Source organism: Sinorhizobium sp. CCBAU 05631, assembly GCF_002288505.1.
In the GTDB taxonomy this organism is placed as follows: Bacteria; Pseudomonadota; Alphaproteobacteria; order Rhizobiales; family Rhizobiaceae; genus Sinorhizobium; species Sinorhizobium fredii_C.
The window spans coordinates 1868355-1923347 of record NZ_CP023063.1 but is presented as its reverse complement, the minus strand read 5'-3'; the positions used below and the strand labels follow the sequence as shown (position 1 = coordinate 1923347).

Genomic DNA, 54993 nt, shown 5'->3' with positions numbered 1-54993 from the left:
TTCGATGCGAATTCGGCACGAACTTTACACGTTCGTGGAAAAGATGCGGTCCACAGTCGCGAAATCGCTCACGTCAATTTTCGTCGCCGTTCGAGTTCCGCTTCGGATGGCTGATCGAATTCGAATGAACCGGTGACGACCGGTCCTCCGCGGATATATTTGTTGACCGTGACGCCGGTTCCGGAAAGCTTCGAACTTACCAGTTTCAACGCCATCGGTGCTGCGCCTTCGCCGAACAGCCTCTTCCCCTTTCCGAGAATGACGGGAAAGTACGAGATATACATCTCGTCCACCAGGTCATGGCGGAAAAGGGTCTGGAGGAAATCGGTCGAGCCCTGCGTCAGCAGGTCCGGTCCTTGCTCAGTTTTCAGTTCTTGCAGTGTAGCAAGCACGTCGTTGCCCAATGTCTGACTGTTCTTCCAGTCGAGCTTCAGGTCCGGATTGCGCGTCGCGACGTATTTGGTGATGCGGTCGAACAATGAGCCGATCGGGTCGTCCGCGCCGGCATAGGGCCAATGCGCCGCGAAGATCTCATAGGTCTTCCGGCCAAGCAGGAGGTCAAACGGCTTGGCGAACATCTCGTCCACCGCTTGTCCCATGGCCTCGTCGAAATAGGGGAAGGCCCAGCCGCCATATTTGAAGCCGCCGACGGGATCTTCGTGCGGTCCCCCCGGCGCCTGCATGATTCCGTCCAGACTTACGAATGCGCCAACGATGATCTTTCTCATTATCGCTCTCCTTAGTCGCCTCCTGATATCGACTAAGACGGATGGCGGGGGCTGATTCCGACAGCCGCCAGCGACAATTTCGGCCTAACTTCCAAAATCGATCAGGTCAGTCCTCATGATAAAAATAGCGGCGCCATTCGCCTTCGCCCCCATAGCGCCCTTCGCGATAAGTCCGGCGCCAGACGCGGCGTTCGCAATAGCCGTCCTCGCAGTAGGTGTCGACGATCCGCTCGTTGACGACTCCGTTGTTGGATGAACTGTTCGAGCTCGTGTTCGACGATTGACTGCCGGCCTCGGCCTTTCCGGTTGTCATCGCTGCGGCGACAAATAGAAACGGCAGGATACGCATGGCTTCCTCCTTCACTCCCGCCAGAGTGGGCCTCCGAGCCTGAACATCCACTGAACGATGGACTCCAGGAGTGCGGCACCTTTCTCAGTCGCGGCCTCACGGAATGGCGAAGATGCTGATCTCGTTGGCAATGCCGCGCAGCGTGACATTGTGTGACATCGGGCTCAGACCCCGATCCGAAAGCAGGTTGGAGGCTCGCGGGTCTTCGAGCACAGAGCCGGTCGCGAAGATCTCGCGCGACGTGGCCAGATGCTGGACGCGCGAGGCGATGTTGACGGTCTGGCCGAAATAGTCCTGCCGCTCGTTCAAATTGACGGCGATGCACGGTCCTTCGTGGATACCGATTTTCAGGAGCAGATCCTCGCTGCCGCGTTCGTCATTGAGCTTGCGCATGGCGTCGCGCATCCGCATGGCCGCGGCGACCGCCCGGTCCGGTGTCGGAAAGGTCGCCATCACGGCGTCGCCGATCGTCTTGACGACGGCGCCGGCCTCGGCCGCAACGATCTCGTTCAGGACCCGGAAATGCGCCCGCACCAGATCGAATGCGGCCAGGTCGCCGACGCGCTCGTAGAGCTCGGTCGAACCGCGCAGGTCGGTAAAAAGGAAGGTCAGGCTAGTGATCTTCAGCCGTTGGTCGACGTCGAGCATGTCCGTGCGGTAAATGTCGCGGAAGGTCTGGTTGGAGAGCAGCCGCTTGGCGGTGAGGAACGGCCGCCGGCGGCCGAGCATGCCGTGCAGCGTCTCGTTGGCCATGCAGACCGAGGGGAGGGTGCGGACCTCCGCATGGTTTTCCACCTGAATGCGAAGCGGGCCGGGCTGCATCTTCAGCGTTTCGGCATGCCGGTGCGCGCGGTCGAAGACGAGGGAAAGATTGCGTCGTTCCCTGGTCGGCTCGCCGCTGACATCCAGGAACTGCGCCGCATGCGTCACCGGTTCGAAGACGATGACGAATTCCGCCGGCAGCTGCAGCGAGATGACCGCCTTTTCGCCCGGCGGCAGTTCCAGCGTCTCGATAATGAACTCGTCGAATTTCTCCTCGTAATCGTCCTCGGGCAGATCGATGCCGGAGCCCCAATACATCTGGCGGAAATATTCGATCGGCGGCAACTCGTGCGGATTGTGTGCCTCGATGTGGCGCACCCGCGGGCTCACCGTGAAGGTCACCTCGACCATCTCGTCGAGGGTCGGCTCGTAGCCTGCAGCACAGAGCGCACAGGTATATTCGGTGCTCTGCACCGTCTTCAACGACGTATTGGCATCGAGCACGCCGCCGCAGCCGGGGCAGAGGACATTCCAGGAAAGCTCGAAAATGCCGAGCCGGGAGGCGTGCAGGAAGCCCGCGATCGTTTCTTCCTCGTCGAGCCTCTCGGCGCTAGCAAAGCCGAGCGCATTGATGCGGCAGAGCTTGCGGTCGGGCGCATCGCGAACCAGCCGCTCGAAGGCATTAGCGACCTTCGGCTTCACAGACTGGCGCAGCACTTCGAATAGCGTCTGAGCTTCACCCATGCCGGCATTCTATACGGAAACTGACGCGTGGTCAGGCGATTTGTCTTGTCTAACGAAGGCGAGCGGCCGCTTAGAGAAAGAGGGGCGCTCCTGCTTTCGCCGGCCAGGATGAGGGTAATCCATTCGCAAGCTTTACTGCGGCGCTTCACCCCGCGATTCCTCCCATTAACACCCGATAAAGTCTCTTCCCCTACGATGCTTTCGGGGACACTCTTTCACATAGGCGATCAATGTCATTCTTCGGCGTTTCCGGAATGTATTATTCCGGCGAATCCCTTGGCGAGCACCGCATTGTGCTTGCCGAGGACTCCAACCTGTTCTCATCGATGGTTTCGAAACGACTGAAGGAGTTGTTCGATATCGACGTGATCGTCTGCCGCGACTACGAGGATTTGCAGTTTGCCGTGGAGAATGCGTCCTTTCCGGCCTCGCTTGCCATTTCGAACATCAACCTGCCGGGTGCGGAGAACGGCGAGGCGCTCAACTATCTGATCGACATGAGCGTCCCAACGGTCGTCTTCACCGGTTCCTTTCAGGAGAAGACGCGTGAGGCGATTCTCGCCAAGGACATCGTCGACTATGTGATCAAGGACAGCGTCGTTGCTGTCGACATGCTGGCGGAATCGGTCTGCCGGTTCCTCACCAACCAGAAGCATCACGTGCTGATCGTCGACGACAGCCCGACCGCGCGGGCGCTGCTGACAACGCAGCTGAAGCGCTACAATTTTCGCACCAGCTCGGCCGAAAGCGGTGCGGCGGCGCTTGAGATCCTGAAGAACAATCCGGATATTGCGCTGGTCATCACCGATTACAACATGCCGGATATCGACGGCTTCGAGCTGACGCGCCGGATCCGCTCGGCCCACGGACCGCATCAGTTGCGCATCATCGGCGTCTCATCGTCGACCAACCGCTTGCTTTCCGCGCGCTTCCTCAAGGCTGGCGGCAATGATTTCGTCGTGCGTCCCTTCGTCAACGAGGAGTTCTATTGCCGCGTCAACCAGAACCTCGACACTTTGACGAAAATCAAGACTTTGAGCGAAAGGGTGAAAATTCCCGCCTGACGCTCGCGAATTTTCAAGCAAGCAGTTGAAATTCCATGCTGGTGGTTGCTGCGTTAACGAAATTGCAACCGGCAGCCCGTTCAATCGCAGCAGATGAACTGGGGATTCCCACATAGGCGCATCTCACCGAGGGGCTTCGGTGACGGTGCGAATCGGCGCAATTGCATATTGGGTCACGGGGCTCCGCCGCACGGATCGGATCGCGCAGAGGCAAAAGCCTTGGCGTCGCTGCGACCGGGGACGAGCTGCCGCAGGGGATGGGGTTGCAGGGGTCGTGAGATTGCGCCGCGCGTCGGGACGGGCGAACCATATTCAGAAGCACCGCGACAAGCGTCTGCTGCTCGTCGAGGATTCACGGATGTTCGCGGCCGCTCTCAAACACGGGCTGGAGCTTACGCACGGAATAAATGTCGCCCATTGCGCCTCGCTCGCCGCGGTGAAGGCCGAGGTTGCTGCGGCGGAGGAGTGGGTGTTTTCGCTCGCGGTCCTCGATCTCAACCTGCCCGACGCCCCGAATTGCGAGGCCTTGGACTTCATTCTGGCGAACAATGTCCCGGCAATCGTCTTCACCGCCGCCTTCAACGACAGCACCCGCGATCAGATCCTCAACCGGGGCGTTGCCGATTGCATCGTCAAGAACGAGCCAGAGTCGATCGAGCGGCTGATCGCGGCGGTCGACCGGGTCCTCACCAAGGGGCGAACCAATGTGCTGCTGGTGGATTCCTGTGCGGCCTCACGGGAGCAGATGGCAGGCGTCCTGCGGCGGGGGCTATTTGCGGTGATCGAGACGTCGGAAGCGTGGGAAGCATTGCAGGTCCTGGACCAGGGCGGGGCAGTCGACGTGGTCGTCACCGATACAGGTCTTGCCGACCTTGCCGGTCTCGCCCTGCTCGAAGAAGTGCGCAAGCGCCAGGGCGAGGATGCCGTACCGATCATCGGTCTCTCGGAACAGGGCGATGCACGACTCGCCGCGCGCTTCATCGAGGCCGGCGGCGCGGATTTCATCCGCAAGCCTTTCCTCGAGGCTGAGTTCAGCGGCCGCGTTCGGCACGCCGCCATGCTTCAGAAGCGCATTCAGGCCCTGAAACTCGCAGCGGCCAGCGACTACCTGACGGGAATCTTCAACCGCCGCCATTTCTTCATGACCGGCCCGCGCCTGGTTGATCAATATTTACGACGCGGCGAAGGGACCTCGATCGCCGTCCTCGACATCGACCATTTCAAGCGCTTGAACGACACCTACGGCCACGAGATCGGCGATCTCGTATTGAAGCATGTCGCCCGGCAATTAAAGACTCTCGTTGGAGAGGAGCATCTCCTGGCGCGGCTCGGCGGCGAGGAGTTCGGCATCCTGTTCGATGGCCTCGGCGTGCGCGACGCATTCGCCTTTTGTGAAAAACTGCGGGCGGAACTGGCGAAGACGAAGATCGTCGCCGACGATGAGGAGCTGGCGATCACCGTCTCGATCGGTCTTGCGACGATCGAGGCGCCGGAAGCCTTCGAGAACTACCTGCACGCCGCCGACCAGTTTCTCTATATGGCGAAACACGCCGGGCGAAACCGCGTCATTTCCGAGCTGACGCTGCTCGATGCGCTGGCGTCGTGAGGGTTGACGGGCCGGCTCGCGGTCCGCCTGCGATGCCTTGCTTCAGCCGGCCTCAGCGCGCCATCTGCAGCGTCAGCTTGCGCTCGGCGCGCTCCTGTTGCGGCGAGCGGTTGTAAAGTTCGCGATAACACTTGGAGAAGTGCGAGGCGGACACGAAACCGCAGGCGACGGCCACCTCGACCACCGGCATCGACGACTGGATCAGCAGATGCCGGGCGCGGTCAAGGCGAATCTCCAGGTAATAGCGCGCCGGCGAGCGGCCCATCTCCTGTCGGAACAGCCGCTCGATCTGGCGGCGCGACAGGTCGGCGCTTTCGGCGATTTCGAGGAGCGAGAGCGGCTCTGAGAGGTTCGCTTCCATCAGTTCGATGATCGAGAGGACCTTGGCGTTCTGGACCCCCAGGCGGGCGCGCAGTGGAAGCCGCTGGCGGTCATGCGGACCGCGCACGCGATCGGTCAAGGCCTGCTCGCAGACCCGGTTGACGAGGCTTTCGCCAAAATCCTGGTCGATCAGGTTCAGCATCATGTCAAGCGAAGCGGTGCCGCCCGCGCAGGTGTAGATGTTGCTGTCGATCTCGTACAGGTCGGCATATACCTCCGCCTGCGGGAAGCTCTCGGAAAAGCCGGGCAAGTTTTCCCAGTGGATGGCGCAGCGCTTGCCCGTGAGCAGGCCCGCGGAGGCCAGCACATGGGCGCCCGTACAGAGGCTTCCAACGGCGATGCCGCGATTGTAGACCTCGCGCAGCCAGGCATTGACCGATTTGTTCTGGAACTCCTCGACATAGACGCCCGAACAGACAAGCACCATGGAGGGGCGGCTTTCGCCTGCCAGGAACTTGCGCTCGTCCGCAAGCGAGGTGTTGACCTCGAGGGCAATGCCGGCTGAGGAAAAGACCTTCTGACCGTCGGTTGAGGCTAGGCGCCAGGTGTAAGCCTCGTAGCCGAGCATGCGGTTGGCGATGCGAAGCGTTTCTATCGCCGCGGAGAAGGGCAGCATTGAAAAGTTCGGCACCAGAAAGAAGACGAGCGAGCGCTTTTTGGTCAGAGGCTTGTTCATGAGGCTTCCCATGCTGGACGAGGGTGTCTATTCGTCGCTTGTAATATGTCATCCGGCTTGTCTGTTTACGACATTGGCATGGAAAGCCGCGACCGGGAAGAAATTTCGCATTGCGACATCGAGCCGCGGGCTCTTCTCAGGCGGGAGGAGTTGCTGATTGCACGAAAGCGACAGACGTCTTGGCTGAAGTGACGCATTTCGACAAGAAACGCCGCCAAGCGTCCGATGTGTACCGCTCATGACGTTGGTTGCACATTTTGTAAATTACGACTTTCTCGGGGAGGGGGAGACGATGTCGGTATCTGACAAGAGCCGAGCCGGGGCTGCCTTAGCGAGGGTCATGTGCGGGACGACACCTCCGATCCAGCATGATCGGATTGCCTCGGAAGGTGGCGCAACGCAAGAAGGGCACTCCGGTCGGGAATGCCCTTCTTCATTTCATCAGCCCCTGCCAGGCGCGGGGCTTTCGACAGGTCGTGTCGCTGTTCATTGTTCCGTCTTGTGCACCGCGTCGTCGACGGAAGGGAAGCCGATATCCTTCAGCGTGTCGTAGGAGAGGTTCTCCAAGATGCGCTCGTTACGGTGCCGCTTCCAGGCGGCCCAGGCGCGGGCGCGCAGGCTGAAAAGACCGGGCAAAGCCGCAAGGCTCTGGCTCGACGATGAGGAATGTTGGTTCATAGACATTGCTGGTTCCTTCTGAGCTTCTCAAAAGGTCGCGACCATGTCTTGGTTATGGCGCAACCTGATTGATCAATCAAACGAATATGTTTGATGTTTTCCATCAAACATGGTGATCTCTTACTGCTGCACGTAACAGCTTGTATCAGGGCTCCTGATCACCTTCTGTTCCGCTTGTAACAGGTCATTTCTGACCCTTGCCGGCAGTTTCGCCAATTGGCGCCGGGTTTCCACTCGGTTTCTGGCGAGCTTGGTCGCGCGCCTTCTCTCCGCGATCCGCTCGATGAAGACCTGGGCCCGCGACAGCATTGCGAGGACGAGATCGCCGTCGTCGCCTGCATGCCGGACGACGCGATTGTGTTGCGGCGCAGATCCGCCGATCGGGTCCTTCCCGAATGAAGGAGTGCCACTGATCCGTCGTGCGGTTGCGGCGGCGTTGTCGATCGCCAAAGATAGGGCGGTCATGACCTTGCTCCTTTGTGTTTTGCGGGTGCTTCCCCGCTTCCTTGCGAGCTTGACTATCGCTCCGATGTAATATTCAATCAAACGAAATGGAGTTAAGCTATCTTTCAGTTTTTCTGAATGAGGAGGCCGCCATGAACATGATCCTGCGCCACGCGCTTCCGCTTCTCGAAATGGATGTGTTGAAGACCTTCGTCGCCATTGCCGAAACCGGCAATTTCACGACTGCGGCCGAAGCCGTGTACCGCACACCCTCCGCGGTCTCGATGCAGATCAAGAAGCTCGAAGAGACGCTGGGCTGCACGCTTTTCCTGCGCGACGCGCGGTCTGTCTCATTGACGCCGAAGGGCGAGTTGCTGCTCGGCTTCGCCCGCCGGCTCCTGTCGCTCAACAACGAGACCGTGTCTCGCTTCCTGCTGCCCGACATGAACGGCGTCGTCCGCGTCGGCGCGCCGGAAGATGTGGGCGAGCGCATCCTTCCGGATGTGCTGAAGCGTTTTGCCGAGACCTACCCGAATGTCACGGTCGACGTGTCGATCGGGATGAGCAACGCCATGCGCAAGCGGGTGGACGAGCACCGGCTCGACATTGCCATTTATAACAGCCTTTCCGACGAGGCGTCCAAGGACGGCGAAATCCTGATGCAGGAAAAGCTGGTTTGGGCCGGGGCCAAGTGCGGCAACGCGCATCTGCGCGATCCCCTGCCGGTGTCGATGTGGGAGGACGGCTGCGTATGGCGCGCCGATGCGGTCGAGAAGCTGTCGCGGGCCGGGCGCAAATTCCGCGTGGCGTTCCTGAGCGCCTATACGACGGGACAACGTGCTGCGGTGCGCGCCGGCCTCGCGATCGCGCCGCTGCCGCGCTATCTAGTCCAAGGGGAGATGGTGCAGCTCGGCGAGCGAGACGGGCTGCCCGATCTCGGCCATTACGATATCGGGCTGAAGGTGGTTGAGGATGCACCGGCACCGGTACTGGCGGTTGCCGAACACGTCCGTGAGGCTTTCGCCGAACTCCAACTGCATACGGGCAGGATGGCCGAGGCCGTTTAGCCGAGGCTCTTGCGGCCTGCGACGAGGCCTCGCCCTGGCTTGACGGACATAAGTAGCAGCTTATAATAAGCCATGACTTATGAAGCTAGAGTCTTTGCTGCGCTGGCCGATCCGACACGAAGGGCGATTTTCGAGCGCCTTGCAGCGCGTGGGCAGTCCGTTTCCGAACTGTCGCGCACCATGCCCGTATCGCAACCGGCGATCTCGCAGCACCTGAAGGTCTTGAAGGAAGCCCGGCTCATTCGCGAGGAACCCGCGGGGGCGCGGCGGATCTACTCCATCGATCCCGTTGGGTTGGGACCCTTGCGGCAGTGGCTGGACCGCTTCTGGACTGACCAACTCGCCGCCTTCAAATCCAATGTCGAAGCGGCGGCCGATCAGGATAAAGACTGAACGACTATCTAAAAGAGGCACACAACCGGGAGAAACCTCATGCACAGGATCGAACCGGTCCCGGTCCGCAAATCGGTTGCCGTCCGCACGTCTCCGCAGAAGGCCTTCGAGTTCTTCGTGAACGGCATGGGTGGCTGGTGGATCAAAGAGCACAGCCTGACGGAGTCCGGACAGAAGACGGTGATCGTCGAGGCCAGAGCGGGCGGCAGATGGTACGAAGTCGGGAATGCCGGCGAGGAGCGCGAATGGGGCCGCGTCATCACCTGCGATCCGCCGCACCGCATTCTTCTCGCTTGGCAGCTCAACGCCGATTTCGACTTCGAGCCGAAATTCCAGACGGAAGTCGAAGTCTCGTTCGAGGCGAAGGGCGAAGGCGAGACGATCGTCACGCTGGAGCACCGCGATCTTGGCAATTATGGCGTTAAGGCCGAGGATCTGCGCGGTGTGCTCGACTCTGAAAAAGGATGGGGTGGGTTGCTGGCGTCGTTTGCCGCGAAGGTGGCATAAGCGGCTCTGCAGCTACTCCCGGCTCCTGCGCCTTCTGCGCCCACCGCCTTCGCCGTCATCGGCCAGCGCCTTGCGCTCCGGTAGCGCCACGACCTCGGAGAGCTTCGGAAAGGCGTCGACCTTGTTCGGCATCGCCATGGCGTTGACGAAGTGCTCCTGAAATTTCGATTCAAGAGCCGTTTCTATCTTCTCGATCTTTCTCACGGTTTCCTCGATCTCGCGGCGGTGACCGCGGTTGAGGAGGGCCATAAGGGCGCCGGTGCCGGCGGCATTTCCGACTGCCTTCACCTCGGCGAGGTCGCAATCCGGGATCAGGCCGAGCACCATGGCGTATTTCGGATCGATGAAGGAGCCGAAGGCGCCGGCAAAGCGGATCGTGTCGACATGCTCGACGCCCTGCTTTTCCATCAAGAGCTTGATGCCGGCATAGAGCGCAGCCTTGGCGAGTTGGATCGCTCGGATGTCGTTCTGCGTCACGGTGATGCGCGGTTCGCCGTCATGCAGCAGGTAGGAGAAGGTGCGGCCGTTCGGAACGATACGCGAGCTTTTAGCAGCCATCGCACCGTCGACGACGCCGTCCTGCGAGATGATGCCGGTGAGATACATTTCAGCGACCACCTCGATGATCGCCGAGCCGCAGATCCCGGTAACGCCCACCGCTGCGGCGGCCTCGCCGAAGCCCTCCTCGTCCGACCACTTGTCAACACCGATGACGCGGAAGCGTGGCTCGAGTGTCTCCGGGTCGATGCGGACGCGCTCGATCGCGCCGGGTGCGGCGCGTTGGCCGGAGGAAATTTCAGCTCCCTCGAACGCCGGGCCCGTCGGCGAGGAGGCGGCGACGACGCGGGCGCGGTTGCCGAGGACGATTTCGGCATTGGTACCGACATCGACGAGCAGCATCATCTTGTCCTGGCGATGCGGACCCTCCGAAAGCGTCGCGCCGGCCGCATCCGCCCCGACATGTCCGGCGATGCAGGGGAGCATATAGAGCCTCGCGCCGCGATTGACCTCGATGTCGATCTCATGCGCCCAATATTGCAGCGCGCCAGAAACCGCGAGTGCGAAGGGCGCTTGGCCGAGTTCCGTCGGGTCAATGCCGAGGAAAAGGTGATGCATGATCGGGTTGCCGACGACCACCATGTCGAGGATGTCGTGCCGATCGACGCCGCCTTCGCTGCAGACCTTGCCGATCAGCCCGTTCACCGCTTCCCGCACGGCCTTGGTCATCGCCTCGCGGCCATCCGGGTTCATCATCACATAGGAGACGCGGCTCATCAGATCCTCGCCGAAGCGGATCTGCGGGTTCGATGCGCCCGAAGAGGCAACGATTCGGCCGGAGAGCAGCGACACCAGGTGCATGGCGATCGTCGTCGAGCCGATGTCGCAGGCTATTCCATAGGCCTCGTTCTTCAATCCCGGCCAAAGGCCGACGATGAAGGGGCGGGAGGAATCCATGTCCCGATGGATCGCGGCGGTCACCGCCCAGTTGCCCTTGCGCAGGATGCCCTGAACCTGCGGGATCAGGTGCGGCGCGATCAGCAGATCCTTCCAGCCCCAGTCTTTCTCCAGAACCGCCTTCATCCGGTCGAGATCGCCGAGCGGCTTGTGCATGTCCGGCTCGTCCACTTCGACATAGCAGAGCTGGACGGCGGCATTGCGCTCGATCAACCGGTCGGTTGCGGCCTTGCGCACCACCTGGGCATTGATGACGGTATCCTGCGGCACGTCGATGACGAGATCGCCGAGGATCTGCGCCGAGCAGGAGAGGCGACGACCATCGGGCAGTTCGCGCACCGTGGCGTAGCGCTGCTCCTTGGGGCCGATCGGGGAGAGGTGTTCGTTCGAGGAAACGATCTTGTGCTTGGCGAAATTGCCTTCCTGCACGGACACCTGACAGCGTCCGCAGGTGGCGCGGCCGCCGCAGACGCTTTCGACATAAACGCCAAGCTTGCGCGCAGCATCGAGCACTGGGGTGCCGACCGGGAAGCGGCCGCGCTTGCCCGAAGGCATGAAAAGCACCAGAGGATCCTTCTGCGCGGCTTCGGTCATATTGGTCTCGATTTCGGAAGTGCTTTCGATGCGCATGCTGGTCGGTCTCTCGTCAGGTCCGCTTCAACCGGGGAGCGAAGCGCGGGTAGACCGCTTCAGACTGCACCGGAATGACGCCTGATAGTTGTCAGATCCCGACATGAAAAGATCTGTCAGCACATTTCAGGAGGGTTGCCGTGCGCTGGCGAACGGGACGGTTACGGTTTCCTGCGCGATAGCCGCCGGGCATTGCTGCGCACCCGCTTGCCATAGGGCTTGAGGGCGGCCGCGGCAATAGCCGTCCCATGGTGGGAACCGCTGCCGGTCATCAGCCGCATCGTGCTGTCGAGAGCGGCCTTCCAGAGGGCCAGGTTCACGGCCATCCCGCTCTCGGCCGCCGCTGCGACCTTTTCGGAAACCATGCGTTGGAGCTCGGCTACGTCGTGCGTCTTTCCGGTCATTGCCGCAAGCTGCATCTGCTGCAGCCGAAGCGCGATGACGAATGGAGCATCGAACCAAAGCGTGGCAGTGTCCAGGCGGAGGCGGCGCGGTGTCATTGGTTATCTCCACTCTTCGGCCGGATGCGAGTTCCGGATTTCGCTATGGTGCCACAGTTAGCTTCACGACTGCGAATGCATAGGCGACTGCCGTGGCCAACAACATCGAACCACCTCAAAAGCACAGGTTTATGACCCGTTCTTAAGATCGTAGATTGATTCTATTCGTAAAAGCCAAGCCAAATACAACGGCAAGCACCGCGAAGTTTAGAAACACAAGCGGCAGACCATAGTTCCAGAGTGCACCGTAGAACCTTCGAAACTCGTCCGCATCCCCAAACAGCATGTATCTGGCGAAGAGGATCAAGGGGATGAAAACCGCAAGGAACCGAAGATGGTTCCTCAAGGCAATTCCCCTTGAATAGGCAGTGCAGCGTCGAAGCAGGATATTACTCTCGCACCGCTGCGGCGCCAGCCCGCGCCGCACGTCCGCCACGACGTCCACCGCCGGCAGCCGGTGCCGCGGCGGCCGCCACATGTCCGCCTTCGGCCGGCTTGTGGTCGCGATAGGTCATGATCCAGTTGGTGCAGTTCGCGTCGGTACCGTTCAAGACGTTCGCGGCGCGCACCGCTTCCATTTCCTGCGGGCGGCAGGGGTTCATGATTGCCGACGTCATGCCGGCACCGATTACCATCGGAATGAAGCCGGCATTGATGCCGTGGCGATGCGGCAGGCCGAAGGAGATGTTGGAAAGGCCGCAGGTGGTGTTGACCTTGAGCTCTTCACGCAGGCGGCGGAGCAGCGCGAAGACCTGCCGGCCAGCATCGCCCAGGGCGCCGATCGGCATGACGAGCGGATCGACGACGATGTCGTGCGGCTTGATGCCGTGATCCATGGCGCGCTCGACGATCTTCTTGGCGACAGCAAAGCGGACGTCGGGATCCATGGAAATGCCGGTCTCGTCATTTGAGATCGCGACAACCGGAACGTCGTACTTCTTAACGAGCGGAAGGATCGCTTCCAGCTTTTCCTCTTCGCCGGTGACCGAGTTGACGAGCGGGCGGCCCTTGGCAACGCGCAGGCCGGCTTCGATCGCCGCCGTTACCGAGCTGTCGATCGACAGCGGTACATCGACGAGGCCCTGGACGATTTCCAGCGTCTTGACGAGCAGCGGCGGTTCGGTCTCGTTCGGGTTGACAGCTGTCACGCCCGCATTGACGTCGAGCATGGTCGCACCCGCGGCAACCTGCTCCAGCGCGTCCTTGATGACCGTCTCGAAGTTGCCCTCGATCATTTCGGCGGCGAGCTTCTTGCGGCCGGTCGGATTGATGCGCTCGCCGATGACGCAGAAGGGCTGGTCGAAGCCGATGACGATCTCGCGGGTGGCGGAAGCGACGATGGTGCGGGTCATATAAGATCCTCTGATCCTGGAGCCTGGGGCTATGTAATAGACCCCATTCGTGTTTGTCAGGCGCGGGACGAGCCGAAGCGCCGGTTTTCCTCTGTTAAAGCCGCTGGCCGCGGCCCTGTCTCAATGCGGATGGTGTGCGGCGGCCTCCGCCATCTGCTGCTGGTTTTCCTCGATGCCCCCGCGAAGATGCTCGAGCCGCTCGGCCACAAGCGTTTCCGTCGGCGTCGCTTCGTGTTTCCATGGCTTGCGACCCTTCAGGACGCCGGACTCGTGGACGATCTCCGCCACATATTCCTCCTGGCGATAGGCCATCACGTGCACGCCCGAAACGCCCTCGATCTCCTTCACCTCGTTGATGATGTCGATGCAGAGCTGCTTGCCTTCCTTCTTCTGGTCCTGGGCGCCTTCAAGGCGCGTGATGATCGAATCGGGAATATGGATGCCCGGCACGTTGGAGCGGATCCAGCGCGCGGTCTTGGCCGAGGCCATCGGGCCGACGCCGACGAGGATGAAGCATTTCTCGTGCAGGCCGAGGTCGCGCACCTTCTTCATGTACTCGCGGAACATCGGCACGTCGAAGCAGTACTGGCTCTGGACGAATTGGGCGCCCGCTTCGATCTTCTTTGCCAGCCGGTAGGGCCGGAAGTCGTAAGGCGGCGCAAAGGGGTTGATCGCGGCGCCGAGGAAAACCTGCGGCGGCGTCGTCAGCTTGCGGCCGGAGAGGAATTTCGAATTGTCGCGCATGATCCTGACGGTCTCGAGCAGCGACATGCAGTCGAGGTCGAAGACGGGCTTGGCACCCGGCTGGTCGCCGGCCTGCACACCGTCGCCTGTCAGGCACATGATGTTCTGCACGCCCATGGCCGAGGCGCCGAGCACGTCGCCCTGGATGGCGATGCGGTTCTTGTCGCGGCAGGCGATCTGCATGATCGGCGCATAGCCCATGCGCGTCAGCAGCGCACAAATACCGACCGACGACATGTGGCAGTTGGCGCCCGAGGCGTCGACGGCGTTGATGCCGTCCACCCAGCCGTCGAAGATCGCTGCCCGTTCGTAGACGTCCTGGGGATTGGCGCTGTCTGGCGGATTAAGCTCGGCCGTGACGGCAAATTCGCCGCGGCGCAGCACCCGCTCCAGCCGACCGCGCGAAGAATGGCCGGGCAGGGGGTCGAGCGGCGCACCGGGGTCGAAGGGGTTGATATCCGGGCTCATCTCTGGCCTTCCTTCTTCGCCTCTTCGAGAGCCGCGGCCTCGGCCGTCACCCGCAACCACGACGAGGTTTCTCGCAGCGATTGGTTGACCGGTTTCTGGACATTCATGATTGCGTTGCCCTTCACCATGTTCTGCGAACCCTTCCACGCTTGCACCCAGACACAGGGCATATCCGGTTCGACCTCGCAGTTGCCGTTGGCACGGACGCCGCCGCAGGGGCCGTTGCGGAGCTGCTTCGGACAGTTCATCGGGCAGGACATGCCGGTCGAGGACAGCGCGCACTGGCCGCACATGCGACAGTCGAAGAGGAAACCCTTGACGTGGCGTTCGACGAAGGTCACCGGCCGCTCGACGCGGTTGTAGCCGATGGCGTTCCAGAGCGGATGGAGCATCAGGAACATGTCGGCAAAGCGGTTGTAGAACCATTCGAGAAAGCGCGAATGGCGGACCGCCCAGAGCCGGACGGTGTATTTGTGGCGCGAGCGGCGGCTCGGCGAGACATTTGTCGGCGTATAGGCGCCCGTGGCCGCCTTCTTGGCGGATTCGGCGTTGCCGGTGACGACCTTGGGGTCAGGCATTGTCCCGCCCTCCGGCCTTGACGAGTGCAACGAGCCGCTCCCTGTCGTAGGCGGCCTCCAGTTCGGCTGCTGCCTTGTCGGCCTCCGCCTCGAGATCGTCTGAAACCGGGACCGGATCGGCCTTGCGCCATTCGGCCAGGTAGTCGTCGGTCTCGGCAGCGCCGGTCCGCATGGCGCACATATCGATCGCCTCGGTGAAGCGCAGCGAAAGCTCTCGCTTGGCACTCTTGCGGCCCTGTTTGATGATGACCTGGGCGGGGATATCGCGCCAGTAGACGATGATGCGGTCTGCCATGGGATTCCTGTTCTCCTCCACAGCCCCGCGCCTCTTGTCAGACGCGCAGAGGTCGCTGTAGCCCTTTGAATTACTGCATGTTTTATCCTTACGTCGATCGCGATCCAAGGAACATGCAGAGCGCATGATGCCGAAGACCGAAATCGGTCTTCGGACAGGCTTCTACGCCGAGTCAAAGTGTTGCAGCGTTCTTTGCGCGTCTGTTCTGACGAGCGGTGCTGTTATGCCGACAATGCGCATGTCTATGCGCCGTGGCTTACCTTGGCACGACGTCGGATATGTCAAAAAACGACGCTCCCCCCGGTTCGCATGAAGAGCGGAATGCGCCGCGGGTATCTTGACGCGGCCCTTGGCATTCGGAACGCGGAAGCAGGGCCCTGGAAAACACCTTGGCCGCAACCGTGCGATCGCGCCAAACCGGGCTCCTCGGCTACGGCCTCAATAGCCGGAGCTTCCGCTGCCCTGGCTGCCGCCGCCCATGCCGCCACCGCCGGAGGCGCCGGTTGAACTTGGTGGAGGAGGGGCGGCGTTCTGCTGGCTCGTCTGGTTGCTGACGCACCCGGCGATCGCCAAAAGTGCGATCAAGGCGATGAGTATCGATGGTCCGTGCGGCATTTTCTTCTCCAATCACGGATTGGAACTGCGCAGCCATGTTCTTCCCGTCGACTGTTGGAGGCAAGTGCATGCGTGCGCTTGATTTCGTACAAAAGCGCGTCATTTCCATCGAATGTGCAGATACCCCGGAGAGTCCTGATGTCAAGAACAGTGATCGCAATGTTGTGCCTCGCGCTTCTCGCGCTTTCTTCCTGCGCGAACACGGCGCGCGGATTCAGGCAGGATAGCACCCAGACCGGCCACGCTGTGGATAGTGCTACCAAGCGCGTCCTGGGGGCTGCTCAGTAGGACAGCGCCTTCGCCATCCGGCGACTACGCCGCATCCTCGGCTGCGGTCGGGGCTTGCGCCCGACTGCGATGAGCACCCTGAGAGCTGCTTCCGCTTCAGCCTCGGTGAACCCGGCTAGTAGCTGGTCCGCAAATACCGCCGGGACACCGGTCAGGTTGTCCCACACGGTCCAATGGTCGGTTGGGTCGAGGATGAGTTCGTAGCGGTCCTGTTGCATCGGATTCCTCTCGTTTACCAGATCCCGCGTCGCAGGCCATTCCAAAGCCAAGCCCAGACCGGCGGATGATACCATTGCCGCGACGGAGCGGCGATATCGAAGGGTCGGAGGTATCCGGCGAGCGTGTCCTCGACCGCCCTGATCGCAATGTCGGTCGAGGCGGCTGTCTGGAGCAGCGGATAGGTATGGATCGTATCGGCGCGGCTTGGTATCTGCCGCGACTGGTAAAGAATGCCGCCGGTATCGACGCCCTCATCGACGAGATGAACGGTCGCGCCGAAATTCTCCAAATCATTGCCGACGAGCGCCCAGTAGCCGCCCATCAGTCCGCGATACTGCGGATTGATGCCCGCATGGAAGTTCAGGACGGGGCAGGGGATTGTTGCCAGCGTTGCGGGCTTCAGCATCCGGCAACTGACGAGAAAGACGACGGCGGGCTGAAGCGCCGTCAGCCGTGCGCGGCCTTCGGCATCGTTGATCGAAGCGATCTGGTGCACCGGGACGGAGGGGGGCTTGTCGGCAGACACGCCGTAGCTGCGCAGGATTTCGGCCGCCCGCCGGCGCGTGAGCCGTTTGCCGAAACGCGAGGCGATCATCGTGGCGAGCTGGCCCAAAGCCGTCGCCCATCCGAGCTTCCGAGCCCGCCGTCTGACGAAGAGCGCCTTGGATTCCGGCTGCTCCTGCAGGACGACGATGTCGGAAAAGCGGGCGGCAAGCGCATTGATCAGGATGTTCGGATTGTCGCCCCCTGCGGTAACGACGACGATGCGCCGGCCGGTCGAGGCGGCCGTTGACGTTTCACTTTCCGTGAGGGCGCTTTGCGATCGGTACATAGGTCGGCAAGGGTTGTCTGAGTATCATCTGCGGCGTCCAGACACAGTGGCGGGTAGATACAGATATGCCGACACAGGCGTTACCGTGGTCTTAAGCGGGTAGCCAATAATATATCACGGGGTCAATTGCCCGAGCATTACGCCTCAATCAACGACCGGCTGAGATCGCCGTAGCCGGTAAAGCGGTACTCATAGGCGAGGCCGAGATAGTCGGCGGCGCGGCGGGCCTTCTCCTTGAGCGCCTCGTCTTCCACCTGCGATAGATAGACGAGCTTGCGGTAGTGCCCGAAATACATGTCGCGCAGTTCCGGATGCCGGTCGAGGCCGAGCGGCTCGACGACGAATGCTTCGAACTGGCGGGCGAGGAAGTCGGTGAGAAAGAAGGCCGTGAGGTCGTCGTCCCAACGGGCGGCGAAATCCGCATTGCCGGCGAAGAAGGAATAGCAGTGCGGGCCGGGAATCCGCTCGACGCCTTCCTCCTCGCAGAGCCGATCGATGAGACCGCCCGTACCGCAATCGGCATAGGCGATGAAGATGCGCTCGAAGCCGTCGGAACGGGCGCGGGCGATCGCGTCGCGAAGGCCCGGCACGATCTTTTCCGGCGTGTTGTGCCAGATGGCGGGAAGACAGTTGAGCTCGATATGGTCGAGCTTGTTGGCCTCGCAGATCGCAAGAATTTCACGCGCGATGGCGCCGCAACCAATGACGTGAACTTTCTTTGGCTGTGCACGTTCTCTTGCCGACGGTGCGTTTTCCATCTTTATTCCGCCTTGTATCAACACAAAGGAATCACGGTCATGACAATAAGGTCCATCGCGATGATCGGCGCTCTTCTGGTAGCGCTCTCAACCCTGAGTTCCTGCGCCAATACGATCCGCGGCATGGGGCAGGATACTGCGAATACCGTGAACGCCACAGAGGGAGCCGGGCGCCGGGTCGCCCGAGCGGCCAATTGACCGCCACGCGGCTGTAGGGAGGCGAGCGGCCTCGCTTTATAATAAACAAAGACGCCGGCTGTCGGTTTCATCCGCACAGCCGGCGTTTTTCTGCATCAGTTGGACTCAGCCGGCGGCAAGCTGGTTGTGCTTGCGCCGCATATAATCCTTTGCGGTTTCGACGGCGACCGCCGCGTCGCGGCAATAGGCGTCGGCGCCGACGGCCTTGCCGAATTCCTCGTTGAGCGGCGCGCCGCCGACGAGAACGACGTAATCGTCGCGCAGGCCCTTCTCCTTCATGGTGTCGATGACAACCTTCATGTAGGGCATCGTCGTCGTCAACAGCGCCGACATGCCGAGGATGTCGGGCTGCTCGCGCTCGAGCGCTTCCAGATAGTTCTCGACCGGATTGTTGATGCCGAGGTCGACGACGTCGAAGCCGGCGCCTTCCATCATCATGCCGACGAGGTTCTTGCCGATGTCGTGAATGTCGCCTTTGACGGTGCCGATTACCATCTTGCCGAGCTTCGGTGCGCCGGTTTCGGCGAGCAGCGGCCGCAGGATGGTCATGCCGGCCTTCATCGCGTTTGCGGAAAGCAGAACTTCCGGCACGAAGAGAATGCCGTCGCGGAAGTCGATGCCGACGATGCGCATGCCTTCGACGAGCGCCTGGGTCAGGATGTCGTAGGGCGTCCAGCCGCGCTTGAGGAGGATGCGGGTGCCATCCTCGATTTCCTCCTTGAGACCGTCATAAAGGTCGTCATGCATCTGCTGCACGAGTTCCTCGTCGGAAAGGTCCTCGAGAATGATTTCATCATCTGCCATAGTAGGGTCCTCGGTTCCTGGCATAGTCGTTTCGCGGGAGTGGCACGATAACACTCCGGACGCGTTGTCCCATCCTTAACGGGCGGCGCCTAAAAATCTCTTTTCGAAAGCGACGTCGCATATGGTGAAAAACGACGACGCGGTGCTTCCCATCGTTTGTCATGCCAGTCGTATCGCATAATTCACCGATGCGGAATCCGCCGCCCGGTAAAATTATGCAACAGTTCAAGGTGTTAGTTTAGGCAGCTGAGCAAGCGTTTAGGTAATGGCCGGCACACAGCCACGGTTTCACGCGGCACCAACGGACCGTGTGGACGGGGCCGGTCGAGTGTCTAAGTTGCGCCACCTGTTGGCGCATTGAGACCCGTACCGATCCGGCGGCTTGGTAGCATTAGGCCAAATCCATGCCGGGCGCATGGTGCCGCTACTGGATTCGACCGGCGGAAAGGACTATGCGCCCACCTACCGAAATGTTGCAGCGTCCTTCGTGCGAAGACGTGGCGGGAGAGGAATGAGCGAATGAGCGACGTTACAGAACAAGGCGCGATCGAAGGCGGCGGACGCCGCGCGCGTGGCGAGGGACGTGGGGCGGCAGCCCGCCGGGCCTCCCGCACCGGCGGCGGTCCGGGACCGTCTCTGCCCTATATCCAGCGCAAGATTCGCGAGTACGAAGTTCTCGACGAGGAGGGGTTGCAGCTCATCGAGCGCAATGCCGACATCGTTCTGGAAGAGATCGGCATCGAATTCCGTGACGATCCGGAAGCGTTGGAGCTCTGGAAGGCGGCGGGAGCTGATGTGCGCGGCGAGCGCGTCCATTTCCCGAAGGGCCTCTGCCGCGAGCTTTTGAAGACCGCGCCGTCGAACTTCACCTGGCATGCGCGCAATCCGGAGCGCAACGCCCATATCGGCGGCAAGGCGACGGTTTTCGCACCGGTCTACGGCCCGCCCTTCGTCCGCGATCTCGACGGCAACCGCCGCTATGCGACGATCGAGGATTTCCGCAATTTCGTGAAGCTTGCCTACATGGCGCCGTCCGTCCATTCCTCGGGCGGCACGGTCTGCGAGCCGGTCGACATCCCGGTCAACAAGCGCCATCTGGACATGGTCTACAGCCATATCCGCTATTCCGACAAACCCTTCATGGGCTCGGTGACGGCGCCGGAACGGGCCGAAGACACGATCGCCATGGCGAAGATCGTCTTCGGCGACGATTTCGTCGAGAACAATACGGTGACGCTGAACCTGATCAACGCCAATTCGCCGATGGTCTTCGACGAGACGATGGTGGGCGCGCTCAAGGTCTACGCGCGCCATAATCAGGCCTGCGTGCTGTCGCCCTTCATTCTTTCCGGCGCGATGAGCCCGGTGACCGTCGCCGGGACGCTGACGCAGATTCTGGCCGAGGTTCTTGCCGGCGCCTCGTTCACCCAGCTGATCCGCAAGGGCGCGCCGGTGCTTTTCGGCACCTTCGCCGCCTCGATCTCGATGCAGTCGGGTGCCCCAACCTTCGGCACGCCGGAGCCGTCGCTTGTCTCCTATGGCGCCGCCCAGCTTGCCCGCCGCCTCGGCCTGCCGTTCCGTACCGGCGGTTCGCTCTGCGGCTCCAAGGTTCCGGATGCCCAGGCGGCACACGAATCGGCGAACACGATCAACATGACGCTGCTCGCCGGCACCAACTTCGTGCTGCACGCGGCCGGCTGGCTCGAAGGCGGTCTGGTCTCGTCCTACGAGAAGTTCATGATCGACCAGGATCAGCTCGGCATGATGCAGAAGATGGCTGAAGGCGTCGATCTTTCGGAGAATGCGCAGGCGCTCGACGCGATCCGCGAAGTTGGCCCCGGCAGCCACTATCTCGGCTGCTCCCATACCCAGGCCAATTTCCAGACGGCCTTCTACCGCTCGCCGCTCGCCGACAACAATTCCTTCGAACAGTGGGAAATCGAAGGCGAGAAGCGGATCGAGCAGCGCGCCAACGCGCTCGCCCGCTCGTGGCTCGAACACTACGAGGCACCCTATCTCGATCCGGCGATCGACGATGCGCTCAAGGACTATATCGCCAAGCGCAAGGATTCGATGCCGGACGCCTTCACCTGAAAGGCTCCCGAGCGAGCCAGGGAGCAAGGCGGCGCGGCGCAGGTGGCCGACATGATCCAGAAGGAGGTCTGGCGCCCGCATTACGAAACCCAGGGGCCGAAACCGAAATGACGGCGGCCTCCGCTTGTGACGACAATCTTGTTCAAATGCTCCGTGCGGCTCTCGAGCCGCACGGTCTTTTTTTGCGTGGCACTGTGAATTTTGTGGCCGGCGAGGCGGCTCCCCAGCTAAAGGGCGGCGCGCCTGCCGCGAGCGTCCTGCTCGTCGGCAATATCGGTGGCTCACTGTGGGAGCCGTTCAGCCGTTGGCGAGCAGACCAGCCGGATCAAGGCGGCACGGATCCACTCGACAATTGGTCGAAGCAGATAATCCAACCTGTCGCGGAGCGGCTCGACGCCACCGCCTATTACCCGTCCGATCCGCCCTGGCAGCCATTCCAGCGATGGGCAATGCGCGCCGAGGGCTTGAAACCATCGCCGCTCGGCATCCTCATCCACCCCAAATATGGTCTCTGGCACGGCTATCGCGGTGCGCTCGGCTTTGATCGGGTACTTCCGCAGACGGGCAAAGTTTCAACTGGCCATCCTTGCGATGCTTGTGTGGGAAAGCCGTGCATTTCGGCCTGTCCGGCTGATGCCTTGGCCGCCCGCGCATTCGATGTCGCTCGCTGCCGCACGCATTTGAGGTCAAAGGAGGAGCCTGGCGGCTGCCTCGCGCTTGGCTGCCTTTCGCGCGATGTCTGTCCGGTAGGGCGAGACTTTCGCTACCCGGATGCGCAACTCCGTTTCCATATGGCGGCACTGAGGCTTTAGACTGGTTGCTCTCAGTCGGCCCCAGTCGGTCATGATGGACCGTGAAAATGCCCTCCTGCGCCGTGATTGACTTGCCAATCCGGAGCACTCAGCAATCGCGCATCAAACCGCCGCAATCCATGCGATGTTACGTCACGATCCGCTTCGAGTCGCGAACCATGCCACTGTTTCCAAAAGGCCTTCTCATCGGCGCCGCACTTCTCACGGGCGGCTTTGCCAAATCCGCGCCGGCCGACGCTGCAGGCACTTCCTGCCGCAACGTGAGCCACCGTGGTGAAGACTACATCGCCTGCAGCTTCGATCCCGCCGCAAGCGACATTCGCCTCTACAACAAGGACCATGCGGGCGTTCCGTTCAGATCCTTCAAGGCGCTGTCGCTCGAATTGCGCCATCGCGACGAATATCTCGTCTTCGCCATGAATGGCGGCATGTATCACGAGGACCTTTCTCCGGTCGGCCTGCACATTGAAGAAGGCGGAGAGCAGGCCCCGCTCAACACCAATCCGGGTTGGGGCAATTTCCACCTGCTGCCGAACGGCGTCTTCTACGTGACGGACGGCAAGGCAGGCGTTATGGCGGCAGAGGCTTACCGCGACGCCGGCATCACACCGCGCTTTGCCACGCAATCCGGGCCGATGCTGGTGATCGACGGCAAGCTTCACCCGCGCTTCCTGCCGGACAGCGACAGTTTCAAAACCCGCAACGGCGTCGGTGTGACGACGGAAGGCCAGGTGGTTTTCGCGGTCTCGAAGCGGCCGGTGCGCTTCCACGATTTCGCGACGCTCTTCCGGGACGCGCTTGACTGCCCCAACGCGCTGTTCCTCGACGGCACGATTTCGAGCCTTTATGCGCCGGAGATCAACCGCCACGACCGGCTGTTTCCGCTCGGGCCAATCATCGCCGTCGTCGCGAGGTTTCCGCATTGAGCGCACCGCAAAAGAATTTGTCGGCTCCACCCAAGGAATGGCGGTCGGCGACCGTCTAAGCTTGAAATAGGACAGAGCGGGCAGGGATTGTGCGTGCAGGGATTGGGCGGGCAGGGATTTGGACGCGGAACTCGTTGAACGGGCGGTGAGCGGCGATCGCGAGGCCTTTGGCCGATTGATCGAGCGCCACTATGACTTTGTCCATGCGGTCGCCTGGCGGTGGTCGGGCAATGAGGCCGATGCGGAGGATATTGCCCAGGAGGTCTGCATAAGGCTTGGCTCGGCGATTCGCGGCTTCCGCGGCACCAGCCGCTTTCGCACCTGGCTCTATATGTTAACGCTGAATGCAGCCCGTGATCATCGGCGTCGGCTGGCGCGCGACGAGCGGAAGATGCAGGCCTATGCATCCGATTCGGCGCTCTCCGCAATGTCCGCAGGTGATGACGAGGAGCGGCGCGAGGCGCTTTGGGCGGCGGTGCGGGCGCTGCCGGAAAAGCAATGCGATGCCGTACTGCTCGTTTATGCCGAGGGTCTCAGCCATGCGGTAGCCGCCGATGTGCTTGGCTGCTCGGAAGCGACCATCTCCTGGCACGTCCATGAGGCGCGGAAACGCTTGCGGACGCTGCTCGGCAAGGAGGCTGTGTGATGACCGACGAACTCGATATGCTGTCCGGACGGACGCCGCCGAAGCCGATGGACGCGGCACGGGCGCGGGCGCTCGCCGCCGCGATGCAGGCCTATGACGCGGCGGAAAATTCGATCCCCACCCAAGGAACGACGAAGCCCGCGCGTCAAAGCTCCATCCTCAACCGGATATGGAGCCCTATCATGAACCGGAAATTTCTTGCGGGATCGGCCCTGGCGATGCTGATCGTCGTCCCGGCCGCCGCCTTCCTGACGCTGGAACTTGTTCGCAGCGATTTTTCACGCGACGCGGAGGTGCAGGTGGCCGCCAAGCCAGTACCGCGCCCGCAGCCGAAATCGACTGCGCCTGCGACCATCGAGCGGGGAGAGCTTTTCCCCGGGTCCGGCTCGGACCTCAGCGAGGTGCCTCGCGAGGCCGCCGAAAACGAGGCGACGGCAAGCGCTGCGGCCGATACGGCCACAGCGCCCGCTGCCGAAGGCGGGACGGTGGGCTTTGCCGCGCGTGGCCGCGCCGCACTCATGCCGGCGCCGGCCGTGCCAGACGATATCCTTCCGCCGCCGACAGAAAGCCGCGAGCGCTTCGGCAACGCCGATGCCAGTCCAGTAAAAAGCGTTGCGACCGAGCCGGTCTCGACCTTCTCCGTCGATGTCGATACGGCCTCTTACGCCTTCGTCCGCCGATCTCTGATGGAGGGCGAGATGCCGAACCACGATGCCGTACGCGTCGAGGAGATGATCAATTATTTCCCCTATGATTGGCCGCGCCCGACGACGGCTGCGGAGCCGTTCAAGGCCACCGTCACAGTGACGCCGACGCCATGGAACGCAGCAACGCGGCTGATGCATGTGGCGATCAAGGGCTATGAGGTGGTTCAGCAGGAGGCGCCGAGAGCCAACCTCGTCTTCCTGATCGACGTCTCCGGCTCCATGGACGAACCGGACAAGCTGCCGCTTCTGAAGAATGCTTTCCGGCTGCTGGTCGAACGGCTGAGACCGGACGATACAGTGTCGATCGTCACCTATGCCGGCAATGCCGGCACGGTGCTTGAACCCACGGCGGTCAAGGACAAGGCGAAGATACTGGAGGCGATCGACACGCTGCAACCGGGCGGCTCGACGGCCGGTGCCGAGGGCATCGACGCTGCCTATCGGCTGGCGGAGAAAGCCTTCGTCCAGAACGGCGTCAATCGCATCCTGCTCGCGACCGACGGCGACTTCAATGTCGGGCCGTCGAGCGACGAGGAATTGAGACGCGTGGTCGAAGCGAAGCGCAAAAGCGGCGTCTTTCTCTCCGTTCTCGGCTTCGGTCGGGGCAACTACAACGACGCGCTGATGCAGACGCTCGCCCAGAACGGCAATGGCGTTGCTGCTTACATCGACACGCTGGCGGAGGCGCAGAAAACGCTCGTCGAAGAGGCGGGGTCGTCGCTCTTCCCGATCGCCAAGGATGTGAAGCTGCATGTGGAGTTCAATCCGGCGGCGATCGTCGAGTACCGGCTGATCGGCTACGAGACGCGGGCGCTGAAGCGCGAAGATTTCAACAACGACAGGGTCGATGCAGGCGACATCGGCTCCGGCCACAGCGTGACGGCGATCTACGAGGTGACGCCCAAGGGCAGCCCGGCCGTGCTCAACGACGAGCTCCGCTATGCGACCGCCGAGAAGCCGGCAACAACTGCGGCTCACGCCGGCGAACTCGCTTTCTTGAAAATCCGCTACAAGAAGCCGGACGGCGACAGGAGCGAGCTGATCACCACCCCGATCACCGAGGAAAATGCGGTGCCGAACCTCGCCGAGGCGTCGGCTGATGTCCGCTTCTCCATCGCCGTCGCGGCGTTCGGCCAGAAGCTTGCCGGAAATCCGGGCCTTGCCGACTACTCCTATCCGGCGATCGCCGATCTCGCCGCCGCCGCCAAGGGCACCGATCCGTTCGGCTACCGCGGCGAGTTCGTCAATCTGGTGCGGTTGGCGAAAGGGTTTTCGGGCGCAAAGCAGTAGCTGCCTGCTGCATGTCTCCTTATCGACCTCGATTTAAGGACAAAGAATGCAGCAATTCAAACTGCGACAGCGGCCTTTGCGCGTCTGATAAGACGCGCGGCGCTGTAGGGCGGGCAACTCCTGCGCGCCGAGAACCGTCAGGAGTGGCTGGCAGCACGGTATACGACAGCGGTACGCTGGAATTTCGCAGATGCTGCCCGCCTGACGCTCGTCCTCGTCACGCCTTTGGAAAGGCGCGCTGCAATCCACCGGATTTGATCAGCCCGTTCCGGAACGCCTGATAGGCCGCATGCTGGCTGGAGCGGGCCACCTCCATAAGGCGCATCTGAAGACGCGGCGGCGCCTCGTTGCCGAGCCATTCTCCGACTCTTTCGAGTTTCAGCGTATTCAGGAACCGCGCTTCGGCGGCAAGGTCGAGGTGGCGGTGCAACCCCTCCATCAGATCTTCATCCTGTTCCGGATTTTCCATCAGCAGCTTGACGAAAGCCTGCTCCGCTTCGCCGAAGCTCGAAAGCTTGGCGGCGGTCGTGTCCCGGTCGGGGAAGGCGGCTGGCGTGCTCATGGATTTATCTCCGTTGGTCGCACATCCTCGGATAGGCGACTCTCCCTCCATCTGCAATTGATAGCTTGCGGTCGTCTTTGCCGAACTCCCGAACCTCTACCAGTGGAGCGCGCGGACAGCGCGCTGCGTCAGCCTAGTCCGCTTATCAAGTCGGCCGTGCCATAGAAATCACACCAATGTGGATATACCCGACCGCGCAGTGGCGGCTTCGGCAGGGCCATGTTAACCGGCAAGCTCTGAACGAGGTGCTCCACAGTTGCTACAATACAGACCCGAAATTGATGGACTGCGCGCGCTCGCGGTCATGCCCGTGCTTCTCTTCCATGCTGGTTTTGGCTTCATCGGGGGCGGGTTTGCTGGCGTAGACGTTTTCTTCGTCATCAGTGGTTATCTGATCACGGCGATCATCCACCGCGAAATCCGCGACGGTAGCTTCAGCATTGTCGGATTCTACGAACGCCGCGCGAGGCGTCTTGCGCCAGCTTTGCTCTTCATCTGCACCGTTTCGACCGCCTTCGCCGCTCTTTGGATGCTGCCGCAGGAGCTCAACAATTTCGGCAAGAGCCTTTATGCGGTGAGCCTTCTCGGGTCGAATTTCCTGTTCTGGGGTCAGACCGGGTATTTCGCGCCGAACACGGACTTGATGCCCCTTCTGCACACCTGGTCACTGGCCGTCGAGGAGCAGTTTTACATTGCGTTGCCCCTGCTTCTACTCGCGCTTCGCCGCTACTCGGTGGCTAAGGTGATGAACCTCCTGGCGACTGGCGTTATCCTCAGCTTTGGAGCCACGCAGATTCTTGCCCGCATCGATCCGGCCGCAAATTTCTACCTGCTGCCGAGCCGCTTTTGGGAGCTCGGCATCGGTGCAATGCTGGCGATTGCCAATGAGAGGCAATTCGATTTTCCCCAACGAATGCGTGAGATCCTGGCAGCGCTCGGTCTTTGCGCCATCGCCGCCAGTTACATCCTCCTCCAAGGAACGGCTTACTACCCCGGCTGGACGACGCTGCCGGTGGTGCTTGGAACCACTCTCGTGCTCGCCTTTGCACACGGATACACGGTCGTGGGCAAACTGCTTTCGTGGCGGCCCTTGGTGGCGATCGGACTTCTAAGCTATAGCCTCTATCTCTGGCATCAGCCGGTCTTCGCCTTCGCGCGCTTGCGTTGGATCGACGAGATTCCACGTTTCGGTTACTTGCTGCTGATCGCGATTTGCTTCGTATTGGCCTATTTCAGCTGGCGCTATGTCGAGCAGCCGTTCCGCAAACGAGCCCGTTTCGGACGGCGCGCCGTCTTTAGTTTCACGATCGCCTCTGGTGCCGTGGCAATCCTTTTGGGCCTTGGCCTTGATGGGACGGACGGGATGGTTGCGCAAAAGCGGGACTTGGCGCGGCTGACCGGCTCGAGTGTCGGCCTCGGCAAGCGGTGCGATGCGGTGGTCGATCTCAAATGCGCTACAAGCCACACACCCGAAATGGCCGTTTGGGGCGATTCCTTTGCACGACATCTGGTTGATGGCATCATTGCCTCGAAGCCTGACGTCCGGTTGCTACAACTTACCAAAAACAATTGCGGGCCGTTTCTCGACCTGTCCCCGATGGCGCCGCGGCTTGGCCCGAGCTGGCCGAAGGAATGCGCCCAGCATAATGATGATGTGCGGCGTTTCCTGGTAGCGAACAAGTCGATCCGCTATGTCGTCCTGTCATCGCAGCTTAGCCAGTACCTGACGGAAGAGATGGTGCTCGTCGAAGGAAGGCGGGAAGTCCCCACCGAGGTGAAGACCCTCACCACCAGCCTGCGCTCGACGCTTGCCTGGCTAAAGGCAAATGGTTTTGAGGCCGTGTTCGTCGCGCCGACGCCGCATGACGGCCGCGACACCGGCCTTTGCGTTGCGCGGGCAAGACTCTTGGATCAACCGATTGAGCGCTGCGAGTTGCCGCTCAAGAATGTTCGCGTCCACGACAAGGACATACTACAGGTCGTCGCCGATATCGCCGACGAGTATCCCGTTGTCAGCTTCATGGATTATCTTTGCGATGCGGATGCCTGCAAGGTCGAGGATCAGGGCGTAGAGCTTTTCGAGGACCATGGGCATTTCTCCGCGCAAGGATCGCGACAGATGGGCCGCGCGCTCAACTTCTACCGCTCCTTTGTCGATGCAGCGAAGAGCGATCCGGTATCCGCACAGGTCTCACCGGCGCAACCTTCGCCCCCATCGGCAGCCCTGTGATCGATCGGTCAGGCGAAAACTTCCCGCAACCGGGGGCCGCTATCGCCTCCACGAGAAGAGTTACGCTCTGAAGACCGGGGCAGGCTATGCGCGGCGACTTCTCCGTTCGCGCACCGGGGCGGCGGCGCCCTCATTGGCCGTCTTGTTGCGCAAGGGGCCGATCTTTTCGACGATGACCTCGAGCGTCGGGCGCTCGCCCCTGGTGTGATTGTCGAGGGCAAGACGCATCGCGGCGAGGTGATTGCAGGACGTGCCGCAGCAGCCGCCGATGATCTTGGCGCCGGCATCGACGGCCAGGCGCGCATATTCGGCCATCAGCGGCGGCGTGCCGGAATAGTGGATCTCCGATCCGCGGAACTCGGGAATGCCGCAATTGCCCTTGACGACGACGGTGCCCTGGGGATTGGCGGCGGTCATGTCGAGGAGCGAGGACAGAATGTCGGATGCGCCGACGCCGCAATTGGCGCCGACCGCGACCGGGCCTTCGCCGATGTCTGCCGCGACCGTGTGAAGGTCCTTAGGGTGCAGGCCCATCATCGTCTTGCCGGCAGTATCGAAGGAACCGGTGTAGACGAAGGGCAGGCCGACCTTGGTGGCGGCCTCGGCGGCTGCCCGGATCTCGTCCGGCGAGGACATCGTCTCGATCCAGGCGACTTCCGCGCCGCCGGCCTTGAGGCCCTCGATCTGCTCGACAAAAGCCGCGACCGCGTCCTCATAGGAGAGGGCGCCGAGCGGCACCAGCAACTCGCCGGTCGGGCCGACGGAGCCGGCGGTGATTACCTTGCGCGGCGCCTTGTCGGCGACGGCACGGGCGATCTCGGCGGCGCGCTTGTTGAGCGGATGCACCCGGTCTTCCGCCTGGTGGAGCTTCAGCCGGTGGCGCGTGCCGCCGAAGGAATTGGTCAGGATGATGTCGGCGCCGGCGTCGACGAAATCCTGATGCAGCTTGGTGATGTTTTCCGGCCTGGTCTCGTTCCAGAGTTCCGGCGCTTCGCCGGCCTCGAGACCCATCGCGAAGAGCGACGTCCCGGTCGCGCCGTCGGCAAGCAGAACGCCCTTCAAGGCGAGGAGGTCGGAGAGGGCGTTGGCTGCGATGGACATCGGCGTTTCCCGGCTGAATGGCTTGTAGCAAGATATAAACATATCTTTATGTGTTTGCGCATGAGGAAGCAAGCTAAATGTGTATCGAACCTCGCGGCTGACCGTTAGCGACTACGTGCCCGCCGAGAGCCGCGGCAGTTCATCCGCCAGAAGACGGGCGAGGTCGATCGAGGCGGGTTCTGCGTTGGGGCGTAGGCGCAGGCTGAATTCCGCGTCGGGCAGCGCCGGCAGATCGAGGTGCTTCGGGGCGGCCGTTATCCCGGTGCCCAGAAAACGATCGGTGCGCGCCGTCACAGCGATGCCGCTGAGGACCGCGGCCCGCAGACCCGAAAGACTCGGGCTGGTTGCAGCCAAGCGGAAGGGGCGGTTGATCGCCTCGAGCGCGGCAATCGCGGCAGCGCGGAAACCGCAGGGCGGGTCGAGCACAGCCACTGGGAGATCGGCGTCGGGCAAAGTCAGGCCCCTCTCGGCACACAACCAGATCATCGGATCGCGCAAGACAAGCAGTTCGTCTGCCGAAGGCCCTTGCCGCATCGCCAGGACGATGTCGATCTGGCCTTGCTCGTATGCGGCCGCCAGTTCCTTCGTGCGGCCGATCCGAAGGTCGAGGCGAACCCGCGAATGCGAGCGGGCGAAGCGGCCGAGCAGATCCGGAAGCGCCGTGTCTGCAAAATCCTGGGTGCTCCCGATCGCCACGCGGCCGTCGGCGCGGGCGCCCTTGAGGCTCAACCATGCGTCACGATGGGCGTCGAGGATGCGACGGGCATGACCGACGAATTCCTCACCCACAGGTGTCAAGGAGCGTCCGCGCCCGGCCGGTGCGAGAAGCGCCTCGCCGACCAGCGCTTCCAGCCGCTGCATCTGCGCCGTCACGGCCGACGGTGAACGGCTGACGACGTCCGCGGCCCGGGCGAGCGAACCGCCCTCCGCGAAGGCAAGAAAAGTGCGCAAGAGTTCCGGGTCGATCATCCTCATGGTTCAATAATACAGAATTGTAGATGCCGCACAATTCGATTTTATGGATGCAATGATGATGACAGGCTTACTTCGTCACCGCATTCATCCCGAGAAAGGAACTCTCATGCCGATCATCAGCATCGCCGTTGCGGCTTCGCCGAACTCAAGCCTCTCCGCGCAGATCGCGGCATCCGTCAGCGAATTGACGCGCCTGCACCTGCGCAAGGATCCGACCGTGACGGCCGTTACGATCAGCTATATCGATCCGCACCATTGGTTTGCGGGGGGGAGGTCGATCGCATCACAGCAGACCTCGAGTTTCTGGCTCGATATCAAGGTTGTCGACGGCACCAATACGAAACAGGAGCTCGCAAGCTATATCGAGGCAGTCTATGCCGGGTTCGAGGGCCTGCTCGGAACGATTCATCCCGAAAGTTACGTGCTTGTTCACGAGGTAGCGGCCGCAGCTTACGGCTTTGGCGGCAAGACGCAGGAGTTTCGCTTCATCAGCGGCAATTTGCAGCCAGCCGCTTAGAAGTGGGAGAGGGGCAACCGCCTCGGTCGCCCCTCTAAGCCGGTGAAGGCGCTCATGCCGCCTTTCGGTCGCCGTGACTTGTCGGCGTCACCATGGCACCGATGATCGTATGCAGGTCGATGGCCCCGATCGGGCGGCCATTGGCGTCGACGACGTGGGCGGTGTTGATATGCGCACTCGTCATTGTGCGGGCGGCCGCCTCGAGGACCGTATCTGCCGCGATCGCGAGGCCCTCCGGATTGCCGGACAGCGGCCGCATGATCGTCTCGACATGAACGACCCGGCCGCGGTTTACCTCCTTGACGAAGGCGGTGATGTAATCGTCCGCCGGCGCAAGCACGATTTCCTGGCCGGTTCCCTGCTGCACCACACGGCCGTCGCGCAGGATGGCGATCTTGTCGCCGAGGCGCAGGGCCTCGTCGAGATCGTGCGTGATGAACACCACGGTCTTCTTCAATTCCTTTTGCAATTCGAGAAGCACCGTCTGCATGTCCACGCGGATCAGCGGGTCGAGCGCCGAATAGGCCTCGTCCATCAGCAGAATCTCGGCGTCGTTGGTCAGTGCCCGGGCCAGTCCGACGCGCTGCTGCATGCCGCCCGAAAGCTGGTTCGGATAGTGCTTCTCGAAGCCCTTGAGGCCTACGCGGTCGATCCAGCCAAGCGCCCGCTTCTCGCTCTCGCGCTGATCGATACCCTGAATTTCCAGGCCGTAAACGGTGTTTTCGAGCACCGTGCGGTGTGGAAGCAGCGCGAACTTCTGGAACACCATTGCTGTCTTGTGGCGACGGAACTGGCGAAGGTCGTTCTGGTTCATCTTGCAGACGTCGACGCCGTCATAGAGCACTTCACCGGCGGTCGGGTCGATCAGCCGGTTGATGTGGCGGATGAGCGTCGATTTGCCGGAACCGGAAAGGCCCATAACCACCGTTATGCAGCCGCCGGGCATCGAGATGTTGATGTCCTGCAAACCGAGAACATGACCGTATTTCTCGTTGAGCTCGGCCTTGCTCATGCCGTTCTTGACAGGATCGATATATTCGTGCCCGCGCGGACCGAAGATCTTGTAGAGGTTCTTCACCTCGATTGCGCGACTAGCCATAAACTACCTCCGAATGCTTCTGCAGCCACCTACCGAAGGCTTGGCTTGCACGATCGAAAATGATGGCGCTGCCGATTAGTGCAACACCGCTGGAGCTGCGTTCCGCCGTTGCGCTTCTTTGGGCGCGTGCACGGGCGCAACCGCTTCCAGGTTCCCCTTGAGCAATGTGACAGCGGAACAGGTCCACTGCTGTGCTGTTTGCGACGCGGGGCGCGGCCGCTTCGTCGCGAAACATTCGATCCGCAGCGCGACCGAGTGCAAGAGGTCCCGTCTCGGTCCACAGCAAGGACAGCCTCAAAGCGCCGCCTTCACCTTTTCTGCGACGTCCGGGCTCACCCATTTCGCCCAAATGTCCGGAAAGTGTTCGAGAAAATACCGTGCGGCGTCCTCGTTTGTCGCGCGGTTCTGATCCATCCAGGCGAGAATTTTATTGACCGTCGCATTGTCCCATCCGCGGGCATTCACGTAATCCATGGTGATGCCTGCCTTTTCGGCAAAGGATTTGGTCACCACGGTAAACACGTCCGAAACCGGATAGGAGTTGACCTTTGGACTTGGACAGTTCGGCACGGCCGAGCAGGAGTCCCATTCCGCCCTGTCGTGGTCGACGCCGAAGGAGAGCCGGATCATTTCATATTTGCCGAGGATTGCCGTCGGCGCCCAATAATAGCCGAGCCAACCCGTCTTCTTCTCGAAGGCTTCGGCAATGGAACCGTCAAGCTCGGCTGCCGAAGCGGGGTCGACAAGCTTGAAGCCCGCCTTCTCCGCACCGAGTGCCTTGTAGAGATTGGTTGTCGAGATCCGACAGTTCCAGCCGGAGGGGCAACTGTGGATCGCTCCCTTGGCGGGATCGTCGGACGCGGGGAACAGATCCGGATGCTTCAGGGCATCTTGGACGGTTTTGATCTCCGGATGGGCATTGGCGAGGAATCTTGGAATCCACCAGCCTTCGACGCCACCTTCACTGAGAATCGGGGCAGCCTGAATAAGGCGGCCTTCCTTGACTGCCGCTTCGAGCTGGGTGCGCACGGAATGGATCCAGAGCTCCGGTGCCATGTCAGGCTCGGCCTTCTCGTTCATCGATGCAAAGGTCCGCATGGTGTCGCCGGCGACCAGGGAGACGGTGCAGCCATAGCCGTTCTCGAGAATAAGTCTGTCGACATGGGCGGCGATGCCTGCCGAAGCCCAATTCATTTCGGCAATGCTGATCTCGCCGCACTCGGCGGCCCGCGTCGGCCCGGCCAGGACCCAGATGCCAGCGGCGGCGAACGTGATTGCGAGGAGTTTCGTCATGTTCCCAGGCCTCCCGCCCTTACGCGGCCCACGACCAATCAGCCTAGGTGTTTTCGAAGAGAAATCAACCTCTTCAAATGATCTGGAATGGAGTGCGGTTCGAGGCACTGCTATTAAGTAAGGCGCGGCCGCGCCGGTTGCTCTTTCAACGGAGGATCGCGCGATGAACTCGAAAAAAGTGCGAATTCATGTTTGGTTAAGCTCTCACTAACCATCCGGTAAGAATGTCAGGCTAATTGTTTGCTGCGGCGGGCGACTGCCGCAGGTCCGGTTCAGGTGTTGCGTACCGGACCTGCCTCCCTGGCCAGCTCGACACTTTGCGGGCAAGGCGCGCCTTCGAGCGATCGCCGCGATAGTATGCGGTCCATTTGAAAGACGCAGAACGTCGCCAAAGTCAGAGCACGAAAGGCCGATTACCCGACGTTCGACGTGCGGATGAAGCCGAGCGGGCCGAATGGCGCGTCGGCCGGGATGTTGCGTACGCGGGATTGGCTGCGCGGCGCCTGTGCGTTCCAGGCGATTTGAACAAAATTCGGCTTGCTGAAGATGAACAGCATGGTTTTTCCTGCCTTCGAGAGTCCGGTTCATTTCCCGGTTGTTGCGATGGCGGCGATATAGGCGTGGGACAGGTATTTTTCGATCCTGGACTCGGCATCGCATGTCGCATTTTGACTAGCGCTCCAATGTTCGTCGCACGCTTGATGAGCGGGTGACACGGGCCGTGATCGCGGCTAGCAGCAAATGCCGTGAAATAGCGTCGAGACAGGACTTTGCGGCAGAGTGTTTCGATGCTACGGAGACCGCATGACACACGCGATCATGCTCCAGGGGACCGGCTCGGATGTCGGAAAATCGGTATTGGTGGCAGGCCTCTGCCGGCTCGCCGCCAATCGCGGTCTTAAGGTGAGGCCTTTCAAGCCGCAAAACATGTCGAACAATGCGGCCGTCTCCGATGACGGCGGCGAAATCGGCCGGGCGCAGTGGCTGCAGTCGCTCGCCGCCCGCGTGCCCTCGTCGGTGCACATGAATCCGGTGCTCCTGAAGCCGCAATCCGATGTCGGAAGTCAGATCATTCTGCAGGGCAAGGTCGCGGGGCAGGCCAAGGGCAGGGAATATCAGGCCCTGAAGCCTAAGCTGCTCGGCGCCGTGATGGAGAGTTTCGAGCACATCTCGGCCGGCGCCGATCTCGTCGTTGTCGAGGGCGCCGGTTCGCCGGCCGAGATCAACCTCCGGGCCGGCGACATCGCCAATATGGGTTTCGCCACGCGCGCCGATGTCCCGGTGGTTCTCGTCGGCGACATCGATCGCGGCGGCGTCATCGCATCGCTGGTCGGCACCCATGCAATCCTGCCGGAGGAGGACCGGCGGATGGTCACCGGTTATCTCATCAACAAGTTTCGCGGCGACGTCACGCTTTTCGACGATGGCATCGCGGCGATCGGCCGCTTCACCGGCTGGCCTTGTTTCGGTGTCGTGCCCTGGCTGAAAAGCGCCGGGCGGCTGCCGGCCGAGGATTCCGTCGTTCTCGAGAGGCTGGCGCGCGGCGGTGGCAAGGCTTTGAAAGTCGCCGTGCCCGTCCTGTCACGCATCGCCAATTTCGATGATCTAGATCCGCTTGCGGCAGAACCGGAGGTCGAACTCGTCTTCGTTCGGCCGGGCATGCCGCTCCCCGACGACGCGGGGCTTGTCGTCATCCCCGGTTCGAAATCTACGATTTCGGATCTCAAGGATTTTCGGGCGCAGGGCTGGGACCGCGATCTCGAGCGTCACGTCCGCCGCGGCGGCCGGGTGATCGGCATTTGCGGCGGTTATCAGATGCTCGGCCTCCGCGTCACCGATCCGCTCGGCATCGAGGGAAGCGACCGCGATATCGCCGGGCTCGGCCTGCTTTCCGTCGAAACCGAAATGGCGCCGGAAAAGACCGTGCGCAACAGCCGTGCCTGGTCGCTGGAGCATGACGTGGCGCTTGACGGCTATGAGATCCATCTCGGCAAGACCGTCGGGGCAGATTGCGAACGGGCCCCGGTGACGATCGACGATCGCCCCGATGGCGCCATGTCGCCGGATCGCCGCGTCATGGGAACCTATCTGCATGGGCTCTTCGGTAGCGACGCTTATCGCGCCGCACTGCTGAAGAGCCTTGGGATTGCAGGCGGAGGCGCCAACTATCGCCAGTCGGTCGACGGCGCGCTCGACGAGATTGCCTCGGAGCTAGAAGACGTGCTCGACCGCGCCTGGCTTAACGGCCTGCTCGGCTAGCTGCCGTGCCGCCGGCGGGTGACACTCATCTCTTTGGTCGATATTGCATGGCCGCTGCGAAGGATGCAGCATGGCGGGCGAGGCGGCAGACCGGTTTTCAGAAAAATACAAGTCTTGCCGCCGCCCGGCACAAAGGTCGGCGGTCATGACACGCGCCCAGCTGGTCGGCGTTCTTATCGGACTGGCAATTGTCGCGGCTCTGACGGTGCTGCGGGCAAGCGATCCACAACTGCTGAGATTCGCCCGCGAAATCACCTTCGACGAATACCAGCGCCTGGCGCCGCGGCCCTTCGAAAACCTGCCCGTGCGGGTCGTCGATATCGACGAGGCGTCGCTGAGCGAGTTCGGCCAGTGGCCTTGGCCAAGGGATCGATTGGCTGCGCTGGTCGACAGGCTTTCGGAAATGGGCGCCGCCGTCATCGCCTTCGACATCCTGTTCGCCGAGCCCGATCGACTGTCGCCGCGCACCGTTCTGCGCGACGTCAGCGGGATCGATCCGGCTTTGCTGGAGCGGCTGCCGGACAATGACGAGATCTTTGCCGGGGCGATTGCCGGCAAGCCGGTGGTGCTGGGTTTCGGCCTTTCGAATGCGGGGAGTTACCGGCCGCCGGTAAAGTCCGGCTTCGCCTTCACCGGCGAGAGCCCTTTCGGAGCGCCGCCGCGCCTGACTGCCGCAACCCCGCTTCGGCCGGCGCTCGAGGCCAATGCAGCCGGCATCGGGCATATCAGCCTCAATCCCGACAGCCCGTCGGCGGTCGTACGGGCGGTGCCGCTCCTTCTCAGCGACGGCGCGCAGCTCTATCCGAATTTGGCGCTCGAGGCGCTGCGTGTCGCACAGGGGGCTTCCACCTATCTGCTGGCCGGCGCGACGGAGGTGCCCGATACGATAACCCGGATCAAGATCGGCGATTTCGCCGTGCCGGTCACGGCGGCCGGCGAGCTCTGGCTTTATGTCAGTGAGGACCGGGCGGAAAGATATGTATCGGCCGGGCGCGTGCTTGCCGCAGCGGGTGCTCCCGAGGATGTCAGGGCGGCGGTCGAAGGCAGCATCGTCTTCGTCGGCACCTCGGCTGCCGGTTTGCTCGATATCCGCACCACGGCTCTCGGCCATAATGTCCCGGGAGTCTCGCTTCATGCCCAGGCCGTCGAGCAGATCCTGTCCGGTCGCTTCCTCTCGCGCCCGGACTGGGCCGAAGGGCTCGAGATCCTGTCGATCGCCATTGCAGGCACCCTCCTCGTCATGGTGACCACCTTCGTCAGCCCCGGCGTGGCGCTCGCCTGCGGGTTGCTGATCACCGGCTTGGCTCTCGCGGCCTCCTGGACTGCGTTTCTCTACGCGGGACTGCTCTTCGACCCGCTTGCTCCGATCTTTTCCGGATTGGTCACGCATTTCGCCGCGACGGCCTATCGCTTCCTGGTGACCGACCGGGAGCGTCGCGTCGTCCGGCGCGCCTTCGGCCAATATTTGTCGCCGTCGCTGCTTTATCGCGTCGAGCACACGCAGAACGCACTGAGGCTCGGGGGAGACGATCGTGAGCTGACGATCATGTTCGTCGACGTGCGCAACTTCACCGAGATCAGCGAGCGTTTGGCGCCGACCGAGGTTGTCGGGTTCCTGAATACGCTTCTCGATGCGCTGAGCCGACACGTCATCGAAAACGAGGGCACACTCGACAAGTTCATCGGCGACTCGATCATGGCCTTCTGGAACGCCCCCGTCGATGTCAGAGATCATCCTCGCAGGGCCGTTCGCGCGGCTTTGGCGATGCGCGAAACGCTTGCTCGTCTCAATGACAAGGATGCCTTCGGTTTCGGGGCGGGGCAAAGCGTTGCCATCGGCATTGGAATCCACACCGGCCTTGCCTGCGTCGGCAACATGGGCGCCGAGACGCATTTCAACTATTCGGCGGTCGGGGACACCGTCAATGTGGCGGCGCGCATCGAATCCGCCTGCAAGGAGATCGGCTACGATATCCTCGTGTCGGAGGCGACGGCAAATTTGGCTGGCGGCTGCGCCCTGCTGGAGGCCGGAGCATTGGGGCTCAAGGGTAAGAGCACGCGAACGAGGCTCTTTGGAGTCGTTGGTGACGAGCGACTGGCCGAGTCGGATGAATTCGCCGAGCTCTTCGAAGTTCATCGGCGGCTGGTCGACGCTTTGCGCGCACGGTCCCCCGAGAGCCGGCGCATGCTGGGCGTGGCAAAGCTCAAGGCGTCCGCGCTGACGCCCGGCTTGTCGGAGTTCTATCGGCGGATTTCGCGGCGCGGCGAACATTTCATTGGTGAGTCGACGGCGAAGGATGCGGCTGGCGAATAGGTGCTTCGCCGACTGATGCAAAAGGCGCCGCTTTTCGGCACTTCAATTACAGTCACCGTCGCCCGAACGAACGGACCCTGCTCCGGTCGTGCGAGTAATCACGGTTGCGCGGCCTGTCCGACCTGTCGAACTTGTTCGGTTTATCGTGCCAGCTCTTGTCGTGTTTGTCCGGCTTGCCCGGCTTTTCTGGTTTTTGGGGCTTGTCCGGTTTGTGAGGCTTGTCGGGTTTGTGAGGCTTGTCGGGTTTGTGAGGCTTGTCGGGTTTGGGTGGCTTGGGTTGGGGCGGCGTCTCGACAGGCGGAGCCGGTTCGGGTGGCGGTGCGACGAGCGGCCGGACCCGATCTGGACGGATCTGGATCTCAGCTGAAAGGCCGCAGCCGGTGCCGCTCCATCCGGGCGACAGCTGCTGCCTGCCGGAGAGGAATGGCAAGGCCTGCTGGTTGCCGAGTGTCCTGAGGATGCTTCGGTCGACCCGTCGCGTATCGGTCATATCGCCATTGGGACGGGCGACCACGCAGTCGCAGCGCCGCGTCAGCTGTTGACAGCCGCCTCGGCCGCAAAATTCGGCAGCGCCGCTCAGGAGCACCACTGCCGTCGTGCCGTCTCCGCCGACGTAAAAGTCGAAGACCGTGCCTCGAACGCCGATGGTTCCGGCCGGTGTCAGGATCTGGTAGGCCGAGTGCCCCGAGTTGCCGCTGATCCAGCGAAACGTTCCCTTCGCCGCCGCGACGGTCAGCTTCTGCACCGATCTCGAGTCGTCGAAGACGAATTTGTCGATGACGACCGACGAGCCGGCACCGACGGCAAGCTTGCTTCCATCTCGGAAGACGAACTGGCCAAGGCCGGATCTGGATGTCCGAATCCGCTCGTCGCGATGCACCGGGTCCGTGACGACCAGTGGTCCGCTCGCTCCGCTGACCTCAGTCTTGATCCGGATCGCCTGACCAATCGGTTCGGCGGCCTTGCTTGGCATGGAGCCGTAAAGCGCGACACTCAGCGCGACAAATGCGGCACGACGCAGATATGCCATCGCACCCCCTCCAGGCTGAACTGACAAATTCAGTGCCGTGGACATAATCGAACACCGTGGCGAAGCATCGGAGCCGCCTCGGGTTCGAATGCCCGTTTTATCACGCGCTTGGGACGGGCGTCTGCCTACCCGTTCGGATTAGGAGAAAGGCGCCGAGTTGGCGACGCGCCTCGCGCTGCCGCAACTTGCCGACCTCGCGTCGCAGACCGTCGATTGACTTTGCCGCATCCGCTTCATAATTAACGCATTGGATGGTTCCCCCGCACCGAAGCGGCGCGGGAGAGTAAATGGGAATGCGACGGGCGGACCCACACCGGGCGCCCTTATCGCAGCCGACCCCGCGACTGTAGAACGGTCAGGGTTCGCCATCGGGCATGCCGCACCTCTTCCGGTGAAACTGCATGGGGCAGTTGTCGCGGAATTGGAGGCACGCCGGAAAAGCCACTGGCGTGGCATCGTGAGCAGCCGGGCTGGACGCCTCTCTTTCTACGAATCGTCCGCCTTCACGAGCCAGCAGACGCCGGGAAGGCAAGGCGGACCCGTTCGGGCCCAATAGCGCTGGGCACCGCGTGCGCAGCGCTTGCCCGTGACGCCGAGAGCCAGGAGACCTGCCGTCCATCAGGGCATCGCCCGGGGGAGTCCTCCCCAATGCCAGCACGGAGGTTGTCGTGGCTTATTTATCGTCTTCTGCGCGTGCCCGTCACGCGTCCGCTTGCTATCGTTGCTTTGTCCCCACCAGTTTCCTCGCATGGGATCTGGTCGGATGACATTCTCCAATGCCGGTCCGGTCTTCGTGCTCGGCGGCGCGCGCTCCGGGAAATCCAGTTTCGCGGAGAAGCTCGCCGAAGCGTCGGGGCTCGGGATGCACTATGTTGCGACCGGCCGCGCCTATGACGAGGAAATGCGCGATCGTATCGCCCGCCACCAAGGCGCGCGGCAGGGCAAGGGCTGGGCAACGCACGAGGAACCGCTCGATCTCTCCGGCCTGCTTCGTCGACTGGATGCACCGGAGCGCGTAATTCTTGTCGACTGCCTCACGCTGTGGGTGACGAACCTGATGATGGAAGAGCGCGACATGCCGGCCGAGTTTGCGGCACTTGCCGGCTTGCTGCCTGCCATGCAGGCGCGCGTCATCATCGTCTCCAATGAGGTCGGTCTCGGCATCGTGCCGGAGAACCGCATGGCGCGAGACTTCCGCGACCATGCCGGCCGCCTCCATCAAATCGTCGCGGAGAAATCCGCCGAAGTCTATTTCGTCGCGGCCGGGTTGCCGCTGAAAATGAAGGGTTGATTCATGACACTTGCAAAGGCCCAATCGGGCAAGATCCCCGCCACGGTCATCACCGGCTTCCTCGGCGCCGGCAAGACGACGATGATCCGCAACCTGCTGCAGAACGCCGAGGGCAAGCGGATCGCATTGATCATCAACGAGTTCGGCGATCTCGGCGTCGACGGCGACGTGTTGAAGGGCTGCGGCGCTGAAGCCTGCTCGGAAGAGGACATCATCGAGCTCACCAATGGCTGCATCTGCTGCACCGTCGCCGACGACTTCATTCCGACCATGACCAAGCTGCTCGAGCGAGAGAACCGCCCGGATCATATTGTCATCGAGACCTCCGGCCTTGCGCTGCCGCAACCGCTGGTCGCCGCTTTCAACTGGCCCGACATCCGCAGCGAAGTGACGGTCGATGGCGTCGTGACCGTCGTCGACAGCGCCGCCGTTGCCGCCGGCCGTTTTGCCGACGATCACGACAAGGTCGATGCGCTGCGCGTCAATGACGACAACCTTGATCATGAGAGCCCGCTGGAAGAGCTCTTCGAGGACCAACTCACCGCCGCCGACCTCATCGTTCTGAACAAGACCGATCTCATCGATGCTGCGGGCCTCAAGTCCGTGCGCGACGAAGTCGCCTCGCGCATCAGCCGCAAGCCGGCGATGATCGAGGCCAAGAACGGCGAGGTGGCCGCCGCGATCCTGCTCGGGCTTGGCGTCGGCACGGAAGACGAGATCGTCGACCGCAAATCGCATCACGAGATGGAGCATGAGGCCGGCGAGGAACATGATCACGACGAATTCGACAGCTTCGTCGTCGAACTTGGCCCGATCGCCGAACCGGCGGCCTTCATCGACCGGCTCAAGGCCGTTATCGCCGAGCACGACGTATTGCGCCTCAAGGGCTTTGCCGACGTACCCGGCAAGCCAATGCGTCTGTTGATCCAGGCGGTCGGCAGCCGGGTCGATCAATATTACGACCGTGCCTGGGCACCCGGCGAGACGCGCGGCACGCGCCTCGTCGTCATCGGCCTGCACGACATGGATGAGGCGGCCGTGCGCGCGGCGATTTCGGCGCTGGCGTGAGGTTGTTTTGAGCGCGTGTGAGAAGAACCCCTCCCCAGCCCCTCCCCACAAGGGAGAGGGGCTCGGCTGGCATTTGCGGCGATGCTTTCGTTCCCAAAGGGGGGCGGCGTTATGGCACGAACGGCTGATACTCGGGGAAAGAGTGCGTGTGGCACGACCTAACCCCTCCCCATTGTGGGGAGGGGCTGGGGAGGGGTCTCTTCACGAGCCCAGCGGGAAGCAACAATGCATCTCCTCCTAGCCCAGAAAGGCACGATCGCCGACGGCAACGAAGCGATCGATCTCGGGCAAAGCCCGGCCGATATCCTGTTCCTGTCGGCGGCCGATACGGAGCTTGCGTCGATTGCCGCGGCGCATCGCCGGCGCGCGAGCGGGAAGAGCCTGCGTATCGCCAGCCTCATGAACCTCATGCATCCGATGTCGGTCGACACCTATGTCGAACGTACGGCGCGACATGCGAAGCTGATCGTCGTCCGGCCGCTCGGCGGCGCCAGCTATTTTCGCTACGTGCTGGAGGCGCTCTATGCCGCGGCGGTGGCGGGCAAGTTCAAGATTGCGGTGCTGCCGGGGGACGACAAGCCGGACCCGGGCCTCGAGCCTTTCTCGACCGTTGCCGCGGAAGACCGTGAGCGTCTCTGGGCCTATTTCAACGAAGGCGGCGCGGACAATGCCGGCCTGTTCCTCGACTATGCCGAGGCGCTGATCGATGGCGCCGAAAAGCCGCAACCGGCGCGGCCGCTGCTGAAAGCCGGCATCTGGTGGCCGGGCAGGGGCGTGATCGGGGTTGACGAGTGGGTGCGTATCGCCGGCGATGTCGGGGGAGCGCAGACTTCCGAAGGGAAGAAGGAAACTCGTCCCACAGTTGCCATCTGCTTCTACCGTGCCCTCGTGCAGAGCGGCGAGACCAAGCCGGTCGAGGCCCTGATCGAGGCGCTGACCGAGGAGGGCATGCGCCCGCTTCCGGTCTTTGTGTCGAGCCTCAAGGATCAGGTGTCGGTCGGTACTCTCGAAGCGATCTATGCCGAGGCGGCGCCGGACGTGGTGATGAATGCCACCGGCTTTGCCGTCTCGGCGCCCGGCGCCGACCGGCAGCCGACGGTGCTGGAATCCACCGGCGCGCCGGTGCTGCAGGTGATTTTTTCAGGCTCCTCCCGCGAATCGTGGGAAGCCTCGCCGCAAGGGCTGATGGCGCGCGACCTCGGTATGAATGTCGCGCTGCCGGAGGTGGACGGACGGATCCTTTCGCGCGCCGTCTCCTTCAAGGCGGCATCGGTCTACGACCCGCTTGTCGAGGCAAACATCGTCGGCCATGAGCCGCTTGCCGGCCGCGTGCGCTTCGCCGCCCGGCTCGCCGGTAATTGGGCAAGGTTGCGGCGCGCGAAGCCGCAGGCGCGGCGCGTCGCAATCGTCATGGCGAACTACCCGAACCGGGACGGACGTCTCGGCAACGGCGTCGGCCTCGATACACCCGCCGGCACTGTCGAGGTGCTGAAGGCGATGGCGGCGGAAGGTTATTCGACTGGCGATCTGCCCGAAGGCGGCGAGGCGCTGATCCGCTTCCTGATGGCCGGACCGACGAATGCCGCAAGCAGCGGCCGGGAAATTCGCGAAACCATTTCCTTGAATCACTACAAGGACTTCTTCTCCTCTCTTCCGGAAAAGATTCAGGCGGAAGTGGGCGTGCGCTGGGGGACGCCGGAGGCCGATCCTTTCTTCCTCGACGGCGCCTTCACCCTGCCGCTTGCCCGGTTCGGCGAGGTCATCGTCGGTATCCAGCCGGCGCGCGGTTACAACATCGATCCGAAGGAAACCTATCACGCGCCGGATCTCGTGCCGCCGCACGGCTATATCGCCTTCTATGCCTATCTGCGCCAAACCTTCGGCGCTGACGCGATCATCCATATGGGCAAGCACGGCAATCTCGAATGGCTGCCGGGCAAGGCGCTGGCGCTTTCCGAGACCTGCTACCCAGAGGCGATCTTCGGCCCGACGCCGCATCTCTATCCCTTTATCGTCAACGACCCGGGCGAGGGGACGCAAGCGAAACGCCGCACCAGCGCGGTGATCATCGATCACCTGACGCCGCCTCTGACACGCGCCGAGTCCTACGGACCGCTCAAGGATCTCGAAGCGCTGGTCGACGAATATTACGAAGCGGCGGGCGGCGATCCGCGACGGCTGCGTCTGCTCAGTCGTCAGATCCTCGATCTCGTGCGCGACATCGGCCTCGACCACGACGCCGGCATCGACAAGGGCGACAGCGACGACACGGCGCTCGAAAAGCTCGACGCCTATCTCTGCGACCTCAAGGAAATGCAGATCCGCGACGGGCTGCACATCTTCGGCGTGGCGCCGGAAGGGCGGCTGCTGACCGACCTGACGGTGGCGCTTGCCCGGGTGCCGCGTGGCTTGGGCGAGGGTGGCGATCAGAGCTTGCAGCGCGCGATCGCGGCGGACCTGGGGTTGGGTGATGCCGGGCGAGTACCCCCCTCTGTCCTGCCGGACATCTCCCCCACAAGGGGGGAGAGCAGGGATGCGGGTTCTTCCCTCCCAAGTACTGCCGCGCTTGCAACCAACTCCTCAATAGACCGCGGCGGAACCAGGGAAACGGACGGGCGCCCCTCGCCAATCTCCCCCCTTGTGGGGGAGATGTCCGGCAGGACGGAGGGGGGTATTCCCGCACAACGTTTCGACCCCCTCGACTGCGTTCTCTCCGCGCCCTGGCTCGGCTCAAAGCCCGATCTCCTCGCCAACATCTCGGATGCTTCCTGGCGCACCGCCGGCGATACGGTTGAGCGCATCGAGCTTCTCGCCACGAAGCTGGTGTCGGGCGAGATCGCTTGCCCCGACGGTTGGACCAACACGCAAGCCGTGCTCGACGAGATCGAGGCACGGCTGAAGCCTTCAATAGAACGGTCGGGTGCTGCCGAGATCACCGGCCTGCTCACCGGTCTCGACGGCCGCTTCGTCGCGCCTGGCCCATCCGGCGCGCCGACACGCGGGCGGCCGGACGTGCTGCCGACCGGCCGCAATTTCTATTCCGTCGACAGCCGCGCCGTGCCGACGCCGGCGGCCTACGAACTCGGCAAGAAATCGGCCGAGTTGCTCATCCGTCGCTATCTGCAGGACCATGGCGAATGGCCGTCCTCCTTCGGGCTTACGGCTTGGGGCACCTCTAATATGCGCACCGGCGGCGACGACATTGCCCAAGCGCTGGCGCTGATCGGTGCAAAGCCGATCTGGGACATGGCGTCGCGTCGGGTGACCGGCTATGAAATCGTGCCGCTCGCCGTGCTCGGCCGACCGCGCGTCGACGTCACACTCAGGATTTCGGGCTTCTTCCGCGATGCCTTCCCGGAGCAGATCGCGCTGTTCGACAAGGCGACGCGCGCGATCGGCGCGCTGGAGGAGGACGATGCCGACAACATGATCGCGGCACGCATGCGTGCCGAAGCGCGACGCCTCGAGGAAAAGGGCGTCGAGCCGATGGAGGCGGCAAGACGCGCCTCCTATCGTGTGTTCGGTGCCAAGCCGGGCGCCTATGGCGCCGGTCTACAGGCGCTGATCGACGAGAAAGGCTGGGAAAAGCGCGGCGATCTCGCCGCAGCGTATCTCACCTGGGGCGGCTATGCCTATGGTGCCGGCGAAGACGGCAGGGCGGAACGCGGGCTTTTCGAGGAGCGCCTGCGGACCATCGAGGCGGTCGTCCAGAACCAGGACAATCGCGAGCACGACCTGCTCGACAGCGACGATTACTACCAGTTCGAGGGCGGCATGAGCGCTGCGGCGGAATATCTCAGTGGAGAGCGTCCCGCGATCTACCACAACGACCATTCGCGTCCGGAAAAGCCGGTTATCCGCTCGCTGGAGGAGGAGATCGGCCGCGTGGTTCGCGCCCGCGTCGTCAACCCGAAGTGGATCGCCGGGGTAATGCGTCATGGTTACAAGGGCGCCTTCGAGATCGCCGCGACTGTCGATTACATGTTCGCCTTCGCCGCGACGACCGGGGCCGTGCGCGACCATCATTTCGAGGCGGCCTACCAGGCCTTCATCGCCGACGAGAAAGTCCTCGATTTCCTGCGCGACAAGAACCCGGTGGCACTTGCCGAACTCGCCGAGCGGTTCCTGGAGGCGGTCGACCGAGGTCTCTGGAACCCGCGCTCCAACTCGGCGCGATTTGAACTGAACAGTCTGTCGGGCGCTCAGCCTGAGCGCCCGCGCGCCGGCAACGAATAGAGAGGATGCCATGAGCGACGAAACCGCAAACACCGGCGAACCGGTTGCCGAGAAGGACGAAGCCCGTCACGCCATGAAGATGGCGAAGAAGAAGACGGCGCGCGACAAGATCATGGCGACGAAGACCGACGAGAAGGGGCTAGTCATCGTCCATACGGGCAAGGGCAAGGGCAAGTCGACCGCCGGCTTCGGCATGATCTTCCGCCATATCGCCCATGGCATGCCCTGTGCCGTCGTGCAGTTCATCAAGGGCGCCATGCAGACCGGCGAGCGCGATTTGATCGACAAGCACTTCGGCGACCTCTGCCAGTTCTACACGCTGGGCGAGGGCTTCACCTGGGAGACGCAGGACCGCGCCCGCGACGTGGCAATGGCCGAGAAGGCCTGGGAGAAGGCCAAGGAACTGATCCGTGACGAGCGCAATTCCATGGTGCTGCTCGACGAGATCAACATCGCGCTGCGCTACGACTATATCGACGTCGCCGAGGTCGTTCGCTTCCTCAAGGAGGAGAAGCCGCACATGACGCATGTGGTTCTGACCGGCCGCAACGCCAAGGAGGATCTCATCGAGATCGCCGATCTGGTGACGGAGATGGAACTCGTCAAGCATCCGTTCCGCTCCGGCATCAAGGCGCAGAAGGGAGTCGAGTTCTAGCGGTGCAAATCCGGCCTGTTCACGCGCCGGCCGTGAACAGGCAGGCCGGCGCGATCAGATGCCCAGCCAAATCCTGAGCGGATGCGTTGGATCCGCTAGCAGCCGGACTGCCAGCGCGATCGAGACGATGACGAGCAGCGGCTTAATGATCTTCGCGCCCTTTGCCATCGCATAGCGGGAGCCGACCTGCGCGCCGAGAAACTGGCCCGCTCCCATCAGCAGCCCAACCTTCCAGAGCACGACGCCGTAGAGAACGAAAACGATGAAGGCGCCGAGATTGGAACCGAAGTTCAGGAACTTCGTGTGGGCCGTCGCCTTGAGGATGCCGTAGCCGGCAAGCGAAACAAAGCCGACCATGAAGAACGAGCCCGTGCCCGGTCCGAAAATGCCGTCATAGAAGCCGATCAGCGGTACGAAGGTGAGGGTGAAGAGAAAAGCCGACAGGCGGCGGTGCTTTTCGACGTCGCCGATATTCGGTTTGCAGCCGAAATAGACGGCAATCGCGATCAGCAGAAAGGGCAGCACGCCCTTCAGCGCATCGGCTGGAACGACTGTCGCGACCAAGGCGCCGAGCACCGAACCCGCGGCCGACATCAGCGCCATCGGCAGCTGCTCCTTCAAATTCACATGGCCGTGTCGCGCATAGGCGATGCTGGCGGAGCCCGAACCGAAGAGCGATTGCAGCTTGTTCGTGCCGAGCGATTCGAGCGGCGCAATGCCGGCGATCAGCATGGCAGGAATGGTGATCATCCCGCCGCCGCCGGCGATCGAATCGATGAAGCCGGCAATGAAGGCGGCTACGAACAGAAGGAGCAGCAGGTGGATGGCGAGGTCGGTCACGGAAAGCTCGAGACGAAACGGAATTGCTTCCGCCTTGTGTCAGAGCCGGGCGTGAAAAGCAAAGGCTTGTCGTCGGCAATTTCCGCAGAAAATGCCATTCTGCTGCTGCAAGCTCCCTGTCTTCGCCCGCCGGAGCGGCGGCGCTCGGTTATGTGTTTACGACGCCGTGATGGCGCAATCTGGTTTGACCGCCCGGATGCCCTTCGGTAGAAATGAAGATCATGCGACGGCGTCCGTGCGAGCGGATCGAAAGAGCGTCCGGTGCGGCCGACCCATTCAGGGGGCCAGATCCGGTGCTGTCCTGACCGGTGCGGCTGTCTGCCCAGGCCGGCGCTTCGTGTGGAACGCCGACCGCTGCGCGGCTCCCAACCCCAAAGGCATGGGACTATCGCGCAATTACACTGATTTGCAGCTGCTCTGTGCCCCCGGGCCGTGTGGCGCTGCAGGGGAGCAGCACTGCAGATGTCTTTGGTCACGGGGCCAGTTTCAGCCGCACGACTCGTTCTCGGCCTCGGCTGCGAGCGAAATACAGCGCCCGGGGAAGTGATCGCGCTTGCCGAGCGGGCACTCGCCGACGCCGGCGCGTCGAAGAGCGATATTGCATTCGTGGCTTCGCTGGACGCGCGCGCCGAAGAGCCGGCCATTCACGCGGCAGGCCGGCATTTTTCCGTGCCCGTCCGCTTCTTCGACGCTGCGACGCTCGAGGCAGAAGCCGCGCGACTTAAGAATCCGTCCGAGATCGTCTTTGCCCATACCGGCTGCCACGGCGTTGCCGAGGGCGCTGCATTGGCGGGGGTCGGGCGTGACGCAGTGCTGCTCGTTCCAAAGATCCGCTCGGCCCGGGCCACGGCAGCGATCGCAGGACCGCGGCACCATGCCTTCACCCGCGAAACCGAAGCCGGCGCCACGGGAGGCGGCTGATGCCTTGCGCGGGCACACACGTGTTGTCATTTCATACGCAGATTCAATGTTCTGCCATCATTTCCTACGAGAGAGAATAAGCTCAGATGTTTCGCCAGGACCGGAGTAATAAGGGGTGACGGATATGTTTTTTGCCGGCCTGCCCGAACTCGAACGCGGATCCGTCTGGCTGGTGGGTGCCGGACCCGGCGATCCCGGCCTTTTGACGCTGCATGCCGCCAATGCGCTTCGCCAGGCGGATGTGATCGTTCACGATGCGCTGGTCAATGCCGATTGCCTGAAGCTCGCCAGCCCGGACGCCAAGCTTGAATTTGCCGGCAAACGCGGCGGCAAGCCGTCGCCGAAGCAGCGTGATATCTCGCTGCGCCTGGTCGAGCTCGCACGCGCCGGGCTCCGGGTACTACGCCTCAAGGGCGGCGATCCCTTCGTCTTCGGTCGCGGTGGCGAGGAGGCATTGACCCTTGTCGAACACGGTATTCCATTCCGTATCGTGCCCGGCATCACTGCGGGGATCGGCGGACTGGCCTATGCCGGCATCCCGGTGACCCACCGCGAAGTCAATCACGCGGTCACCTTCCTCACTGGCCACGATTCCTCCGGCGTTGTGCCAGACCGGATCAACTGGGAAGGCATCGCCAAGGGCTCGCCGGTCATCGTCATGTACATGGCGATGAAGCATATCGGACAGATTTCGGCGAACCTCATCGCTGCCGGGCGTGCGCCCGACGAGCCGGTTGCCTTCGTCTGCAATGCGGCGACGGCCGAGCAGGCGGTGCTCGAGACCACGCTTTCCCGCGCCGAAGCCGATGTGGCGGCATCCGGGCTGGAGCCGCCGGCAATCGTCGTCGTCGGCGAGGTCGTTCGGCTGCGTCCGTCGCTTGATTGGCTTGGCGCACTCGATGGCCGCACACTTGTCGCCGATCCGTTCGCGAGCCAAATCCGCCGGGACCCGGCATGAGCGGTCTGATGATTGCCGCCCCGAGCTCCGGCTCCGGCAAGACGACGGTGACGCTCGGTCTTCTGCGGGCGCTGGCGCGGCGCGGCGTCTCCATTGCGCCGGGCAAGGCAGGCCCAGATTATATCGATCCCGCCTTCCATACGGCCGCAAGCGGCAAGGCCTGCCTCAACTATGATCCCTGGGCGATGCGGCCGGAACTGCTGCTCGCCAACGCTGCGGCTGCGGCGAAGGATGGCTCGACGCTGATCGTCGAGGCGATGATGGGGCTCTATGACGGCGCTGCGGACGGGACCGGATCGGCGGCGGACCTCGCCGCGACGCTGGGGCTGGCGGTGGTCCTGGTCGTCGATTGCGCCCGGCTCTCCCACTCGGTCGCGGCGCTGGTGCGCGGCTATATGGATCATCGCGACGATATGCGCGTCGCCGGCGTCATCCTGAACCGCGTGGGCAGCGACCGCCATGAGGCGATGCTCCGCGATGCGCTCGACCGCGCAGGCGCGGCAATTTTCGGCGTGCTGCGCCAGGATGCCGCGTTGAAGCTGCCGGAACGGCATCTGGGCCTTGTCCAGGCCGGCGAGCACGAGTCGCTCGAAGATTTCATCGAGCACGCCGCGGCGCGCGTCACTGCGGCCTGTAACGTCGAAGCCCTTCTCGCAACAGCGTCTGCCTTGCGGGGGAAGCCGGCGCAAGGCGCCCGGATGCTGAAGCCGATCGGCCACCGGATTGCCGTTGCCCGCGACGTCGCCTTTGCCTTCAGTTACGAGCATGTGCTGGCCGGCTGGTTGAGCCAGGGAGCGCAAATCTCGTTCTTTTCGCCGCTGGCCGATGAAGCGCCCGATGCCGGCGCCGACGCAATCTATCTGCCGGGCGGCTATCCGGAATTGCACGCCGACCGGCTCGCCAGGGCTACTCGTTTCCGAGCCGGGATCCATGCCGCGGCCGATCACGGTGCGCGCATCTTCGGTGAATGCGGCGGCTACATGACGCTCGGCGAAGGTCTTGTCGCAGCGGACGGCAAGCGTTACGAGATGCTCGGGCTGTTGCCGCTGGTCACCAGTTTCGCGGAACGCAAGCGGCATCTCGGCTACCGGCGCGTGGCGCCTTTCGACAATGAATTTTTCGAGGGACCGATGACGGCGCACGAATTTCACTATTCGACCATCGTTTCCGAAGGGGCGGCCGCGCCGCTCTTCGCCGTTTCTGATGCGGCAGGTGTAGACCTCGGCCATGCCGGCCTTCGCCGCGGCAATGTTGCCGGTTCCTTCATGCATCTCATCGATCTTTCGGAGTGACGATGACCGCGCCGATCGTCCATGGCGGCGGGATCACCGAGGCCGCGGTCCGCTTCGGCGGCGCGCCAGACGATTGGCTCGACCTTTCAACCGGCATCAATCCGTGCCCGGTCGCGCTGCCGAAGATCGACGCGCGGGTCTGGCATCGGCTGCCGGATCGCCAGCTGGAGGAGGCAGCCCGCGCAGCCGCATCCAGCTACTATCGGACCGGCGACCTCATGCCTCTGCCGGTTCCCGGAACCCAGGCTGTCATTCAGTTGCTGCCGCGGCTTGCCGACTTGAAAAGGCGCGCCGCTATATTCGGTCCGACCTATGGCGAATATGAGCGCGTCTTGACCGGCGCCGGCTTTGCCGTCGATCCTGTCGCGCGTGCCGATGATCTCTCTGCGGCGCACGGGCTCGCGGTCCTGGTAAATCCCAATAACCCCACGGGCCGGGTTTTTCCGCCCGACCAAGTGCTTGCAATGGCAAGGGAGATGGAGGCGAGCGGCGGACTGCTCGTCGTCGACGAGGCCTTCGGTGACCTCGATCCGGAAACAAGTGTTGCGCCGCATGTCGACGCACAGCACAACCTCGTCGTCTTCCGTTCCTTCGGCAAGTTCTTCGGCCTTGCGGGCCTGAGGCTCGGCTTCGTCGTTGCAAACGCCGCGGTCACGGAATCTTTCCGCGAATGGCTTGGCCCCTGGGCGGTGTCAGGCCCGGCACTTGCCGTTGCGGCGAGGCTGATGGAAGGCGACACGGAGGCGGTCAGGGAAGGTATTCTCGAACGCAATGCGGCTCTCCATGCGGTGCTTCGTGGCGCCGGCATGGACGTCATCGGTGGTACCGGTCTCTTCGCGCTCGTCGACCACGAACGGGCAAACGATCTTCATACGGCGCTCTGCGGGGAGCACATTCTGACGCGCAAGTTCGACTACGACCGGCGCTGGCTGCGGATCGGCCTGGCCGCGGATGCGAATGGCGACCGCCGTCTTGCCGAAGCCTTGCAGCGAGCAGGAGTTTAGATGTCGGCTGAAATTTTCCTCATCCTCGTCGTCGCGCTGATCATCGACCGCATCGTTGGCGATCCAGATTGGCTTTGGGAGCGGTTGACGCATCCGGTGGTACTCTTCGGCAAGGCCATCGGCGTTTTCGACGCGGCGCTCAATCGCGGTGGGCACGGTGGCTGGCTAAAAATGCGGGGCGTTGCGGCCATCGTCATCCTTGTCGCAGCAAGCATGCTGCTCGGTGTGGTGCTCAATCGGCTGTTCGATGTTCTCGGTGCGCTCGGTTTCGTCCTGGAGGCGCTGACCGTTGCGGTTTTCCTGGCCCAGAAGAGCCTCGCCGATCACGTCCGCCGCGTCGCCGACGGATTGCGCCGTGACGGCCTGGAAGGGGGCCGGAAGGCCGTGTCGATGATCGTCGGCCGGGACCCGAAAACGCTTGATGAGCCTGGCGTCTGCCGTGCGGCTATCGAGAGCCTTGCGGAGAATTTTTCCGATGGGGTCGTCGCTCCCGCCCTTTGGTATGCGATTGCTGGGCTCCCCGGCCTTTTCGCTTACAAGATGCTGAATACGGCCGATTCGATGATCGGCCATAAGAGTCAGAAATACCTTCATTTCGGCTGGGCCTCGGCGCGGCTCGACGACCTCGTCAATCTTCCGGCCGCACGGCTTTCGGCTCTTCTCATCGCCGCAGGGGCTCGCTTGAAGCGCGGCGCCGAAGCGGCGAAGGCCGCAATCGAGGTGGCCAAGAGCGATCACGCTTTTCACCGCTCGCCTAACTCCGGCTGGCCCGAGGCGGCGATGGCCGGCGCGCTCGATATCCAGCTTGCCGGGCCACGGGTCTATGGCGGGGCGCGCGTCGAGGAGCCGATGATCAATCGCCCCGGCCGCGCAGTCGCGACGGCAGCCGACATCGACGACGCGGGGATCGTCTTTTACGGTGCCTGCAGCGCGCTCACCTTGAGCGCCGCCGTCCTGGTTCTGCCGTTCCTGTTTTTCTGAAACTCCAGCAGCAGGCGACGATGATGCCCTCTGAGTTCTGGTTTCGTCGCTCCGGCGGCAAACCTCTCATCATCGCGCATCGCGGCGGCGCGGCGCTTGCTGCCGAAAACACCGCGGAGGCGCTGCATGCCGCCGCAGGCGCTGGCGCAGATGCCATCGAGACGGACATTCGCCTGACGAAGGACGGCGCTCTCATTTGCATGCACGATGACGATCTTCGACGGCTCTGCGGTGATGGACGCACTGTTTCGGATGTCGATTTGGAAACGCTCAGGCGCCTGCTGCCGGCCACGATGACGCTTCGAGAGGCGCTGACCGCCTCGGGCTCGCTAGGGGTGCTCCTGGATGTCAAGCTTTCCGACCCGCAGCACGTCCAGCGCATCGTCGACGAGGTCACCGGTGCGAGTGCGACCGAGCGAACGATGCTTGGCCTGCGCAGCCTCGACCTCATCGCTGCAGTCCGCTCCGCCAGAGCGGACATCGCCATTCTCGCTTTCTTGGAGGAGCCGGACTCCGCCACTCGGGCTCGGCATGCCGGTGCAGACTGGTTCAGGCTATGGCAGGGCGCAGCGAGGCCCGAACGTGCGGCGATCGTTCGCCACGCCGGCCTGCTCCTCACGGTGATGGTGGGTCAGCCGCGTTCAATTCCGATGCCGGAATACCCGCCGTTTCCGGTCGGGCTGGTCGACGGAGAAGGACTTGAGCGCCTGCGCGCGATTGGGCCTGACGCCATCCTCTTGGACGATCCGCGCCTGGCGGCAGGTCATTTCGGATAAGGCCGTGAGGAAGCGGATCAGCTGTCAACGGGCACGACACCTCAGCCGGCCGGCACTCGGTCGCCGATTAGCAACACCGTTTTTCAAATCTGGGTCGCAAAACTCCGCGAGGCATTGGCTTTTGCGGTGCATTTTTCTATAGGGATCGCCAAGACTCGATTTTCAAGAGGTAAGCGCGTGACAGCTACATTCGACAAGGTTGCCGACATCATTGCGGAAACGAGCGAGATCGACCGCGAGACGATCAAGCCGGAAAGCCACACGATCGATGATCTCGGCATCGACAGCCTGGACTTCCTCGACATCGTCTTTGCGATCGACAAGGAATTCGGCATCAAGATTCCGCTTGAGCAGTGGACCCAGGAAGTCAACGAAGGCAAGGTGTCGACCGAGGAATACTTCGTGCTGAAGAACCTCTGCGCCAAGATCGACGAGCTTCGCGCCGCCAAGGCCTGATCGCCTCGCCGCCGACACGGTTCGATCCGTTTACCGATGCCGCCTGCTGCGTCCTTCGCTTGACAGGCGGCATCGGCATTTTTACTTGAGCCCGAAACGAACGGGATGAGCCCTGATGCTCCTTGAATATTTCCAGATGATCGATCGGATCGAAACCGTCGATCTCGCGGCGGGCCGGCTGACGGCGCGGTCCATCGTGCCGGAGAAGAGCCCGGTCTTCGAGGGGCATTTTCCCGGCTATCCGCTGGTTCCCGGCGTGCTGCTGATCGAAACCATGGCGCAGGCTTCCGGCTTTCTCGTGCTTGCTGTCACCAAATTCGTGGCGATGCCCTTCCTGATGTCGGTCGACGGCGCCAAGATGCGCACATTCGTCGAGCCTTCCGCCGAGCTTGAGATCGAAGCATTCCTGGAGCACGAGGGCTCGGGTTTCGCGGTGACCAAGGCCAGGATCGCATCGGGCGGCAAGAAAATCTGCGATGCCCAGCTGAAGTTGAGGACGATGCCGTTCGATCAGGTGCCGCTTGGCGAGATCGTCCGCAGGCGTGCCGAGGAAGTGGGACTGATGGCCGCTGCGGCCGCTTCGGAGAAATAAGATGACCAAATCCGCAAACGACGTGGTGATCACCGGCGTCGGCATTGTGACGAGCCAGGGCGTCGGCGCCGAGCCGCATGTTGCCCTGCTGAGTTCCGTCGAACCGCCGAAGGCCCGGGTCGAGACCGAGCGCTTTGCGCCTTATCCGGTCCATCCCCTGCCGGAGATCGACTGGTCGGCGCAGATCGCCAAGCGCGGCGATCAGCGGCAGATGGAGAACTGGCAGCGCCTCGGCGTCTTCGCAGCCGGGCTCGCGCTGGACGACGCGGGGCTCAAGGACAATCTCGAAGCCTGCGGCAGCATGGACATGATCGTCGCTGCCGGCGGCGGCGAACGCGATATCAATGTCGACTCGCTGATCGTCGATGAGGGCCTGAAGCGCAATGATCGCGAACAACTCCTGAACGAGAAGCTGACGACGGAGCTCCGCCCGACGCTTTTTCTTGCCCAGCTCTCCAATCTTCTGGCCGGCAACATCTCGATCGTCCACAAGGTGACGGGCTCGTCTCGCACCTTCATGGGCGAGGAAGCGGCGGGCATTTCGGCAATCGAAACCGCCTTTGCCCGCATCAAGGCCGGGCAGTCGACGCATACGCTCGTCGGCGGCGCCTTCTCGGCCGAACGCCTCGACATCATCCTGTTGATCGAAGCCATCCAGGGACATGCGCTTGGCGAGTGGCAGCCGATCTGGTCGCGCGATCCCGAGAACGGCGGCGGCATGATCCTGGGGTCCGTCGGCGCATTCCTCGTTCTGGAATCGCGCGAATATGCCGAAGCCCGCGGCGCCCGCATCTATGCCACGATCGATGCGATCGAAGGCGATCGCGGCAGCCGCGAAGACGGCCGGTTCGAGGCACGGCTCCGGGATCTGGCACGACCTGCCGCAGAACTTGAGCCGCAGTCGACCGTGGTGTTTTCCGGCACCAGCGGCTT

The 54993-nt window shown here is 62.6% G+C and carries 54 protein-coding genes, 1 pseudogene and 1 riboswitch (1 of these 56 cut by a window edge); of the genes and pseudogenes, 29 read left to right on the top strand and 26 right to left on the bottom strand.

The features are described 5' to 3' along the window. Positions 1-68: 68 nt before the first annotated feature. From SS05631_RS09520 to SS05631_RS09510, 3 genes are all read right to left on the bottom strand, one after another. On the bottom strand, positions 69-728 hold the full coding sequence (locus SS05631_RS09520) for a dihydrofolate reductase family protein (protein WP_037423551.1): 660 nt from the start codon (positions 726-728) through the stop codon (positions 69-71). Between the two features lie 106 nt (positions 729-834). Beyond that, entirely contained in the window at positions 835-1077 is a 243-nt protein-coding gene (locus SS05631_RS09515) for a hypothetical protein (RefSeq protein WP_037423554.1), read from the bottom strand. Positions 1078-1173: 96 nt separating this feature from the next. Continuing rightward, positions 1174-2583 carry an adenylate/guanylate cyclase domain-containing protein gene (locus SS05631_RS09510; RefSeq protein ID WP_037423557.1) on the bottom strand — a complete coding sequence of 470 codons (1410 nt, stop codon included), beginning with the start codon at positions 2581-2583 and terminating at the stop codon, positions 1174-1176. A gap of 230 nt (positions 2584-2813) precedes the next feature. Between SS05631_RS09510 and SS05631_RS09505 the strand changes: the two genes are divergently transcribed. Then, on the top strand, positions 2814-3647 hold the full coding sequence (locus SS05631_RS09505; RefSeq protein WP_037423560.1) for a response regulator: 834 nt from the start codon (positions 2814-2816) through the stop codon (positions 3645-3647). Positions 3648-3921: 274 nt separating this feature from the next. Further along, the gene (locus SS05631_RS09500; RefSeq protein WP_037423564.1) at positions 3922-5253 is read left to right on the top strand and encodes a diguanylate cyclase; all 1332 of its coding nucleotides are present in this window, start codon (positions 3922-3924) and stop codon (positions 5251-5253) included. Between the two features lie 52 nt (positions 5254-5305). Here the strand turns inward: SS05631_RS09500 and SS05631_RS09495 are convergent, their stop codons facing one another. From SS05631_RS09495 to SS05631_RS09485, 3 genes are all read right to left on the bottom strand, one after another. Beyond that, the gene (locus SS05631_RS09495; protein WP_037423567.1) at positions 5306-6310 is read right to left on the bottom strand and encodes a GlxA family transcriptional regulator; all 1005 of its coding nucleotides are present in this window, start codon (positions 6308-6310) and stop codon (positions 5306-5308) included. Positions 6311-6796: 486 nt separating this feature from the next. Then, positions 6797-6994: a hypothetical protein gene (locus SS05631_RS09490; protein WP_037423570.1), complete on the bottom strand. Its 198-nt coding sequence runs from the start codon at positions 6992-6994 to the stop codon at positions 6797-6799. A 114-nt stretch (positions 6995-7108) separates the two neighbouring features. Beyond that, complete coding sequence (locus tag SS05631_RS09485; RefSeq protein WP_037423652.1) at positions 7109-7453, bottom strand: hypothetical protein; 345 nt, start codon at positions 7451-7453, stop codon at positions 7109-7111. A gap of 131 nt (positions 7454-7584) precedes the next feature. Here SS05631_RS09485 and SS05631_RS09480 point away from each other — a divergent pair, with 131 nt between their 5' ends. The 3 genes from SS05631_RS09480 (at position 7585) to SS05631_RS09470 (ending at position 9399) form a co-directional block, all read left to right on the top strand. Beyond that, a complete protein-coding gene (locus SS05631_RS09480) occupies positions 7585-8499 on the top strand; it encodes a LysR substrate-binding domain-containing protein (RefSeq protein WP_037423573.1) in 915 nt (304 codons plus the stop codon). A 72-nt stretch (positions 8500-8571) separates the two neighbouring features. Beyond that, positions 8572-8892: a metalloregulator ArsR/SmtB family transcription factor gene (locus SS05631_RS09475; RefSeq protein WP_037423576.1), complete on the top strand. Its 321-nt coding sequence runs from the start codon at positions 8572-8574 to the stop codon at positions 8890-8892. Between the two features lie 39 nt (positions 8893-8931). Then, complete coding sequence (locus tag SS05631_RS09470) at positions 8932-9399, top strand: SRPBCC family protein (RefSeq protein ID WP_037423579.1); 468 nt, start codon at positions 8932-8934, stop codon at positions 9397-9399. Between the two features lie 12 nt (positions 9400-9411). On the opposite strand, the gene SS05631_RS09465 is transcribed toward SS05631_RS09470, so the two are convergent. The 7 genes from SS05631_RS09465 to SS05631_RS31370 all read right to left on the bottom strand — a co-directional run bounded on the left by SS05631_RS09465 (position 9412) and on the right by SS05631_RS31370 (position 16036). Then, complete coding sequence (locus SS05631_RS09465; protein ID WP_050988336.1) at positions 9412-11484, bottom strand: ASKHA domain-containing protein; 2073 nt, start codon at positions 11482-11484, stop codon at positions 9412-9414. A gap of 161 nt (positions 11485-11645) precedes the next feature. After that, on the bottom strand, positions 11646-11984 hold the full coding sequence (locus SS05631_RS09460; RefSeq protein ID WP_037423582.1) for a hypothetical protein: 339 nt from the start codon (positions 11982-11984) through the stop codon (positions 11646-11648). Between the two features lie 389 nt (positions 11985-12373). After that, positions 12374-13336, bottom strand: coding sequence for a methyltetrahydrofolate cobalamin methyltransferase (locus SS05631_RS09450; RefSeq protein WP_037423585.1), 963 nt, complete (start codon positions 13334-13336; stop codon positions 12374-12376). A 120-nt stretch (positions 13337-13456) separates the two neighbouring features. Continuing rightward, the gene (locus SS05631_RS09445) at positions 13457-14548 is read right to left on the bottom strand and encodes a methylenetetrahydrofolate reductase (RefSeq protein ID WP_037423588.1); all 1092 of its coding nucleotides are present in this window, start codon (positions 14546-14548) and stop codon (positions 13457-13459) included. Further along, positions 14545-15126: a methylenetetrahydrofolate reductase C-terminal domain-containing protein gene (locus tag SS05631_RS09440; protein WP_037423591.1), complete on the bottom strand. Its 582-nt coding sequence runs from the start codon at positions 15124-15126 to the stop codon at positions 14545-14547. The genes SS05631_RS09445 and SS05631_RS09440 overlap by 4 nt, the downstream gene beginning before the upstream one ends. Next, positions 15119-15421, bottom strand: coding sequence for a virulence factor (locus SS05631_RS09435; protein ID WP_037423594.1), 303 nt, complete (start codon positions 15419-15421; stop codon positions 15119-15121). Before SS05631_RS09435 ends, SS05631_RS09440 begins: the two co-directional genes overlap by 8 nt. Positions 15422-15859: 438 nt before the next feature. Continuing rightward, positions 15860-16036: a hypothetical protein gene (locus SS05631_RS31370; protein ID WP_086022790.1), complete on the bottom strand. Its 177-nt coding sequence runs from the start codon at positions 16034-16036 to the stop codon at positions 15860-15862. A gap of 138 nt (positions 16037-16174) precedes the next feature. Here SS05631_RS31370 and SS05631_RS31850 point away from each other — a divergent pair, with 138 nt between their 5' ends. Beyond that, positions 16175-16324: an entericidin gene (locus tag SS05631_RS31850; RefSeq protein WP_037423596.1), complete on the top strand. Its 150-nt coding sequence runs from the start codon at positions 16175-16177 to the stop codon at positions 16322-16324. Here SS05631_RS31850 and SS05631_RS09420 read toward each other — a convergent pair. The 3 genes from SS05631_RS09420 to SS05631_RS09410 form a co-directional block, all read right to left on the bottom strand. Next, complete coding sequence (locus SS05631_RS09420) at positions 16318-16542, bottom strand: hypothetical protein (RefSeq protein WP_234819688.1); 225 nt, start codon at positions 16540-16542, stop codon at positions 16318-16320. The genes SS05631_RS31850 and SS05631_RS09420 overlap by 7 nt on opposite strands. Before the next feature lie 14 nt (positions 16543-16556). Further along, entirely contained in the window at positions 16557-17375 is an 819-nt protein-coding gene (locus tag SS05631_RS09415; RefSeq protein ID WP_083854227.1) for a formyl transferase, read from the bottom strand. Positions 17376-17512: 137 nt separating this feature from the next. Further along, on the bottom strand, positions 17513-18133 hold the full coding sequence (locus SS05631_RS09410) for a DUF1638 domain-containing protein (RefSeq protein WP_037423599.1): 621 nt from the start codon (positions 18131-18133) through the stop codon (positions 17513-17515). Between the two features lie 39 nt (positions 18134-18172). Here SS05631_RS09410 and SS05631_RS09405 point away from each other — a divergent pair, with 39 nt between their 5' ends. Next, a complete protein-coding gene (locus tag SS05631_RS09405) occupies positions 18173-18331 on the top strand; it encodes an entericidin (protein ID WP_083854228.1) in 159 nt (52 codons plus the stop codon). Between the two features lie 105 nt (positions 18332-18436). Here the strand turns inward: SS05631_RS09405 and SS05631_RS09400 are convergent, their stop codons facing one another. After that, entirely contained in the window at positions 18437-19135 is a 699-nt protein-coding gene (locus SS05631_RS09400) for a B12-binding domain-containing protein (RefSeq protein ID WP_037386375.1), read from the bottom strand. A gap of 519 nt (positions 19136-19654) precedes the next feature. On the opposite strand from SS05631_RS09400, the gene SS05631_RS09395 reads away from it, so the two are divergent. The 5 genes from SS05631_RS09395 to SS05631_RS09375 all read left to right on the top strand — a co-directional run bounded on the left by SS05631_RS09395 (position 19655) and on the right by SS05631_RS09375 (position 25610). After that, positions 19655-21229 (top strand): trimethylamine methyltransferase family protein, encoded by a 1575-nt coding sequence (locus SS05631_RS09395; RefSeq protein ID WP_037423604.1) that lies wholly within the window; start codon positions 19655-19657, stop codon positions 21227-21229. 107 nt (positions 21230-21336) lie between these two features. Beyond that, entirely contained in the window at positions 21337-22041 is a 705-nt protein-coding gene (locus SS05631_RS09390; protein ID WP_037423606.1) for a 4Fe-4S dicluster domain-containing protein, read from the top strand. A gap of 158 nt (positions 22042-22199) precedes the next feature. Beyond that, positions 22200-22967, top strand: coding sequence for a phosphodiester glycosidase family protein (locus SS05631_RS09385; protein WP_037423660.1), 768 nt, complete (start codon positions 22200-22202; stop codon positions 22965-22967). Between the two features lie 118 nt (positions 22968-23085). Beyond that, positions 23086-23613 (top strand): sigma-70 family RNA polymerase sigma factor, encoded by a 528-nt coding sequence (locus SS05631_RS09380; RefSeq protein ID WP_037423609.1) that lies wholly within the window; start codon positions 23086-23088, stop codon positions 23611-23613. Next, positions 23613-25610 carry a VWA domain-containing protein gene (locus tag SS05631_RS09375; protein WP_037423611.1) on the top strand — a complete coding sequence of 666 codons (1998 nt, stop codon included), beginning with the start codon at positions 23613-23615 and terminating at the stop codon, positions 25608-25610. Before SS05631_RS09380 ends, SS05631_RS09375 begins: the two co-directional genes overlap by 1 nt. Before the next feature lie 217 nt (positions 25611-25827). Here the strand turns inward: SS05631_RS09375 and SS05631_RS09365 are convergent, their stop codons facing one another. Beyond that, a complete protein-coding gene (locus SS05631_RS09365; protein WP_037423613.1) occupies positions 25828-26172 on the bottom strand; it encodes a hypothetical protein in 345 nt (114 codons plus the stop codon). Positions 26173-26476: 304 nt separating this feature from the next. Between SS05631_RS09365 and SS05631_RS09360 the strand changes: the two genes are divergently transcribed. Next, positions 26477-28402 (top strand): acyltransferase family protein, encoded by a 1926-nt coding sequence (locus SS05631_RS09360; RefSeq protein WP_050988337.1) that lies wholly within the window; start codon positions 26477-26479, stop codon positions 28400-28402. An 84-nt stretch (positions 28403-28486) separates the two neighbouring features. Here SS05631_RS09360 and bmt read toward each other — a convergent pair whose 3' ends face one another. Further along, positions 28487-29503, bottom strand: coding sequence for a betaine--homocysteine S-methyltransferase (bmt, locus tag SS05631_RS09355; protein ID WP_037423620.1), 1017 nt, complete (start codon positions 29501-29503; stop codon positions 28487-28489). A gap of 111 nt (positions 29504-29614) precedes the next feature. Beyond that, on the bottom strand, positions 29615-30478 hold the full coding sequence (locus SS05631_RS09350; protein WP_037423622.1) for a LysR substrate-binding domain-containing protein: 864 nt from the start codon (positions 30476-30478) through the stop codon (positions 29615-29617). 106 nt (positions 30479-30584) lie between these two features. Between SS05631_RS09350 and SS05631_RS09345 the strand changes: the two genes are divergently transcribed. Next, entirely contained in the window at positions 30585-30995 is a 411-nt protein-coding gene (locus SS05631_RS09345; protein ID WP_037423625.1) for a 4-oxalocrotonate tautomerase family protein, read from the top strand. Between the two features lie 52 nt (positions 30996-31047). On the opposite strand, the gene SS05631_RS09340 is transcribed toward SS05631_RS09345, so the two are convergent. The 4 genes and pseudogenes from SS05631_RS09340 to SS05631_RS09330 form a co-directional block, all read right to left on the bottom strand. Beyond that, a complete protein-coding gene (locus tag SS05631_RS09340; protein WP_037423628.1) occupies positions 31048-32094 on the bottom strand; it encodes a glycine betaine/L-proline ABC transporter ATP-binding protein in 1047 nt (348 codons plus the stop codon). Next, a pseudogene (locus tag SS05631_RS31845) lies at positions 32087-32185 on the bottom strand (proline/glycine betaine ABC transporter permease); the annotation flags it as partial. The pseudogene SS05631_RS31845 and the gene SS05631_RS09340, both read right to left, overlap by 8 nt. 203 nt (positions 32186-32388) lie before the next feature. Beyond that, on the bottom strand, positions 32389-33387 hold the full coding sequence (locus SS05631_RS09335) for a glycine betaine ABC transporter substrate-binding protein (RefSeq protein WP_037423631.1): 999 nt from the start codon (positions 33385-33387) through the stop codon (positions 32389-32391). A 413-nt stretch (positions 33388-33800) separates the two neighbouring features. Next, positions 33801-33944: a hypothetical protein gene (locus SS05631_RS09330; RefSeq protein WP_086022791.1), complete on the bottom strand. Its 144-nt coding sequence runs from the start codon at positions 33942-33944 to the stop codon at positions 33801-33803. A 247-nt stretch (positions 33945-34191) separates the two neighbouring features. On the opposite strand from SS05631_RS09330, the gene SS05631_RS09325 reads away from it, so the two are divergent. Continuing rightward, positions 34192-35646, top strand: a complete 1455-nt coding sequence (locus tag SS05631_RS09325; RefSeq protein WP_037423634.1) for a cobyric acid synthase — start codon at positions 34192-34194, stop codon at positions 35644-35646. 145 nt (positions 35647-35791) lie between these two features. Continuing rightward, complete coding sequence (locus SS05631_RS09320; protein ID WP_037423662.1) at positions 35792-37960, top strand: adenylate/guanylate cyclase domain-containing protein; 2169 nt, start codon at positions 35792-35794, stop codon at positions 37958-37960. A gap of 52 nt (positions 37961-38012) precedes the next feature. Here SS05631_RS09320 and SS05631_RS09315 read toward each other — a convergent pair whose 3' ends face one another. Then, a complete protein-coding gene (locus SS05631_RS09315; RefSeq protein ID WP_095677965.1) occupies positions 38013-38990 on the bottom strand; it encodes a FecR domain-containing protein in 978 nt (325 codons plus the stop codon). Positions 38991-39225: 235 nt separating this feature from the next. Beyond that, a riboswitch (cobalamin riboswitch) is annotated at positions 39226-39621 on the top strand. Positions 39622-39753: 132 nt separating this feature from the next. Between SS05631_RS09315 and cobU the strand changes: the two genes are divergently transcribed. From cobU to cobO, 4 genes are all read left to right on the top strand, one after another. After that, positions 39754-40281, top strand: a complete 528-nt coding sequence (cobU, locus tag SS05631_RS09310) for a bifunctional adenosylcobinamide kinase/adenosylcobinamide-phosphate guanylyltransferase (protein WP_037423639.1) — start codon at positions 39754-39756, stop codon at positions 40279-40281. Positions 40282-40284: 3 nt separating this feature from the next. Beyond that, positions 40285-41349 (top strand): cobalamin biosynthesis protein CobW, encoded by a 1065-nt coding sequence (cobW, locus tag SS05631_RS09305; RefSeq protein ID WP_037423643.1) that lies wholly within the window; start codon positions 40285-40287, stop codon positions 41347-41349. 225 nt (positions 41350-41574) lie between these two features. After that, positions 41575-45585, top strand: a complete 4011-nt coding sequence (gene cobN, locus SS05631_RS09300; RefSeq protein ID WP_095677964.1) for a cobaltochelatase subunit CobN — start codon at positions 41575-41577, stop codon at positions 45583-45585. A gap of 10 nt (positions 45586-45595) precedes the next feature. Beyond that, positions 45596-46240, top strand: coding sequence for a cob(I)yrinic acid a,c-diamide adenosyltransferase (gene cobO / locus SS05631_RS09295; protein ID WP_037423672.1), 645 nt, complete (start codon positions 45596-45598; stop codon positions 46238-46240). Positions 46241-46294: 54 nt separating this feature from the next. Here cobO and SS05631_RS09290 read toward each other — a convergent pair whose 3' ends face one another. Continuing rightward, positions 46295-47080 carry a TSUP family transporter gene (locus tag SS05631_RS09290; RefSeq protein WP_037423675.1) on the bottom strand — a complete coding sequence of 262 codons (786 nt, stop codon included), beginning with the start codon at positions 47078-47080 and terminating at the stop codon, positions 46295-46297. A gap of 462 nt (positions 47081-47542) precedes the next feature. On the opposite strand from SS05631_RS09290, the gene SS05631_RS09285 reads away from it, so the two are divergent. The 9 genes from SS05631_RS09285 to SS05631_RS09245 all read left to right on the top strand — a co-directional run. Then, positions 47543-48001: a cobalamin biosynthesis protein gene (locus SS05631_RS09285; RefSeq protein ID WP_037423678.1), complete on the top strand. Its 459-nt coding sequence runs from the start codon at positions 47543-47545 to the stop codon at positions 47999-48001. Between the two features lie 115 nt (positions 48002-48116). Further along, a complete protein-coding gene (cobA, locus tag SS05631_RS09280) occupies positions 48117-48959 on the top strand; it encodes a uroporphyrinogen-III C-methyltransferase (RefSeq protein ID WP_037423681.1) in 843 nt (280 codons plus the stop codon). Beyond that, positions 48956-50251: a cobyrinate a,c-diamide synthase gene (locus SS05631_RS09275; protein ID WP_037423684.1), complete on the top strand. Its 1296-nt coding sequence runs from the start codon at positions 48956-48958 to the stop codon at positions 50249-50251. Before cobA ends, SS05631_RS09275 begins: the two co-directional genes overlap by 4 nt. 2 nt (positions 50252-50253) lie before the next feature. After that, entirely contained in the window at positions 50254-51255 is a 1002-nt protein-coding gene (gene cobD, locus SS05631_RS09270; RefSeq protein ID WP_037423687.1) for a threonine-phosphate decarboxylase CobD, read from the top strand. Continuing rightward, on the top strand, positions 51256-52236 hold the full coding sequence (cbiB, locus tag SS05631_RS09265) for an adenosylcobinamide-phosphate synthase CbiB (protein ID WP_037423690.1): 981 nt from the start codon (positions 51256-51258) through the stop codon (positions 52234-52236). It abuts the gene before it with no gap. A gap of 23 nt (positions 52237-52259) precedes the next feature. Beyond that, entirely contained in the window at positions 52260-53012 is a 753-nt protein-coding gene (locus SS05631_RS09260) for a glycerophosphodiester phosphodiesterase family protein (RefSeq protein WP_037423726.1), read from the top strand. A 177-nt stretch (positions 53013-53189) separates the two neighbouring features. Further along, complete coding sequence (locus SS05631_RS09255; protein WP_012708338.1) at positions 53190-53468, top strand: acyl carrier protein; 279 nt, start codon at positions 53190-53192, stop codon at positions 53466-53468. A gap of 115 nt (positions 53469-53583) precedes the next feature. Beyond that, positions 53584-54060 (top strand): 3-hydroxyacyl-ACP dehydratase FabZ family protein, encoded by a 477-nt coding sequence (locus SS05631_RS09250; protein ID WP_037423694.1) that lies wholly within the window; start codon positions 53584-53586, stop codon positions 54058-54060. A 1-nt stretch (position 54061) separates the two neighbouring features. Beyond that, positions 54062-54993 carry the 5' portion of a beta-ketoacyl-ACP synthase gene (locus SS05631_RS09245; RefSeq protein ID WP_037423697.1) on the top strand. Its footprint extends 268 nt past the window's final position, so 932 of the gene's 1200 nt are visible here — the first part of the coding sequence; it begins with the start codon at positions 54062-54064; its stop codon lies beyond the right edge, outside the window.

What these genes read in the sequence shown, in the direction of transcription:
- SS05631_RS09520 (WP_037423551.1), bottom strand. Translation starts at nt 728, where the DNA reads ATGAGAAAGATCATCGTTGGCGCATTCGTAAGTCTGGACGGAATCATG.
- SS05631_RS09515 (WP_037423554.1), bottom strand. Translation starts at nt 1,077, where the DNA reads ATGCGTATCCTGCCGTTTCTATTTGTCGCCGCAGCGATGACAACCGGA.
- SS05631_RS09510 (WP_037423557.1), bottom strand. Translation starts at nt 2,583, where the DNA reads ATGGGTGAAGCTCAGACGCTATTCGAAGTGCTGCGCCAGTCTGTGAAG.
- SS05631_RS09505 (WP_037423560.1), top strand. Translation starts at nt 2,814, where the DNA reads ATGTCATTCTTCGGCGTTTCCGGAATGTATTATTCCGGCGAATCCCTT.
- SS05631_RS09495 (WP_037423567.1), bottom strand. Translation starts at nt 6,310, where the DNA reads ATGAACAAGCCTCTGACCAAAAAGCGCTCGCTCGTCTTCTTTCTGGTG.
- SS05631_RS09490 (WP_037423570.1), bottom strand. Translation starts at nt 6,994, where the DNA reads ATGTCTATGAACCAACATTCCTCATCGTCGAGCCAGAGCCTTGCGGCT.
- SS05631_RS09485 (WP_037423652.1), bottom strand. Translation starts at nt 7,453, where the DNA reads ATGACCGCCCTATCTTTGGCGATCGACAACGCCGCCGCAACCGCACGA.
- SS05631_RS09480 (WP_037423573.1), top strand. Translation starts at nt 7,585, where the DNA reads ATGAACATGATCCTGCGCCACGCGCTTCCGCTTCTCGAAATGGATGTG.
- SS05631_RS09475 (WP_037423576.1), top strand. Translation starts at nt 8,572, where the DNA reads ATGACTTATGAAGCTAGAGTCTTTGCTGCGCTGGCCGATCCGACACGA.
- SS05631_RS09470 (WP_037423579.1), top strand. Translation starts at nt 8,932, where the DNA reads ATGCACAGGATCGAACCGGTCCCGGTCCGCAAATCGGTTGCCGTCCGC.
- SS05631_RS09465 (WP_050988336.1), bottom strand. Translation starts at nt 11,484, where the DNA reads ATGCGCATCGAAAGCACTTCCGAAATCGAGACCAATATGACCGAAGCC.
- SS05631_RS09460 (WP_037423582.1), bottom strand. Translation starts at nt 11,984, where the DNA reads ATGACACCGCGCCGCCTCCGCCTGGACACTGCCACGCTTTGGTTCGAT.
- SS05631_RS09450 (WP_037423585.1), bottom strand. Translation starts at nt 13,336, where the DNA reads ATGACCCGCACCATCGTCGCTTCCGCCACCCGCGAGATCGTCATCGGC.
- SS05631_RS09445 (WP_037423588.1), bottom strand. Translation starts at nt 14,548, where the DNA reads ATGAGCCCGGATATCAACCCCTTCGACCCCGGTGCGCCGCTCGACCCC.
- SS05631_RS09440 (WP_037423591.1), bottom strand. Translation starts at nt 15,126, where the DNA reads ATGCCTGACCCCAAGGTCGTCACCGGCAACGCCGAATCCGCCAAGAAG.
- SS05631_RS09435 (WP_037423594.1), bottom strand. Translation starts at nt 15,421, where the DNA reads ATGGCAGACCGCATCATCGTCTACTGGCGCGATATCCCCGCCCAGGTC.
- SS05631_RS31370 (WP_086022790.1), bottom strand. Translation starts at nt 16,036, where the DNA reads ATGCCGCACGGACCATCGATACTCATCGCCTTGATCGCACTTTTGGCG.
- SS05631_RS31850 (WP_037423596.1), top strand. Translation starts at nt 16,175, where the DNA reads ATGTCAAGAACAGTGATCGCAATGTTGTGCCTCGCGCTTCTCGCGCTT.
- SS05631_RS09420 (WP_234819688.1), bottom strand. Translation starts at nt 16,542, where the DNA reads ATGCAACAGGACCGCTACGAACTCATCCTCGACCCAACCGACCATTGG.
- SS05631_RS09415 (WP_083854227.1), bottom strand. Translation starts at nt 17,375, where the DNA reads ATGTACCGATCGCAAAGCGCCCTCACGGAAAGTGAAACGTCAACGGCC.
- SS05631_RS09410 (WP_037423599.1), bottom strand. Translation starts at nt 18,133, where the DNA reads ATGGAAAACGCACCGTCGGCAAGAGAACGTGCACAGCCAAAGAAAGTT.
- SS05631_RS09405 (WP_083854228.1), top strand. Translation starts at nt 18,173, where the DNA reads ATGACAATAAGGTCCATCGCGATGATCGGCGCTCTTCTGGTAGCGCTC.
- SS05631_RS09400 (WP_037386375.1), bottom strand. Translation starts at nt 19,135, where the DNA reads ATGGCAGATGATGAAATCATTCTCGAGGACCTTTCCGACGAGGAACTC.
- SS05631_RS09395 (WP_037423604.1), top strand. Translation starts at nt 19,655, where the DNA reads ATGAGCGACGTTACAGAACAAGGCGCGATCGAAGGCGGCGGACGCCGC.
- SS05631_RS09390 (WP_037423606.1), top strand. Translation starts at nt 21,337, where the DNA reads ATGACGGCGGCCTCCGCTTGTGACGACAATCTTGTTCAAATGCTCCGT.
- SS05631_RS09385 (WP_037423660.1), top strand. Translation starts at nt 22,200, where the DNA reads ATGCCACTGTTTCCAAAAGGCCTTCTCATCGGCGCCGCACTTCTCACG.
- SS05631_RS09375 (WP_037423611.1), top strand. Translation starts at nt 23,613, where the DNA reads ATGACCGACGAACTCGATATGCTGTCCGGACGGACGCCGCCGAAGCCG.
- SS05631_RS09365 (WP_037423613.1), bottom strand. Translation starts at nt 26,172, where the DNA reads ATGAGCACGCCAGCCGCCTTCCCCGACCGGGACACGACCGCCGCCAAG.
- SS05631_RS09360 (WP_050988337.1), top strand. Translation starts at nt 26,477, where the DNA reads ATGCCCGTGCTTCTCTTCCATGCTGGTTTTGGCTTCATCGGGGGCGGG.
- bmt (WP_037423620.1), bottom strand. Translation starts at nt 29,503, where the DNA reads ATGTCCATCGCAGCCAACGCCCTCTCCGACCTCCTCGCCTTGAAGGGC.
- SS05631_RS09350 (WP_037423622.1), bottom strand. Translation starts at nt 30,478, where the DNA reads ATGAGGATGATCGACCCGGAACTCTTGCGCACTTTTCTTGCCTTCGCG.
- SS05631_RS09345 (WP_037423625.1), top strand. Translation starts at nt 30,585, where the DNA reads ATGCCGATCATCAGCATCGCCGTTGCGGCTTCGCCGAACTCAAGCCTC.
- SS05631_RS09340 (WP_037423628.1), bottom strand. Translation starts at nt 32,094, where the DNA reads ATGGCTAGTCGCGCAATCGAGGTGAAGAACCTCTACAAGATCTTCGGT.
- SS05631_RS09335 (WP_037423631.1), bottom strand. Translation starts at nt 33,387, where the DNA reads ATGACGAAACTCCTCGCAATCACGTTCGCCGCCGCTGGCATCTGGGTC.
- SS05631_RS09330 (WP_086022791.1), bottom strand. Translation starts at nt 33,944, where the DNA reads ATGCTGTTCATCTTCAGCAAGCCGAATTTTGTTCAAATCGCCTGGAAC.
- SS05631_RS09325 (WP_037423634.1), top strand. Translation starts at nt 34,192, where the DNA reads ATGACACACGCGATCATGCTCCAGGGGACCGGCTCGGATGTCGGAAAA.
- SS05631_RS09320 (WP_037423662.1), top strand. Translation starts at nt 35,792, where the DNA reads ATGACACGCGCCCAGCTGGTCGGCGTTCTTATCGGACTGGCAATTGTC.
- SS05631_RS09315 (WP_095677965.1), bottom strand. Translation starts at nt 38,990, where the DNA reads ATGGCATATCTGCGTCGTGCCGCATTTGTCGCGCTGAGTGTCGCGCTT.
- cobU (WP_037423639.1), top strand. Translation starts at nt 39,754, where the DNA reads ATGACATTCTCCAATGCCGGTCCGGTCTTCGTGCTCGGCGGCGCGCGC.
- cobW (WP_037423643.1), top strand. Translation starts at nt 40,285, where the DNA reads ATGACACTTGCAAAGGCCCAATCGGGCAAGATCCCCGCCACGGTCATC.
- cobN (WP_095677964.1), top strand. Translation starts at nt 41,575, where the DNA reads ATGCATCTCCTCCTAGCCCAGAAAGGCACGATCGCCGACGGCAACGAA.
- cobO (WP_037423672.1), top strand. Translation starts at nt 45,596, where the DNA reads ATGAGCGACGAAACCGCAAACACCGGCGAACCGGTTGCCGAGAAGGAC.
- SS05631_RS09285 (WP_037423678.1), top strand. Translation starts at nt 47,543, where the DNA reads ATGTCTTTGGTCACGGGGCCAGTTTCAGCCGCACGACTCGTTCTCGGC.
- SS05631_RS09275 (WP_037423684.1), top strand. Translation starts at nt 48,956, where the DNA reads ATGAGCGGTCTGATGATTGCCGCCCCGAGCTCCGGCTCCGGCAAGACG.
- cobD (WP_037423687.1), top strand. Translation starts at nt 50,254, where the DNA reads ATGACCGCGCCGATCGTCCATGGCGGCGGGATCACCGAGGCCGCGGTC.
- cbiB (WP_037423690.1), top strand. Translation starts at nt 51,256, where the DNA reads ATGTCGGCTGAAATTTTCCTCATCCTCGTCGTCGCGCTGATCATCGAC.
- SS05631_RS09260 (WP_037423726.1), top strand. Translation starts at nt 52,260, where the DNA reads ATGCCCTCTGAGTTCTGGTTTCGTCGCTCCGGCGGCAAACCTCTCATC.
- SS05631_RS09250 (WP_037423694.1), top strand. Translation starts at nt 53,584, where the DNA reads ATGCTCCTTGAATATTTCCAGATGATCGATCGGATCGAAACCGTCGAT.